Genomic DNA, 56,238 nt, shown 5'->3' with positions numbered 1-56,238 from the left:
CACCACGCTCGATGCGGCCGGTGACGACCGTACCGCGACCGGTGATCGTGAAGACGTCCTCGATCGGCATGAGGAACGGCTTCTCGACGTCACGCTCGGGCTGCGGGATGGACTCGTCCACGGCGGCCATCAGGTTCAGGACCGACTGGCCCCACTCCTTGTCGCCCTCGAGAGCCTTGAGCGCCGAGACCTTGACGACGGGAACGTCGTCGCCCGGGAACTCGTACTCGGAGAGGAGCTCACGGACCTCGAGCTCGACGAGCTCCAGGATCTCCTCGTCGTCCACCATGTCGGCCTTGTTCAGGGCGACGACGATGTACGGAACGCCGACCTGGCGGGCCAGGAGCACGTGCTCCTTGGTCTGCGGCATCGGGCCGTCGGTGGCGGCGACGACGAGGATGGCGCCGTCCATCTGCGCCGCACCCGTGATCATGTTCTTGATGTAGTCGGCGTGACCCGGGCAGTCGACGTGCGCGTAGTGACGCGACTCCGTCTGGTACTCGACGTGCGCGATGGAGATGGTGATACCGCGCTGGCGCTCTTCGGGAGCCTTGTCGATCTGGTCGAAGGCCGAGGCCTCGTTCAGGTCCGGGTACGCGTCGTGCAGCACCTTGGTAATGGCGGCCGTGAGGGTCGTCTTACCGTGGTCGATGTGACCGATGGTGCCGATGTTGACGTGCGGCTTAGTCCGCTCGAACTTTGCCTTCGCCACTGGGGTCCTCCTGAGTGGATCTGTACGCCTTGCTTCATCGGCGCCAGGTGATCTTTGCTGGGGTGCCGGCGCCGGGGGCATGCGGCACAGTGCTTGCGCGCTGTGCCGCATGCCCGCCCGGCTCCGGTGACAAGCCTAAAGCGTGAGCTCGGGAGAGTTACTCGCCCTTGGCCTTCGCGATGATCTCCTCGGCGACGTTCCGCGGAACCTCGGCGTAGGAGTCGAACTGCATCGAGTAGCTTGCGCGACCCGAGGTCTTGCTGCGGAGGTCTCCGACGTAGCCGAACATCTCCGAGAGGGGCACGAGGCCCTTCACGACGCGAGCGCCGCTGCGCTCCTCCATGGCCTGGATCTGGCCACGGCGGGAGTTGAGGTCGCCGATGACATCGCCCATGTAGTCCTCGGGCGTGGTGACCTCGACGGCCATCATCGGCTCGAGGAGCACGGGAGAGGCCTTGCGGGCACCCTCCTTGAACGCCTGCGAACCGGCGATCTTGAAGGCGAGCTCCGAGGAGTCGACCTCGTGGTAACCACCGTCGAGAAGGGTGACGCGGACGCCGACCATCTCGTAACCGGCCAGGATGCCGAACTGCATGGCTTCCTGGGCACCCGCGTCCACCGAGGGAATGTACTCACGGGGGATGCGGCCACCGGTGACCTTGTTGACGAACTCGTAGGAGGCGTCGCCACCCTCGATGGGCTCGAGGGCGATCTGCACCTTCGCGAACTGGCCGGTACCACCAGTCTGCTTCTTGTGCGTGTAGTCGATGCGCTCGACGGCCTTGCGGATCGTCTCGCGGTACGCGACCTGGGGCTTGCCGACGTTCGCCTCGACGCGGAACTCGCGCTTCATGCGGTCGACGAGCACCTCGAGGTGAAGCTCGCCCATACCACCGATGATGGTCTGGCCGGTCTCCTCGTCGGAGTGCACCTGGAAGGAGGGGTCCTCCTCCGAGAGACGCTGGATGGCGACACCCAGCTTCTCCTGGTCACCCTTGGACTTGGGCTCGATGGCGACCTGGATGACCGGCGCCGGGAAGTCCATGGACTCCAGGATGACCGGGTTCTTGTCGTCGCACAGCGTCTCACCGGTGGTGGTCTGCTTCAGGCCCATGACGGCGATGATGTCGCCGGCGCCCACCGACGCGATCTCCTCACGCTTGTTCGCGTGCATGCGGTAGATCTTGCCGATGCGCTCCTTCTTGCCCTTGACGGAGTTCAGCACCGCGGTGCCGGCCTCCAGGCGACCGGAGTAGATCCGGACGAAGGTGAGCTTGCCCAGGTGCGGGTCGCTCGCGATCTTGAACGCCAGGCCGGAGAACGGCTCGTCGTCCGAAGGCTTGCGCTTGATGACCAGCTCCGGGTCCTTGACGTCGTGGCCCTCGATGGCCTCGACGTCCAGGGGGGAAGGCAGGTAGCGGACGACCGCGTCGAGAAGGGGCTGGACGCCCTTGTTCTTGAACGCGGTGCCACAGAACACCGGGGTGACGGTGACGGAGTCGGCACTGCCCTTGGACGCCAGCGTGATGCGACGGATCGCCTCGTGCAGCTGCTCCTCGGTGGGCTCGTCGCCCTCCAGGTACAGCTCCATCATGGCGTCGTCGTTCTCGGCCACGGCCTCAAGGAGCTTGCCGCGCCATTCCTCGGCGGCCTCCTTGTGGGTGTCCGGGATCTCGACGGTGTCGTACATCTCGCCCTTGGCGGCCTCTTCGGGCCACACGAAGGCCTTCATCGACACGAGGTCGACGACGCCCTTGAAGTCGGCCTCGGCACCGATGGGGAGCTGCATGACGAGCGGGACCGCGCCAAGGCGGTCGACGATCATGTCGACACAGCGGTGGAACTCGGCGCCGGTGCGGTCCAGCTTGTTGACGAAGCAGATACGCGGAACGCCGTAGCGGTCCGCCTGACGCCAGACGGTCTCGGACTGCGGCTCGACGCCGGCCACACCGTCGAACACGGTGACGGCGCCGTCGAGGACGCGGAGCGAACGCTCCACCTCGACGGTGAAGTCGACGTGACCCGGGGTGTCGATGATGTTGATGGTGTGGTCAACATCGTTGAGCGGCCAGTGACAGGTCGTCGCGGCAGACGTGATCGTGATGCCGCGCTCCTGCTCCTGCTCCATCCAGTCCATCGTGGCAGCGCCGTCGTGGACTTCACCGATCTTGTAGCTCACACCGGTGTAGAAGAGGATCCGCTCAGTGGTGGTCGTCTTGCCCGCGTCGATGTGGGCCATGATCCCGATGTTGCGGACCTTGGCCAGGTCAAGCGAAGTGGTGGCCATAAGGCTCAATCTTCTCTCGGTCTCGATGGGGGAAGCGACTACCAGCGGTAGTGCGCGAAGGCCTTGTTGGACTCGGCCATCTTGTGGGTGTCCTCGCGCTTCTTGACCGAAGCGCCGAGGCCGTTGGAGGCGTCCAGCAGTTCGTTCATGAGGCGCTCGGTCATGGTCTTCTCGCGGCGGGCGCGGGAGTAACCGACGAGCCAGCGCAGAGCGAGGGTGGAGGCGCGACCGGGCTTGACCTCGATCGGCACCTGGTAGGTGGCGCCACCGACACGGCGGGACTTGACCTCGAGCGAGGGCTTGACGTTCTCAAGCGCGCGCTTCAGCGTGATGACCGGGTCGTTGCCGGTCTTCTCGCGGAGGCCTTCCATGGCGCCGTACACGATCCGCTCGGCGGTGGAACGCTTGCCGTCGAGGAGGATCTTGTTGATCAGCGAGGTGACAAGAGGAGAGCTGTAGACCGGGTCGATGATGACCGGGCGCTTCGGGGCGGGGCCCTTACGAGGCATTCTTACTTCTCCTTCTTGGCGCCGTAGCGGCTGCGGGCCTGCTTGCGGTTCTTGACACCCTGGGTGTCAAGGGAGCCGCGGATGATCTTGTAACGAACACCCGGCAGGTCCTTCACACGGCCACCACGCACGAGCACGATGGAGTGCTCCTGCAGGTTGTGTCCCTCACCCGGGATGTAGGCCGTGACCTCGATGCCGGAGGTCAGACGCACACGCGCGACCTTACGGAGCGCCGAGTTCGGCTTCTTCGGGGTGGTCGTGAACACACGCGTGCAGACACCGCGACGCTGGGGCGAACCCTCGAGCGCGGGCGTCTTGTTCTTCTCGACCTTGTCCTGCCGGCCCTTCCGGACCAGCTGCTGGATCGTAGGCACTACTTCTCCGGTTTCTGTGTGCCGTTCGTGAAACTAACCTGGAACATCACCGACCCACGCGGTCGGGTGTGTCGAATACTGCAGACTCCCGCCCCAAGGGCTGAAGGGCGCAGATTGCGGTGGCTACTGACGAGCTCGCGATGCGGTTGAGGACACGCACCGGAGCCCAGGCACACCCCAGGCACAAGGCTTGAGCGTACCTACCTCACGGACCTGGGTCAAAACAAATGCTGTCCACCCCGACACGCCGGACCCCGCGCGCTCCTCGCCGGAAGCCGTGGCCGCCCCTGTCCGGCCCCGTACCAGCGGTTCCGCCTCCCGGGGCCACCCCTCCCCCGTACGTTCGCGTACCAGCCGCGCAGACCCCCGCAAGGGCGACATCACGCCGAAGGGCGGCCACTCCGTTGCGTACGGGACGGCCGCCCTCAGGCGTTCAAGCGACTCGCTTACTGGTTGTACGGACCGTAGTCGTAGTCCTCCAGCGGGACGGCCTGGCCGGAGCCGGTGCCGAACGGCGAGTAGTCGATGTCGTCGTAGCCGACGGCCGAGTACATCGCGGCCTTGGCCTCCTCGGTCGGCTCCACCCGGATGTTGCGGTAGCGGGACAGGCCCGTACCGGCCGGGATGAGCTTACCGATGATGACGTTCTCCTTGAGGCCGATCAGGGAGTCCGACTTGGCGTTGATCGCCGCGTCGGTCAGGACCCTGGTCGTCTCCTGGAAGGACGCCGCCGACAGCCACGACTCGGTGGCCAGCGAGGCCTTGGTGATACCCATCAGCTGCGGACGGCCGGAGGCGGGGTGACCGCCCTCGGTGACCACACGACGGTTCTCGGTCTCGAACTTCGACCGCTCGACCAGCTCGCCCGGAAGCAGCTCCGCGTCGCCGGACTCGATGATCGTCACACGGCGGAGCATCTGCCGGATGATGATCTCGATGTGCTTGTCGTGGATCGACACGCCCTGCGAGTTGTAGACCTTCTGGACTTCGCCGACCAGGTGGACCTGGACCGCACGCTGGCCGAGGATGCGCAGCACGTCGTGCGGGTTGGTCGCACCGACGGTGAGCTTCTGGCCCACCTCGACCGGGTCGCCCTCGCCCACGAGCAGACGGGCACGCTTCGAGATCGGGAACGCCGTCTCGTCGCTGCCGTCGTCCGGAGTGACGACGAGCTTCTTGGTCTTCTCGGTCTCCTCGATCCGCACGCGGCCCTTGGCCTCGGAGATCGGGGCGACACCCTTCGGCGTACGGGCTTCGAAGAGCTCGACGACTCGGGGCAGACCCTGGGTGATGTCGTCACCGGCCACACCACCGGTGTGGAAGGTACGCATCGTCAGCTGGGTGCCGGGCTCACCGATGGACTGGGCGGCGATGATGCCGACCGCCTCACCGATGTCGACCAGCTTGCCGGTGGCGAGCGAGCGTCCGTAGCAGAAGGCACAGGTGCCGACCGCGGACTCACAGGTCAGGACCGAGCGGGTCTTGACCTCCTCGACGCCGGCGCCCACCAGGGCGTCGATCAGGACGTCACCGAGGTCGACGTTGGCAGGCGCGATGACCTTGCCGTCCACCACGACGTCCTCGGCGAGCATGCGGGCGTAGACCGAGGTCTCGACGTCCTCCGTCTTGCGGAGCACGCCGTCGGCGCCCTTGACGGCGATCTTCAGCTTGAGGCCGCGGTCGGTGCCGCAGTCCTCCTCGCGGATGATCACGTCCTGCGAGACGTCCACCAGACGACGGGTCAGGTAACCCGAGTCGGCGGTACGCAGGGCGGTGTCCGCCAGACCCTTACGGGCACCGTGCGTGGAGATGAAGTACTCCAGAACGGTGAGGCCCTCACGGAAGGACGCCTTGATCGGACGCGGGATGGTCTCGTTCTTCGCGTTCGACACCAGACCACGCATACCGGCGATCTGCCGCATCTGCATCATGTTTCCTCGGGCACCCGAGTCAACCATCATGAAGATGGGGTTGGTCTTGGGGAAGTTCGCGTTCATCGCCTCGGCGACCTCGTTGGTCGCCTTGGTCCAGATCGCGATGAGCTCCTGCGTGCGCTCGTCCTTGGTGATCAGACCGCGCTCGTACTGCTTCTGGACCTTCTCGTCCTGCTCCTCGTACCCCTTGACGATGGCCTTCTTGGCCTCGGGTACGACGATGTCCGCCACGGAGACGGTCACGCCGGAACGGGTGGCCCAGTGGAAGCCCGCCGCCTTCAGGTTGTCGAGAGTCGCCGCGACGATGACCTTGGGGTAGCGCTCGGCCAGGTCGTTGACGATCTCGGAGAGCTGCTTCTTGCCCACCGAGTAGTCGACGAACGGGTAGTCCTCGGGCAGCAGCTCGTTGAAGAGCGCACGGCCCAGGCTCGTCCGCAGCCGGAAGGTGTCGCCCGGCTGGTACTCCGGCTCGCCCTCCTCGGCGACCGGCGGCACCCAGCCACGCGGCGGCATGGTGCCGACCGGGAAGCGGATGTCGACGGAGGACTGGAGCGCCAGCTCGCCGGCGTCGAACGCCATGATCGCCTCGGCCGTGGAGCCGAACGCGCGGCCCTCGCCCTTGGTGTCACGGAGTTCACCGTCGGTGGTGAGGAAGAACAGCCCCAGCACCATGTCCTGGGTCGGCATGGTGACGGGACGGCCGTCGGCCGGCTTCAGGATGTTGTTCGAGGACAGCATCAGGATGCGGGCCTCGGCCTGCGCCTCCGCGGAGAGCGGCAGGTGCACGGCCATCTGGTCACCGTCGAAGTCCGCGTTGAACGCGGTGCAGACGAGCGGGTGGATCTGGATGGCCTTGCCCTCGACCAGCTGCGGCTCGAAGGCCTGGATGCCGAGGCGGTGCAGGGTGGGTGCACGGTTCAGCAGCACCGGGTGCTCGGCGATGACCTCTTCGAGGACGTCGTACACGACGGTGCGGCCGCGCTCCACCATGCGCTTGGCCGACTTGATGTTCTGCGCGTGGTTCAGGTCCACCAGGCGCTTCATCACGAACGGCTTGAAGAGCTCCAGCGCCATGGCCTTCGGCAGACCGCACTGGTGCAGCTTGAGCTGCGGACCGACGACGATCACGGAACGCGCGGAGTAGTCCACACGCTTGCCGAGCAGGTTCTGACGGAAGCGGCCCTGCTTGCCCTTGAGCATGTCGGAGAGCGACTTCAGCGGACGGTTGCCGGGGCCCGTGACCGGGCGACCACGACGGCCGTTGTCGAAGAGCGCGTCGACGGCCTCCTGGAGCATGCGCTTCTCGTTGTTCACGATGATCTCGGGCGCACCGAGGTCGAGAAGGCGCTTCAGGCGGTTGTTGCGGTTGATCACACGGCGGTACAGGTCGTTCAGGTCGGAGGTCGCGAAGCGGCCACCGTCCAGCTGCACCATCGGACGCAGGTCCGGCGGGATGACCGGCACGCAGTCCAGCACCATGCCCTTGGGCTTGTTGCTGGTCTGGAGGAACGCGGAGACGACCTTGAGGCGCTTGAGCGCACGGGTCTTCTTCTGGCCCTTGCCGGTACGGATGATCTCGCGGAGGCGCTCGGCCTCCTCGTCGAGGTCGAAGGACTCCAGGCGCTTCTGCAGCGCGGCGGCGCCCATGCAGCCGTCGAAGTACGTGCCGAAGCGGTCACGCAGCTCGCGGTAGAGCAGCTCGTCGCCCTCCAGGTCCTGGACCTTGAGGTTCTTGAAGCGGCTCCACACCTCGTCGAGGCGGTCGATCTCGCGCTGCGCACGGTCGCGCAGCTGCTTCATCTCACGCTCGGCACCTTCGCGCACCTTGCGGCGCACGTCGGCCTTGGCGCCCTCGGCCTCCAGCTCGGCCAGGTCGGTCTCGAGCTTCTTGGCGCGGGCCTCCAGGTCGGAGTCGCGGCGGTTCTCGGTCTGCTGACGCTCTACGGAGACGTGCGCCTCCAGGGACGGCAGGTCGCGGGTGCGACGCTCCTCGTCCACGAACGTGATCATGTACGCGGCGAAGTAGATGACCTTTTCCAGGTCCTTCGGCGCGAGGTCCAGCAGGTATCCGAGGCGCGACGGGACGCCCTTGAAGTACCAGATGTGGGTGACGGGAGCGGCGAGCTCGATGTGGCCCATCCGCTCACGACGCACCTTGGCGCGAGTGACCTCGACGCCGCAGCGCTCACAGATGATGCCCTTGAAGCGGACACGCTTGTACTTGCCGCAGTAGCACTCCCAGTCCCGGGTCGGACCGAAGATCTTCTCGCAGAAGAGTCCGTCCTTCTCGGGCTTGAGCGTGCGGTAGTTGATGGTCTCCGGCTTCTTCACTTCGCCGTGGGACCAGGTCCGGATGTCGTCCGCGGTGGCAAGGCCGATCCGCAGCTCGTCGAAGAAGTTGACGTCGAGCACTTGTCGTCAATCCCTCTTTCGGGGGTTCGAGCCCCCTCGCTCGGAAGCGAGAAATCGGGGCACTTCAGCAATGGTCTGAACGGGTCCGGGGAGAGCCGGCCGGATCACGGGGATCCGGCCGGCGAACCCGTCAGACCTCTTCGACGCTGCTCGGCTCTCGCCGGGACAGGTCGATACCGAGCTCCTCCGCTGCGCGGAAGACGTCCTCGTCCGTGTCGCGCATCTCGATGGACATGCCGTCCGAGGAGAGCACCTCCACGTTGAGGCAGAGCGACTGCATTTCCTTGATGAGCACCTTGAAGGACTCGGGGATGCCCGGCTCGGGGATGTTCTCGCCCTTGACGATGGCCTCGTAGACCTTCACGCGGCCGGTCACGTCGTCGGACTTGATCGTCAGCAGCTCCTGGAGGGCGTATGCGGCGCCGTATGCCTCCAGCGCCCACACCTCCATCTCACCGAAGCGCTGTCCACCGAACTGCGCCTTACCACCCAGCGGCTGCTGGGTGATCATGGAGTACGGACCGGTCGAACGCGCGTGCAGCTTGTCGTCGACCAGGTGGTGGAGCTTGAGGATGTACATGAACCCGACCGAGACCGGGTCCGGGAACGGCTCGCCGGAGCGGCCGTCGAACAGCTTGGCCTTGCCGGAGGGCTGGACCAGGCGGTCGCCGTCGCGGTTGGGGATCGTGGCCTCGAAGAGACCGGAGATCTCGTCCTCGCGCGCACCGTCGAAGACGGGCGTGGCGACGTTGGTGCCGGGGGCGACCTGGTCGGCGCCGATGGACTGCAGGCGCTTGGCCCACTCGTCACCGAGGCCGGAGACGTCCCAGCCGCGGCTGGCGAGCCAGCCGAGGTGGATCTCCAGGACCTGTCCCGGGTTCATTCGGGACGGGACACCCAGCGGGTTGAGGATGATGTCGACCGGGGTGCCGTCCTCCAGGAACGGCATGTCCTCGATCGGCAGGATCTTGGAGATGACGCCCTTGTTGCCGTGACGGCCGGCGAGCTTGTCACCGTCGGTGATCTTGCGCTTCTGCGCGACGTAGACGCGGACCAGCTGGTTCACGCCCGGCGGCAGCTCGTCGCCCTCTTCGCGGTCGAAGACGCGGACGCCGATGACCTTGCCGATCTCACCGTGCGGCACCTTCAGCGAGGTGTCGCGCACCTCGCGCGCCTTCTCACCGAAGATCGCGCGGAGCAGGCGCTCCTCGGGGGTCAGCTCGGTCTCGCCCTTGGGCGTGACCTTGCCGACGAGGATGTCGCCGGCGACGACCTCGGCACCGATACGGATGATGCCGCGCTCGTCGAGGTCGGCGAGGACCTCTTCGGAGACGTTCGGGATGTCCCGGGTGATCTCCTCCGGGCCGAGCTTGGTGTCACGGGCGTCGACCTCGTGCTCCTCGATGTGGATCGAGGAGAGGACGTCGTCCTGCACGAGGCGCTGCGACAGGATGATCGCGTCCTCGTAGTTGTGACCCTCCCACGGCATGAACGCCACGAGGAGGTTCTTGCCGAGGGCCATCTCACCGTTCTCGGTGGCCGGGCCGTCGGCGAGGACCTGGTCGGCGATGATCCGGTCGCCCTCGGAGACGACGACCTTCTGGTTGACCGAGGTGCCCTGGTTGGAGCGCATGAACTTGGCGATGCGGTACGTGGTGTACGTGCCGTCGTCGTTCGTGACGGTGATGTAGTCCGCGGAGACCTCCTGGACCACACCGTCCTTCTCGGCCTTGAGGACGTCACCGGCGTCGGTGGCGCAGCGGTACTCCATGCCGGTGCCCACGAGCGGGGCCTCCGACTTAATCAGCGGCACCGCCTGACGCATCATGTTCGCGCCCATGAGGGCACGGTTGGCGTCGTCGTGCTCCAGGAAGGGGATCATCGCGGTGGCGACGGACACCATCTGGCGCGGCGAGACGTCCATGTAGTCGACGTCCGTGCCGGGCACGTAGTCGACCTCTCCGCCACGGCGGCGGACCAGGACGCGGGGCTCGGTGAAGCGCAGCTCGTCGGAGAGGATCGCGTTCGCCTGGGCGATGACGAAGCGGTCCTCCTCGTCGGCCGTGATGTAGTCGACGTCGTCGGTGACCTGGCCGTCGACGACCTTGCGGTACGGCGTCTCGATGAAGCCGAACGCGTTGACGCGGCCGTACGAGGCGAGCGAACCGATCAGGCCGATGTTCGGGCCTTCAGGGGTCTCGATCGGACACATGCGCCCGTAGTGGGACGGGTGCACGTCACGGACCTCGAAGCCGGCCCGCTCACGGGAGAGACCACCCGGGCCAAGAGCCGACAGGCGGCGCTTGTGGGTGAGACCCGACAGCGGGTTGTTCTGGTCCATGAACTGCGACAGCTGGCTGGTGCCGAAGAACTCCTTGATGGAGGCGACGACCGGCCGGATGTTGATCAGGGTCTGCGGCGTGATCGCCTCGACGTCCTGGGTCGTCATGCGCTCACGCACGACGCGCTCCATCCGCGCCAGGCCCGTACGGACCTGGTTCTGGATGAGCTCGCCGACGTTGCGCAGACGGCGGTTGCCGAAGTGGTCGATGTCGTCGGTCTCGACGACGATCTCCCGGCCGGACTCACCGGTCGTCTCGGTCTCACCGGCGTGCAGCTTGACCAGGTACTTGATGGTCGCGATGACGTCGTCGGTGGTGAGCACCCCGGCGTCCAGCGGCTCATCGGCGCCGAGCTTCTTGTTCACCTTGTAGCGGCCGACCTTCGCGAGGTCGTAGCGCTTCGGGTTGAAGTAGAGGTTCTCGAGCAGCGTCTGAGCGGCCTCGCGCGTGGGCGGCTCGCCCGGGCGCAGCTTGCGGTAGATGTCGAGAAGCGCGTCGTCCTGGCCCTGGGTGTGGTCCTTCTCCAGGGTGGCGCGCATGGACTCGTACTCGCCGAACTCCTCGAGGATCTGCTCGGTGCTCCAGCCGAGCGCCTTGAGGAGGACGGTGACGGACTGCTTGCGCTTGCGGTCGATGCGGACACCGACCATGTCGCGCTTGTCGATCTCCATCTCCAGCCAGGCACCCCGGGACGGGATGATCTTGGCGGAGAAGATGTCCTTGTCGGACGTCTTGTCGATGGAGGAGTCGAAGTAGACACCCGGCGAGCGGACCAGCTGCGACACGACGACACGCTCGGTGCCGTTGATGACGAAGGTGCCCTTGTTGGTCATGAGCGGGAAGTCGCCCATGAAGACCGTCTGGGACTTGATCTCGCCGGTCTCGTTGTTGGTGAACTCGGCCGTGACGAAGAGCGGCGCGGCGAACGTGAAGTCGCGCTCCTTGCACTCGTCGATCGAGTTCTTCGGGGGCTCGAAGCGGTGGTCGCGGAACGTAAGCGACATCGACCCGGAGAAGTCCTCGATCGGTGAGATCTCCTCGAAGATCTCCTCCAGGCCGGACTTGGTGGGGACGTCTTGTCCACTGTCCAGAGCAGCCTCGACGCGAGCCTTCCAGGCGGCGTTGCCGAGGAGCCAGTCAAAGCTCTCGGTCTGCAGCGCGAGGAGGTTCGGAACCTCGAGGGGCTCCTTGATCTTTGCAAAAGAGATGCGCAGCGGGGCGGTGCTGGCACCGTTGTTCGTATTCGCGGTCGAGGCGTTGCGCGAGGCGGCCAAGAGGGGGTCCTTCCGAGGGCTCGGACTCACTACGCGCGTACCGGTCCCACATTGGACACCGAGACACACCGTCCCCGGGTCGACCCGAAGGGCCGGCTCGGAGGGGATCAGTCATCGTTGCTCAAAGCGTGGGCATGCCCCTGGTGACGGGCAGGAGGCAGCTAACAGGCAGCGCAAAGGGTCAGTGTAGCCAAGCGGCACACTGATGTCCAGTCGGGGTTCTCAGAGACCCACGTTGCTCTCAACAGCTGTTCTCAACTACCTGTGTGGTTAGGCCCTCGCGCGGGGTGCGCTCTTCTTTACTGCCCTCTTCACTCTCGATCCATGCCTCGGATACGGATCGAAGTGATGACGCGTCCTGAGAATTGCGCGCCTCGTGCCGTTCGTCAAGGCCCACCGGTCCGAACGGGCCCCCAGGGGCTCTCTCCGGCCGCCCCCGGGAAGCCCTCAGGAGGCCCCTGGGCGCCCCGCGAGAGGCGCACGGCGAAGATCACCCTACTCGTCGACGGCGGAAGATCAAGGCAGCCGCCACGGGTACGCCGAAGGGCGACCACCCGGATGGGTGATCGCCCTTCGGTGCGGGCGCATGACGCGCCCGCGGGGAGTCCGTGGACTCCCGGGGTGTTACTTGACCTCGACGGAAGCGCCGGCGCCCTTGAGGGACTCGGCGGCCTTCTCGGCGGCGTCCTTGGCGACCTTCTCGAGGACGGGCTTCGGGGCGCCGTCCACGAGGTCCTTGGCCTCCTTGAGACCCAGCGAGGTCAGCTCACGCACGACCTTGATGACCTGGATCTTCTTGTCGCCGGCACCGGTGAGGATGACGTCGAACTCGTCCTGCTCGGCCTCGGCCTCGGCCGGGGCGCCGCCCTGGGCGGGACCGGCGACGGCGACGGCCGCGGCGGCGGTGACGTCGAACTTCTCCTCGAAGGCCTTCACGAACTCGGAGAGCTCGATGAGGGTCAGCTCTTCGAACTGCGCGAGCAGCTCTTCCTGGGACAGCTTCGCCATGACAGGCGTCCTTCCACTATTCGGCAGGTGCCGGATGTATGTGTCTGCGGGCGTACGTGGAGCCCGCTGGACCGCTGAGCGAAATTACTCGGCGGCCTCGGCGGGAGCCGGCGTACCGGCACCGCCCTGCTCTTCCTTCTTGGCGCGAAGAGCTTCCGCGGTGCGGACGAACTTGGAGGGCAGGGCCTGGAAGACCTGCGCCGCCTGCGTCTGCTTGCCCTTGAAAGCACCGGCCAGCTTGGAGAGCAGAACCTCGCGGGACTCGAGGTCCGCAAGCTTCTTGATCTCATCGGCGGACAGCGCCTTACCGTCAAGGACACCGCCCTTGATGATGAGGTTGGGGTTTTCCTTGGCGAAGTCACGAAGACCCTTCGCCGACTCCACCGGGTCACCGGTGACGAAGGCAACCGCCGTCGGACCCGAGAACAGGTCGTCCAGCGTGTCGATCCCGGCCTCGTTGGCCGCAATCTTGGTCAGCGTGTTCTTCACCACGGCGTACTGGGCGTTCTCACCGAGCGAACGGCGCAGCTCCTTGAGCTGTGCCACGGTGAGACCCCGGTACTCGGTCAGCACGGCGGCGTTCGAGCTGCGGAACTGGTCCGTCAGCTCGGCTACCGCGGCAGCCTTGTCGGGCCTTGCCATGAGCGTCGGCCTCCTTCCGGGTGATGAGGACCGCTCAGAAGGGGCCGGGAAAGACGAAACGCCCCAGCACAAGTGCCAGGGCGCGGCTCGACCGGACATACGTCCGGGAGCAGTTCCACAGTCACCTGCGCAGGTCGTCCGATCTAGCGGAACCTTCGGTCACCGTCCCTCTGACGAGAGCGCGGCGACGACCAGCGGTCTTTGGCTTCTTGCGGAGAGTACGCGACCGGGGGCGCGCCGGGCAAATCCGGCGCCGCCCGCCCCGGTGCGAGAGGTTTGGGCGGAGGTCAGGAGGGCTCGGCCATCCGCTGCTTCAGGATCTCCTTGAAGTCCGCGGTGTCGGCGGCCGGAGGCTTCTCCACGGAGACGTCCGTGCCGTAGTCGCTGTAGAAGACCGTCGAGTTGAAGGCTCCGGCCGCGCTCTGTCCGCGCTCGGTCTTCTTCACGAGCAGGTCGTCCTCGCCGACCCAGATGTCGACGGTCTGGGTGGTGACACCGGCCGCGGAGAGCTGCTCCTTGAGGGCGGCGAGCTGCTCGGCGTCCAGGGCGCTGTTCCGCCCGGTCAGCTCCGCCACGTCGACGGTGCCCGAGTAGCGCGTCGCCAGGACGCCCCGCACATCCTCCTGGCCGGCCTTCTTGAGGTCCCCGGCGGCCAGCAGGGCCTTCACGCCCTGCTCGGGGGTGCTGTTCTGGACCTGCTCCTTCAGGACGTCGCCCGCGGGGCCGCCGAGCTCCGCGAGGTCCTTATAGGCGTACCGGATCCAGTGCTTGCCGCCGACTGTCGCCGCGAAGGCGTCGCCCATGTTCGCGTAGAACTCGTCCTTGAAGTAGCGCGCCCGGACCGAACCGTCACCGCCGCCCTGCTCAAGGGCCTTGGCCATGGTGCCGCCGGTGTACGTGAGGGTGAGCGAGCCGGAGAGGCCGTCGGCCCAGCCGATGGTCCCCGTCTGCTTCATGGAGACGGTCTCGCCCATCTCCGTGGTGCCCTCGATCCGGGCCGACCGTGCGGTGCCCGTCTTCTTCCGGATCTGCTGGAGCGCCGCCACGGAGGCGGTCTCCACCGTGTCCCCGGCCGGCTTCTCCGCCGTACCGGAGCTGCTGCCTCCACCGCCGGTGCAGGCCGCCACCGACAGCAGGGCCGCCGCGACGGCCCCCGTACCCATGCGTCGTCGTAACGTGCTCGTCCTCATCCGGCCGCTCCGCCCCTCGTCGTGTCCCCCGTGGATTATCCCTTCCGGATACGAGGACGGGCCCCGCACCTCGAAAGGTTGCGGGGCCCGTTCACACAGTGCACGCGTGCGACGCGGCTACCGGGTGAGCACGGTGGCTCAGACGGCGGCCGGGTCCTCCTCGACGAGGAGGTTGCGGGTGCGGTTGGCGTCCAGCGGGATGCCGGGGCCCATCGTGGTGGCCAGCGTGGCCTTCTTGATGTAGCGGCCCTTGGCGGCGGACGGCTTCAGACGGAGGATCTCGTCCAGCGCCGCTGCGTAGTTCTCCACCAGCTTGGTCTCGTCGAAGGAGACCTTGCCGATGATGAAGTGCAGGTTCGAGTGCTTGTCGACGCGGAACTCGATCTTGCCGCCCTTGATGTCGTTGACAGCCTTCACGACATCGGGGGTGACGGTGCCGGTCTTCGGGTTCGGCATCAGACCACGCGGACCGAGCACGCGGCCCAGGCGGCCGACCTTGCCCATGAGGTCCGGGGTGGCGACGACGGCGTCGAAGTCCAGACGGCCCTTCGCCACCTCGTCGATGAGCTCGTCGGCGCCGACGATGTCGGCTCCGGCGGCTTCCGCGGCCGCAGCACGGTCACCGGTCGCGAAGACCAGGACCCGGGCGGTCTTGCCGGTGCCGTGCGGGAGGTTCACGGTGCCGCGGACCATCTGGTCGGCCTTGCGCGGGTCGACACCCAGGCAGAAGGCGACCTCGACGGTGCCGTCGAACTTCGTGGAGGCGGTGTCCTTGGCGATACGGACGGCCTCGAGCGGGGCGTAGTTGCGCTCCCGGTCGATCTTGGCGTCCGCAGCGCGGAGGTTCTTGCTGCGCTTCACTTCTACTCCTGTGGTTTCAGAGTGTGGAGTCGTGGTGCGGACCAGCGCTTGGTCCTACCACTGAGGGCTACGGGGCTGAATCAGCCTTCGACCGTGATGCCCATGGAGCGGGCGGTGCCGGCAATGATCTTCGACGCGGCGTCGAGGTCATTGGCGTTCAGGTCGGGGAGCTTCGTCGTGGCGATCTCGCGGACCTGGGCAGCCGTCAGCTTGGCGACCTTGGTCTTGTGCGGCTCGCCGGAGCCCTTGTCCACACCCGCGGCCTTGAGGATCAGCTTGGCGGCCGGCGGAGTCTTCGTGACGAAGGTGAAGGAGCGGTCCTCGTAGACCGTGATCTCCACCGGCACGACCATGCCACGCTGCGACTCGGTCGCGGCGTTGTAGGCCTTGCAGAACTCCATGATGTTGACGCCGTGCTGACCGAGCGCGGGGCCGACCGGCGGGGCCGGGTTCGCCGCACCGGCGTTGATCTGGAGCTTGATAAGCCCCGTGACCTTCTTCTTCTTGGGAGGCATTGCTCTCTCCGGGTCCTATGAGAGTGTTTCGCCGCCGATTCCGGTCATCCGGATGGAGGCATACCGCACAACGATAACGGGTATAGCTGTGCGACCAAAAACCCAGCAGGTCAGAGCGGCCGCGAAGCCCCTCTGACCTGCTGGGTAGGCATGTGTCCAGAAACCGGCGGGAAGCGCTAGTTCTTCTGGATCTGGTCGAAGCTGAGCTCGACCGGGGTCTCGCGGCCGAAGATCTCGACGAGGCCCTTGACCTTCTTCGAGTCGGCGTTGATCTCGTTGATCGTGGCCTGGAGCGTGGCGAACGGGCCGTCGGTGACGGTGACCGAGTCGCCCACCTCGAAGTCCAGCACCTGGACCTCGACCTTGCGGGACGGAGCCGGCTTGCCCTCGGCCTCGGCGGCCTCGCGGGCGGCCTTCTCCTCGGCCTCGGGGGCGAGCATCTTGACGATCTCGTCCAGGGTCAGCGGGTACGGGTCGTAGGCGTTGCCCACGAAGCCGGTGACGCCCGGCGTGTTCCGCACGACGCCCCAGGACTCGTTCGTCAGGTCCATGCGCACCAGCACGTAGCCGGGGAGCTTGTTCTGCCGGACGTTCTTGCGCTCGCCGTTCTTGATCTGGACGATTTCCTCTTCAGGCACCTCGGCCTGATAGATGAACTCCTCCACGTTGAGGGAGACGGCGCGCTGCTCCAGGTTGGCCTTCACGCGCTTCTCGTAACCGGCGTACGTGTGGATGACGTACCACTCGCCGGGGAGACCGCGGAGCTCCTCGCGCAGGGCGGTGACGGGGTCGACGGGGGCGGCCGGCTCGGCCTCTTCCCCGTCGGCGCTCTCGTCGTCGGCCTCGACGGCTTCCGCCGCCTCGGCGGCCTCAGCGTCTTCGTCGGCCTCGATCGTCTCGTCGGCGACGGCGTCCACAGCGGTCTCGGTGGCCTCGGCCTGATCGGCCTTCTCGGAATCAGCAGCCTCAACGATGCCGAGCTCGTCCTTGGCGGACTCGAAGGCGCCAGCCTCGGGCTCGACGGCGTCGTTCAGGTTCGGGTCAGACACGATGGCTGCTTCTTCCTGGATACAAAGGGGTGGAACATGCGGTGGGGGCGCCGGTCCGACGCCTTCCGCCGGCTCAGCCGAAGACGTACTTGATGACCCGCGCGAACCCCATGTCAAGAACGGTAACAAGACCAATCATGACAACGACGAACACAATCACCACACTGGTGTATGTCGTCAGCTGGCTGCGAGTCGGCCAGACAACCTTACGGAGTTCGGCGACGATCTGGCGGTAGAACAGCGCGAGACGGCCCAGAGGACCCTTCTTGCCGCGCTTGCCGCCCTTCCGAGTCTTCTTGCTGGACTCGGGGGATTCGTCCTCAGCATCAGGCATGTCGATGGAGCCCACGGCGTCCGTCACGCTTCTCACCTGATTCCGGGTCGTGGCCGTGCCGCGCCCGGTGGAGCCGCACGGCTGTGCAATGAAGTACGTACATGCGCACACATCCTGGCGAAGGAGTGTGTAGCAGGGCCGGAGGGACTTGAACCCCCAACCGCTGGTTTTGGAGACCAGTGCTCTACCAATTGAGCTACGACCCTTTGTGGTTTCCACCAACCTACCGCATCTTCCCCGGTGCCCGGGTGCAGGAACGGTGCGGCTGGTGAAGGCCAACGACAGGTGAGTGTACGTGCTCAGGGGCGCTGCGTCGAACAGACAACTACCGACCGGTCCTGTCCGGTTCCCGTACGACTCCTGTCCGGTCCCTGAAACCCGTGTGCCGACGGGTTTTCCGGTCTGGGAGCATGGGCCCCATGAGCGCTGCAACTTCTCCGTCCGAGCGCAGGGTTTCCGCCCGCGTCGGTGCGATCTCCGAGTCCGCGACCCTCGCCGTCGACGCCAAGGCCAAGGCCCTCAAGGCCGCTGGGCGCCCGGTGATCGGCTTCGGGGCCGGCGAGCCCGACTTCCCGACCCCCGGCTACATCGTCGACGCCGCGGTCGAGGCCTGCCGCAACCCGAAGTACCACCGCTACACCCCGGCCGGCGGGCTCCCCGAGCTCAAGGCCGCCATCGCAGAGAAGACCCTGCGGGACTCCGGCTACGAGGTCGACGCCGGCCAGATCCTGGTGACCAACGGCGGCAAGCAGGCCATCTACGAGGCCTTCGCCGCGATCCTCGACCCGGGCGACGAGGTCATCGTCCCCGCCCCGTACTGGACCACCTACCCCGAGTCGATCCGGCTCGCCGGCGGTGTCCCGGTCGAGGTCGTCGCCGACGAGACCACCGGCTACCGGGTCTCCGTGGAGCAGCTGGAGGCCGCGCGCACCGAGAGGACCAAGGTCGTCCTCTTCGTCTCGCCGTCCAACCCGACCGGCGCCGTCTACAGCGAGGCCGACGCCGAGGCGATCGGCCGCTGGGCGGTGGAGCACGGCTTGTGGGTCATGACCGACGAGATCTACGAGCACCTCGTCTACGGCGACGCGAAGTTCACCTCGCTCCCGGCGATCGTGCCCGAGCTGCGTGACAAGTGCATCGTCGTCAACGGCGTCGCCAAGACGTACGCGATGACCGGCTGGCGCGTGGGGTGGATCATCGGCCCCAAGGACGTCGTCAAGGCCGCGACCAACCTCCAGTCGCACGCCACCTCCAACGTCTCCAACGTCGCCCAGGTCGCCGCGCTGGCCGCGGTCTCCGGCCCGCTGGACGCCGTCGCGGAGATGCGCACCGCCTTCGACCGCCGCCGCAACCTGATCGTGCGGATGCTCAACGAGATCGACGGCGTGCTCTGCCCGGAGCCCGAGGGCGCGTTCTACGCCTACCCGTCGGTGAAGGGCCTGCTCGGCAAGGAGATCCGCGGCAAGCGCCCGGCCGACTCGGTGGAGCTCGCCGCCCTGATCCTGGACGAGGCCGAGGTCGCCGTGGTCCCGGGTGAGGCCTTCGGCACCCCCGGCTACCTCCGCCTCTCCTACGCCCTGGGCGACGACGACCTCATCGAGGGCGTCTCCCGGCTCCAGAAGCTGCTGGGCGAGGCCAAGGCCTGACAAGCCCGCGAATTGTGCCCCCGGCCGTCTCGGCCGGGGGCTCTTTTCGTCTCGGCCCACTCCAAAGAGGAAAGCGGCTTCCGCTCCGGCCCGCCCGTGCGGCAGGATCTTCAAATGGAGCGTGATGTACGTCTGTTGCCCAAGGCCCACCTGCACCTGCACTTCACCGGGTCGATGCGGCCCACCACCCTGCTCGAACTCGCCGACAAGTACGGGGTCCACCTCCCCGACGCACTGACCGGCGGCGAGCCGCCCAAGCTGCGGGCGACCGACGAGCGCGGCTGGTTCCGCTTCCAGCGGCTCTACGACATCGCCCGGTCCTGTCTGCGGTCCCCCGAGGACATCCACCGCCTGGTCCGCGAGAGCGCCCAGGAGGACGTCGCGGACGGCTCGGGCTGGCTGGAGATCCAGGTCGACCCCACCTCGTACGCGCCGCTGCTCGGCGGACTGATCCCGGCGATCGAGATCATCCTCGACGCGGTGGACAGCGCCGCCCGGGACACCGGTCTCGGGATGCGCGTGGTGATCGCGGCGAACCGGATGAAGCACCCGCTGGACGCCCGGACGCTGGCGCGGCTGGCCGTGCGGTACGCGGACCGGGGCGTCGTCGGCTTCGGGCTCTCCAACGACGAGCGGCGCGGCATGGCCCGCGACTTCGACCGGGCCTTCGCCATCGCCCGGGAGGGCGGCCTGCTGGCGGCTCCGCACGGCGGGGAGCTGGCGGGCGCCTCCAGCGTGCGGGACTGCCTGGACGACCTGGACGCCTCGCGCATCGGCCACGGGGTGCGGGCGGCCGAGGACCCCCGGCTGCTGGCGCGGCTGGCCGAGCGCCAGGTGACCTGTGAGGTGTGCCCGTCCTCCAATGTGGCGCTCGGCGTCTACGAGAAGGCCGCGGACGTCCCCTTGCGCACTCTGTTCGACGCGGGGGTGCCGATGGCGCTGGGCGCGGACGACCCGCTGCTGTTCGGCTCGCGGCTCGCCGCCCAGTACGAGCTGGTACGCCGCGACCACGGGTTCACCGACGCGGAGCTGGCCGAGCTGGCCCGGCAGTCGGTGCGCGGATCGGCCGCGCCCGTCGACGTACGGGACAAGCTGCTGTCGGGGATCGACGACTGGCTGGCTAGCTGATTCCGGCGAGCAGGGTGCGGGCCAGGGAGGCGGCGAACTCCTCCAGCGGCCGCGGGGGCGTTCCGCCGGGGAGCGCGTCGTAGGCGAAGGCCCGCTGGGCGCAGGCGCCGAGCAGGAGTGAGGCGGCGGCGTAGGTGTCGGCGTCCGCGCGCACCCGGCCCGCGCGCTGTTCGGCGCGGAGGTAGGCGTCCAGCCCCTGGATCGGCATGTGGGGTCCGGTCCCGAGCTCGCGCAGGCCCTGCTCGTGGCGGCGCTTGAGCTGCGGTTCGGCGTACAGGGAGGCGGCCATGGGAAACGTCTGCTCGTAGAAGAGCGCGGCCTGGCGGGCGACCTCGGTGAGGTTGGCCTCGACACTGCCCTCCCCCGCGACCAGGTCGCCCAGCAGTCCGCCGAGCTTCGGCAGCCGCTCCTTGAGGACGGTCACGAAAAGCTCTTCCTTGCTGGGGAAGTATTTGTAGAGGGCCGCCTCCGAGCAGCCGGCCGCCCGCGCGATCTCCTTGGTGGTGGTCCGGGCGAGGCCGATGGAGCCCATCAGCTCATGGGCGGCGTCGACGATGCGGACGCGGGCCGGCTTCGGCTCCATGCGTGCTCCTGTACGGCTTGACGAGGGGGTGATCAGCCACTCACCCTAGAGGTGAGTGAACACTTACCCACCCGAGGAGGGCGCATGCGGCTCACGGTGTTCGGAGCGACCGGAGGTGTCGGCCGGGAGATCGTGGGCCAGGCGCTCGCGGCGGGCCACGAGGTGACGGCCGTGGTCCGCGACCCCGCGAGGCTCCCGGAGCCACTGGATGCCGGGGCGCTGCACGGGGTCGTACGGCTGGACGACCCGGCGGCGGTGCGCGCGGCGGTGGCGGGGCGGGACGCGGTGCTCTCGGGGCTCGGCGCGCGGGGCCGGAAGGCGGACGGGGTCGCCGAGCGGCTGACCGGGCTGATCGTCGAGGCGATGGCGGCCGAGGATGCGCGCCGGCTGGTGGTGGTGAGCGCGGCGCCGGTGGGGCCGGTGCCGGACGGTGAGCCCTTGATGGACCGGCTGGCGCGCAAGGCGGTCGGGGCGGTTCTGGCAGAGGTGTACGCGGACCTCGCCCGGATGGAGGCGCTGCTGGCCGCCAGTGCCACGGACTGGACCTCCGTACGGCCTCCGAGGCTGACGGACGGGCCGTGCACGGGCGCCTACCGCAAGGTGGTGGGCGGGGCGCCGCTCAGCAGCCGGACCATCTCGCGGGCCGATGTGGCGCACGCGATGCTGGGGCTGATCGATGATCCGGCGGCGGTGCGGAAGGGCGTGGGCGTCGCCTATTGAGTGCCGTTACGTGTCCTTGTAGGCGACGCGAACGTATATAAGGAGGCGACGCGTGCGCTTATAGGGACACGCGTGCGCCTGGAGGGGCACGCGTGTGCTCAGGGGGTCACGCGTGTGCTCAGAGGGTCACGCCGACCGTCACCGGCTCGTTGACCAGGGTGACGCCGAAGGCCGCATGGACCCCGGCGACGACCTCACGGGCCAGCGCAAGGAGGTCCTCGGTGGTGGCCTCGCCGCGGTTGGTCAGGGCGAGGGTGTGCTTGGTGGAGATCCGGGCCGGGCCGCTGCCGTACCCCTTGGTGAAGCCGGCCCGGTCGATCAGCCAGGCCGCCGAGGTCTTGGTCCGGCCGTCCTCGGCGGGGAACGCCGGGGGTGCCACGTCCGGGCCGAGGCGCTCGTGGACCCGGGCCAGGAACTCCTGGAACGCGGCCGCGTCGAGGATCGGGTTGGTGAAGAAGGAGCCCGCGGACCAGGTGTCGTGGTCGTCCGGGTCCAGCACCATGCCCTTGCCGGCGCGCAGCTTCAGCACGGTCTCCCGGGCGGCGGAGGCGGCGACGCGCTCGCCCTGCTGGACGCCCATGGCCCGGGCCGTCTCCGGGTAGGCGAGGGGCGCGGAGAGACCGCCCGCCTCCTCCAGCTCGAACCGGACGCGGAGCACCACGAACCGGTCGGGTTCCGCCTTGAAGCGGCTGTGCCGGTACGAGAAGGAGCACTCCGCGTTCGGAAGGGTCACCGTCTCCCGGGTCTGCCGGTCGTAGGCGACGACCTCCGTGATGGTGGAGGCGACCTCCTGGCCGTACGCCCCGACGTTCTGGATGGGCGTCGCGCCCGCGGAGCCGGGGATCCCGGCCAGGCACTCGATGCCCGCGAGGCCCGCCTCCACGGTCCGGGCGACGGCGTCGGTCCAGACCTCACCGGCCGCCAGCTCCAGCGACGTACCGGAGAGCGTGAATCCCTTGGTGGCGATCCGCAGCGCCGTGCCGTCGAAGCCCTTGTCGCCGATGACCAGGTTGGAGCCGCCGCCGATGACCAGCAGCGGGGTGCCGCTCGCGTCGGCCTCGGCCACGGCGGCGACCACCTCGGCATCGGTGGTGGCCGTCAGGAGCCGGGTGGCGGGGCCGCCGAGCCGGAAGGTGGTCAGGGGGGCGAGGGGGGCATCGTGGAGTTCCTGCACGGGGACAAGAGTACGGTCCGCGCCCCCGCCGCTCGGGCGGGGCCACGGACCGTACAGCTTCCGCGTGGTCCTCAGGCGAGCCGGACGACGGCGCGGGACATGCCCAGCACCTTCTTGCCGTCGCACACGGCCACCAGGTCCACCCGGACCAGGTTGTCCTCCAGCTTGGCCGCGACCTTGCCGCTGACCTCGATCAGCGCGCCCTTGTCGTCGTTGGGCACGACGACGGGCTTGGTGAACCGCACCCCGTACTCGACGACCGCGCCCGGGTCCCCGGCCCAGTCCGTGACCACGCGGATCGCCTCGGCCATCGTGAACATGCCGTGCGCGATCACGTCCGGCAGCCCGACCTCAAGGGCGAACTTCTCGTTCCAGTGGATCGGGTTGAAGTCGCCCGACGCACCGGCGTACTGGACGAGCGTCGCCCGCGTCACCGGGAACGACTGCGCGGGCAGCTCCGTACCGACCTCGACCGAACCGTAGGAGACCTTCGCCGTCATCACGCCTCCTCGGCGGCGCGTGCCACCAGCTTCGTGAGCGCCGTGACGACCAGCTCGCCGGCCTCGTCGTGCACGTCGCCGCGGATGTCCACGATGTCGTTGCCCGCCATGGACTTGATGGTCTCGATCGTGGAGGTGACCGTCAGCCGGTCCCCCGCCCGTACGGGACGCACGTAGGAGAACTTCTGGTCACCGTGGACGACCCGGCTGTAGTCCAGGCCGAGCTGCGGGTCCTGCACCACTTCGCCGGCGGCCCGGTAGGTGATGGAGAAGACGAAAGTGGGCGGCGCGATCACATCGGGGTGGCCGAGCGCACGGGCCGCCTCCGCGTCGACGTACGCGGGATGGGTGTCACCCACCGCCTCGGCGAACTCGCGGATCTTCTCCCGGCCTACCTCGTACGCCGGGGTGGGCGGATACGTCCGCCCCACGAAGGACTGGTCGAGCGCCATGAGCTCGCTACCTCCTGATGGAAAGACGAATAAGGGCACGCCCCGGTGCGGGGATGCACCCCGGACAACGACACGAGGCCGCCCCCAGAGGGGACGGCCTCGTGTACGAGCCTGATTCAGCGCGTTTCGCGGTGCGCGGTGTGCGAGTTGCAGCGCGGGCAGTGCTTCTTCATCTCAAGACGGTCCGGGTTGTTACGCCGGTTCTTCTTGGTGATGTAGTTCCGCTCCTTGCACTCCACGCAGGCCAGCGTGATCTTCGGGCGGACGTCGGTGGCAGCCACGTGAGTGCTCCTTGGACGGACGATGGACGGATGAACGCATAAAAGAGTAGCCGATCGAAGGACCGACCCAACAATCGGCTACCGTTAGTAGCGGTGACCGGACTTGAACCGGTGACACAGCGATTATGAGCCGCTTGCTCTACCGACTGAGCTACACCGCTTTGATGATGAGTCCCCCCGCCGAAGCGGGGTTTCCCGATCACCAGAGCCCCAATGCGGAATCGAACCGCAGACCTTCTCCTTACCATGGAGACGCTCTACCGACTGAGCTATTGGGGCGAGCGAGGAAGACATTACACGGTCCCCGGCCGATCGCCCAAATCCGTTTCGGCACCCCGCTCGGGCCGTCACTCCGGGTCTGCCCACACCCCCTGATCAGGCCTTGATCCATCCCGCGCGCTCTTCCGGACGGAGCCCTTCCCCGCGTCGACACAGGCGCACCGGTACGACTATTGCGCTCCTCCCGGAAGCCGCCCGCGCACGCCCCTAGGCTCGACCCCACTCCGTGTGATCTTGCACCCCTCCCAGGAGCGCGATGCCCGACAGCCAGCCGCGTCGGCCCGACGACAACGCGCCCGACAGCGCCGAAGCGGCCACCACCGACGGCACCCCCGCCCTCGTCCTGAGCGGCGCCCGCCTGACCGACGGCCGCGCCGTCGACGTACGCCTCAGCGGCAGCCGTATCGAGGCCGTCGGCACCGCGGGCAGCCTCACCACCCGCGGCCCCCGCATCGACCTGCGCGGCTACCTCCTGCTCCCCGCCCCGGCCGAGCCCCACGCCCACGGCGACACGGCCCTCACCGCCGACGGCACCGGCCCCGACGGCCCGGGGCCCGCCTCCCACCACGCCGAGGACATCCAGCGCCGCGCCACCGAGGCCGCCCTCCTCCAGCTCGGCCACGGCGCCACCGCCCTGCGCGCCCACGTCCGGATCGGGGACGTCCAGGGCCTCGCCGCGCTGGAGGCCGTCCTACAGACCCGGCGGGCCCTGCGCGGCCTCGCCGACCTCACTGCGGTCGCCGTGCCCCGGCTGCTCACCGGGGTCGCCGGGGCCGACAACCTGGCCATGCTCCGCGACGCCGTCAAGATGGGTGCCGCCGTCGTCGGCGGCCGCCCCGACCTGGACCCCGACCCCACCGGGTACACCGCGGCCGTCCTGGATGTCGCCGCCGAGCACGGCTGCCCCGTCGACCTGCACACCGACGGCGACGACCCGACCCGGCTCGCCCGCCTCGCCGCGATGGCCGGGGGCCTGCGCCCCGGGGTCACCATCGGCCCCTGCGCCGGCCTCGCCCACCTCCCCCTGGAGACCGCGAGCCGCGCCGCCGACCAGCTCGCCGCCGCCGGCATCACCGTCGTCTGCCTCCCCCAGGGCGGCTGCGCGGGCTCCGAACGCCGTACGAGCGCTCCCGTACGCCTCCTGCGCTCCGCAGGCGTACGCGTGGTGGCGGGCAGCGGCGCGCTCCGCGACACGGCCAACCCGGTGGGCCGCGGCGACCCGCTCGAAGCGGCGTACCTCCTCGCCTCGCAGCACGGTCTGCGCGCCGAGCACGCGTACGCCATGGTCTCCACGATCGCCCGCGCGGCCCTCGGGCTGCCCGACATCCGCGTGGAGGCGGGCTTCCCCGCCGAACTCCTCGCCGTACGCGGGGAACGGCTCTCCGCCGTGCTCTCCCTCGCCTACAGCCGGATCGTCGTCCACCGCGGCCGGGTCGTCGCCCGCACCAGCGCCGTACGCGAATACTGCGACTCCGACCCCGACACGGCCGCCGGTCCGGACTTCCCCCGCCAGGGACGACCCGACTCCGGTGGCGGGCCCAAGAGCTGAGCACACGGCGGCCGCCGGGCGTACGGTCGGAGGTATGCGCATTGTCATCGCAGGTGGACACGGACAGATCGCACAGCGGCTGGAACGGCTGCTCGCCGCACGCGGCGACGAGGCCGTAGGGATCATCCGCAACCCTCAACAAAGCAAGGACCTCACCGACCTCGGCGCCGAACCCGCCGTGCTGGACCTCGAATCGGCCACCGTGGAGGAGACCGCCGAGGTGCTGCGCGGGGCCGACGCGGCCGTCTTCGCGGCGGGCGCCGGACCGAACAGCGGCACCGCCCGCAAGGACACCGTCGACCGGGGCGCCGCCGTCCTGTTCGCCGACGCCGCCGAAGCCGCGGGCGTACGCCGGTACATCGTCATCTCCTCCATGGGCGCCGACCCCGACCACCCCGGCGACGAGGTGTTCGACGTCTACCTGAGGGCGAAGGGCGCGGCGGACGCCGACGTACGCTCCCGCTCCGCACTCGACTGGACGATCCTGCGCCCCGGGATGCTCACCGACGACGCGGGCAACGGGCAGATCCTGCTCGCCGCGAAGACCGGGCGCGGCCCGATCCCGCGCGACGACGTGGCGGCGACGATCCTGGAGCTGCTGGACACCCCGGCGACGGCGGGCCTGACCCTCGAAGTCATCTCGGGCAACGTGCCGGTCACGGTCTCCGTGAAGGACGTCGCGGGCAACTGACGGAGCGGCTGACAGCTGCCGAGAACGAGGAAGCCCCCGACCAGAAGGACTGGTCGGGGGCTTCGTTCGCGTGGCGGCGCCAGGGTTCGAACCTGGGTAGGCTGAGCCGGCAGATTTACAGTCTGCTCCCTTTGGCCACTCGGGCACACCGCCTCGAACGACGCGTCGGATCTCCACTGGTGAGCTCCTTGGCGACGACGTAAACAATACCTGATGGCCAGGGGTGCTCCGCCACCTCATTGATCAGCAGCCGGAGGGTGCGGCGGTGGCTAGGCTTTGCGCTGTATCCCACGCACATTCGACGCAAGGAGCCACACGTCATGGCCGACTCCAGTTTCGACATCGTCTCGAAGGTCGAGCGGCAGGAGGTCGACAACGCCCTCAACCAGGCCGCCAAGGAGATCTCCCAGCGTTACGACTTCAAGGGCACGGGCGCCTCGATCTCGTGGTCCGGCGAGAAGATCCTGATGGAGGCGAACGGCGAGGAGCGGGTCAAGGCGATCCTCGACATCTTCCAGTCCAAGCTGATCAAGCGGGGCATCTCGCTGAAGTCGCTGGACGCCGGTGAGCCGCAGCTCTCCGGCAAGGAGTACAAGATCTTCGCCACCATCGAGGAAGGCATCTCCCAGGAGAACGCCAAGAAGGTGGCCAAGATCATTCGCGACGAGGGCCCCAAGGGCGTCAAGGCGCAGGTCCAGGGTGACGAGCTGCGCGTCAGCTCGAAGAGCCGCGACGACCTCCAGGCCGTGCAGGCGCTGCTGAAGGACAAGGACCTCGACTTCGCCATCCAGTTCGTGAACTACCGGTAGGGCGATTCGTGAACGAGAAGGGGCACGCCGTCGGGGCCGACCTGGACGGGGTGCCTCTCCGCGTTTCGGGGGGTGCCCGGCTCCGTGTCCGAAAACCGCCGGTGGCGGGTGTGGGGTGCGGAGCAGACTGGCCGGTGAGGGCCGAGGGTCGCCTCGGTTCAGCGGATCAGCAGCGGAGGAAGTGAGCGGTCGTGACGACGGTGTACACGCGGGTGGCGAGTCCGGTGGGCGAGTTGCTGCTGGTGGGCGAGTCGGACGGGACGGCCGAGGGGCTGCGGCTGGTGTCGTTGTCCGTGCCCGGCCAGAAGGGCGGCGCGGTCGTCCAGGACGGGTGGCTGGAGGTGCCCGAGCTGTTCGTGGGGGTCGTCGCGCAGGTGGAGGCGTACTTCGCGGGGCGGTCGACGCGGTTCGACGTGCCGTTCGCCGAGGGTGTGGGTACGGAGTTCCAGCGGCGCGTCTGGGAGGTGGTCGAGTCGATCCCGTACGGGCAGACCCTGTCGTACGGGGAGGTCGCCGCGCGGGTCGGGGCCTCGGGCGCGGGGGTGCGGGCGGTGGGAACGGCGATCGGGCGCAACCCGTTGCTGGTCGTGCGGCCGTGCCACCGGGTGATCGGCGCGGACGGGGCGCTGCGGGGGTACGCGGGTGGCCTGGAGCGCAAGCAGGTGCTGCTGGGGCTCGAAGGGGCCGCGTGTGTGGAGGGCGTTGTGAAAGCCGGTGGCGCCTCGCGGGTGCGGGCCGGCGGCTGAGGGTGGTGTGACGGGTGGTCTCGCGTGGGGTTCCGGCGGCTTCGGGCGGGCTGTTCCCGCGGCCCCGGCAGGTGGTCGCGCCGGGTGCCGTGCACGTACCGGAGTGGCTTTCGGTGGAGCGGCGGCGGGAGTTGGTGGGGGCGTGCCGGGAGTGGGCGCGGGGGCCGGTTCCGTTGCGGCACACGGTGTTGCCGGGCGGCGGTGTGATGTCGGTGCGGACGGTGTGCCTGGGGTGGCACTGGCAGCCGTACCGGTACACCCGTACCGCCGACGATGTGAACGGCGCCCCGGTGGCCGCGTTGCCGCCGTGGCTGGTCGCGCTGGGGCGTGCGGCGGTGGCGGAGGCGTACGGGGACGAGGGCGCGGCGGAGGCGTTCACTCCGGACACCGCGCTGATCAACTTCTATGACGACGCGGCGCGGATGGGGATGCACCAGGACAAGGAGGAGCGTTCGGGTGCTCCTGTGGTGTCGTTGAGCATCGGGGCGACGTGTCTGTTCCGCTTCGGGAACACCGAGGATCGCGGGCGGCCCTACACGGACGTGGAGTTGGTCTCCGGGGACCTCTTCGTCTTCGGCGGCCCGTCGCGCTTCGCGTTCCACGGGGTGCCGAAGGTGTACGCCGGAACAGCCGACCCTGCCGCGGGGATGCGAACGGGCCGGCTGAATGTGACGTTGCGGGAGACCGGGCTGAGTTGAGCCCCAGAAGCGGTCAGCGGCGTTCGCGAGAGTTGCCGAAGAGCAGCCGGTAGAGGATCAGCAGGACCAAGGAGCCGGCGATGGCGGCGATCCAGGTCGCGGTGTCGTAGAAGTCGTTGCTGATCGGACGGTCGAGGAACTGACTGGAGAGCCAGCCTCCGACGAAGGCACCGGCGATCCCGATGAGGGTGGTCCCGATGATGCCGCCCGGGTCGCGGCCCGGGAGCAGGATTTTGGCTATGACTCCGGCGAGCAGCCCAAGAATGATCCAACCGACAATGCTCATGTCGCTGCTCCTACCCCTTGCTTGGTCTTGGAACACAAGACGCAGCGAGCGTGCGTTCGGTTGCGTGGGCTGCCGTCGGCGGAGGGGGCGTGGAACGGGCCGGCGGGCAGGTCAGCGGGCAGGGCGCCTATCGCGGTGTGCCGCCCGGCCGCTCCCGGTCCGGCCCGCCACCAGCGTCGCGTAGAGCCGTCTCCAGTACGCGGATGTCCTCGGCGTCCTCGGCCCGGCGCGGGCGGCCGGGGATCCAGACCGGCGTCATCCGCTTGATCTCGATCTGGGCGGCCGGGCTGATGACCGGACAGGCCGTCGCACCGATACGGCCGAGCGGGCCTTCGAGCATGCCGTCCGGCCACCGTTCCCCGGCCCAGGGCCCGCCCGCGACCACCGCATGGCCGGAGCCGTCCTCGTCCAGCAAGGCGAAGCTGCTCTCCTCGCCCTGCTTGAGGAAGAACTCCATGGCCCAGCCGCCGCGGAGCCAGAGGTCCACGCCGAGCGCGTCGGCGATCCGGACCGTCTCGGCGATCAGCCGGAGCTGCCGGTCCGTGCGTTGCCTGTCCACGGCTTCCGTGCGTTGCCTGTCCACGGCTGGGGAGCGTACGCGGTCGCTCCGGGGCCCGTCAGCTGCGTTTCCCGGTCTCGACAGCCGAGTCCCCCGGTGCTAGCGGGCGACGAACGGCTGGTCCGTGGTGACGATCTCCTTGCCGAAGGGCATCAGCGAGACGGGGATCAGCTTGAAGTTGGCGATGCCCAGAGGGATGCCGATGATCGTGATGCAGAGGGCGATGCCGGTGGTGATGTGGCCGAGGGCGAGCCACCATCCGGCGAGGATCAGCCAGAGGACGTTGCCGACGCAGGAGGGCGATCCGGCGTCCCTGCGGTCGACGACGGTGTAGCCGAAGGGCCAGAGCGCGTAGATCCCGATCCTGAAGGCGGCGACGCCGAACGGGATGCCGATGATGGTGATGCAGAGCAGCACGCCTGCGAGGAGATAGCCGAGGAACATCCAGAACCCGCACAGCACGAGCCAGATGATGTTCAGGATGGTTTTCATGGGCGGCGACCTGCCATCTGTTCCAGTCGGGCGATGCGCTCCGCCATCGGCGGATGGGTGGAGAACATCTTGGCCATCCCCTGTCCCGGGCGGAAGGGGTTCGCGATCATCATGTGGCTCGCGGTCTCGATCCTGGGCTCCGGGGGCAGCGGGAGCTGTTTCGTTCCTGCTTCGAGTTTGCGCAGGGCGCTGGCGAGGGCGAGCGGGTCCCCGGTGAGCTGCGCTCCGGACGCGTCGGCCTCGTACTCACGGGAGCGGCTGACGGCGAGCTGGATGACGGAGGCGGCGAGCGGGCCCAGGATCATGATCAGGAGCATGCCCAGGAGGCCGGGGCCTTCGTCGTCGTTGGAGCGGCCGATGGGGATGAGCCAGGCGAAGTTGACCAGGAACATGACGACGGAGGCGAGGGCTCCGGCGACGGAGGAGATGAGGATGTCCCGGTTGTAGACATGGCTCAGCTCGTGGCCCAGGACACCGCGCAGCTCCCGCTCGTCGAGGATCTGGAGGATGCCCTCGGTGCAGCAGACGGCCGCGTTGCGCGGATTGCGGCCGGTGGCGAAGGCGTTGGGCGCCTGGGTCGGGGAGATGTACAGGCGGGGCATCGGCTGACGGGCCGCGGTGGAGAGCTCGCGGACGATCCGGTAGAGCTGCGGTGCTTCGAACTCGCTGACGGGGCGGGCCCGCATGGCCCGCAGCGCCAGCTTGTCGCTGTTCCAGTAGGCGTAGGCGTTGGTGCCGACGGCCACGACGAGCGCGATGACGAGGCCCGTACGTCCGAAGAAGCTGCCGATGATGATGATGAGTGCGGACAGGCCCCCGAGGAGTACGGCGGTTTTCAGCCCGTTGTGCCGGCGGTGCACGGTACGCCCTCCAAGTGGTGCAGCAGGGGAACCCTTTGCATGGTGGTGCTCCACTCCCCCAGTGGAGCCTCCCGTACTGGTCAACGCCAGGCGAGGGGAGCTAGTTCCCTTGTGCGTGCGGGTGGAGGGCGGGGCCGCTCCGGCGTGATCCGGCCGGTTCCGGCTCCTGGCCCGTACGGCGCGGCACTGGGCCGTACGGGTGTCGGGGCGTGCGTGGGTCAGCGCCGGCGAGGAGCGCTGGGCTGGGAGCGCCGCTCAGCGTCGGGCGGGCAGTCGGCTCAGCGCTGGACCGGCAGCTTGGCGAGGGAGACCGCCTCGGGGTCGGGCTCGACCTCGCTGGTGCAGTGGGCGCAGCGGGAGGCGACGGCGGGGATCGCGCTGAAGCAGCGCGGGCAGTCGCGGAGGGCGGCCTTGATGTCGACCTCCTCCTCCTTGGTGAAGCGGTTCTGCACCTTGGTCATGGGGACCACGACGCAGAAGTAGAGGACCGCGGCGGTGATGAGGAAGGCGATCGCGGCCGCGAGGAACTTGCCGTACGGGAAGATCGCGCCCTCGACGCTGAACTCGGCGGTGCTGAAGTCGCCGACCGAGCCGGTGGCGAGGCCGATCAGCGGCGTGATGAAGGCGGTGCTGAAGCCGGTGACGACGGCGGTGAAGGCTGCTCCGACGGCGAGGCCGATCGCCATCGAGATGACGTTTCCGCGCAGGATGAAGTCCTTGAACCCGTTCAGCACTGCTCTCTCTCCTCTATGGATTTCGTACGTCCGCGTCGTGTACGGGGACGTATGCAGAGCACGACCTTGCCCTGGGTCGGCGGCCTCGGGCAAACCGATCTTTCGCCTGCGGAGAGCGTCAGAAGAGGGTGACGGCGGCGAACCTGAGGACTACCTGCGGGGCTCCCGAGAGGAGGATGCCGGCGGCGGCGGTGAGGGCGATCGCCGTGGTGAGCGGGGCGGGGGCCCGGAATCGGGGCGGCGTTCCGGAGGCCCGCGTTCCGGTGGTCGCGTCCTCGGTCGAGGCCTGGGTTCCACCGGTCGCGTCCACGGCGTCCGGGCTCCTGAAGAGGATCGCGGTCCACTGAAGGTAGTAGTAGAGAGCGATCACCACGTTGACGGCCATGACGACGGCGAGCCAGCCGAGCCCCGCATCGACGGCCGCCGAGAAGACCGTGACCTTCGCGAAGAGCCCGATGATGCCGGGCGGCAGTCCGGCCAGGCAGAGCAGGAAGAAGCCGAGCGCGAGGGCGGCGAGGGGGCGGGTGGCGTACAGGCCCCGGTAGTCGGTGATGCGGTTGCCGGGCTTCGTACGGGCGACGAGGGCCGCGACGGCGAAGGCGCCGAGGTTCACGACGGCGTACATGAGGGCGTACGCGACGGTGGAGCCGATCTGTTCGTCGCTGGAGTACGCGGCGGCGGCGATCGGGACGAGCAGATAGCCGGCCTGGGCGACGGAGGACCAGGCGAGGAGCCGTACGGCGCTGCGGGCACGGTCGGCCCGCTGGCGGAGGGCGGCGACGTTGCCGACGGTCATGGTGAGGGCGGCCAGGACGGCGACTGCGGGTCCCCAGACGTCGGCATAAGAGGGGAACGCGACAACTGTGACGAGGATGAGGCCCGTGAAGCCGACGGTCTTGCCGACGACGGAGAGGTAGGCGGCGATCGGCAGGGGCGCGCCCACATAGGTGTCGGGGACCCAGAAGTGGAAGGGGGCCGCGGCGGTCTTGAAGGCGAAGCCGACGAGGGTGAGGACGACGCCGGTCTTGGCGAGGGTGTCCAGGGCCGGAGGTACGTCGTCCAGATGGGCGGCGATCTCGGTGAGGTGCAGGGTCCCCGTGGTCGCGTACACGAAGCTGACGCCCAGGAGCATGACGGCGGTGGCGACGACGGAGGAGAGGAAGAACTTGAGCGCGGCTTCGGATGAGCGCCGGTCGCCGCGCTTGATCCCCACGAGGGCGAAGGCGGGCAGCGAGGCGACCTCCAGGGCGACGACGAGGGTGGCGAGATCGCGGGAGGCGGGCAGGAGGGCGGCGCCCGCGGCGGAGGCGAGCAGCAGGAACCAGTATTCGCCCGCCGGGAGCTTCCGCGTGTCGTCGAGGGAGAGCAGCGCGGTGAGGAACGCCCCGCCGAGGACGAGGGCCTGGATGACCAGGGCGAAGTGGTCGGCGGTGTAGCTGCACACCTGGGTGCCGGTGGTGACGCAGAAGGTGGCGCGGTCTCCGGCGCGCAGCGGGATGAGGAGGGCGAGGGCGGCGGCGAGCGCGGTGAGGGTTCCGTAGCCGAGGAGCTTCTTGCGGTGCTCGGGGAGGAAGAGGTCGGCGACGAGGACGAGCAGGGCGGCCAGCGCGGTGAGGGTGGGGGGTGCGATGGCGAGCCAGTCGACGCCCTGGACGACGCTGGGGGCGGTGTCGGCCGCCGTGGTGAGGGCGCCCGGGGCGGTGCTGAGGTCCGCGGTCACGACTTGCCTCCTGCGAGGAGCTTCTGCACGGCCGGGTCGGTGAGGCCGAGGAGGACGGCGGGCCAGAGTCCGGCGAGAACGGTGAGGGCGGCGAGCGGGGTCCAGGCGGCGGCTTCGTAGCGCTGGATGTCGGCGAGCTGCGGGGGGCCTCCGACTGCTGTGGGCCGCCCGGGGTCGTCCGCCGGCCGCGCGGTCCGGTCGTCGGGCGAGAGCTGGGAATGGGGTGTGTGTTCGCCCATGCAGACGCGGCGGACCACGATGAGCATGTACGCGGCGGTGAGCAGGGTGCCGAACGCGCCGATGGCCATGAAGGTGCGGAACGCCGGGCGGCTGAGGCCCTCGGCGGGGCTGTAGGCGCCGAACAGGGTGAGCATCTCGCCCCAGAATCCGGCGAGTCCGGGCAGTCCGAGCGAGGCGACGGCGGCGAAGGCGAGCAGGGCGCCGAGGCGGGGGGCGCGGCCGTAGAGGGCTGCTCCGGTGGCGCCGGCGAGGGTGTCCAGGTCGGCGGTGCCGTAGCGGTCCTTGATAGCGCCGACCAGGAAGAACAGCAGGCCGGTGATGAGGCCGTGGGCGATGTTGGCGAAGAGCGCGCCGTTGACCCCGGTGGGAGTCATGGTGGCGATGCCGAGCAGCACGAAGCCCATGTGGCCGACGGAGGAGTACGCGATGAGCCGCTTGAGGTCGCCCTTGGCGCCGTTGCGGGCGAGGGCCAGGCAGGCGAGCGATCCGTAGACGATACCGACGACGGCGAACGCGGCGAGGTACGGCGCGAAGGCGCGCATCCCGTCGGGCGCGATGGGGAGCAGGATCCGGACGAATCCGTACGTTCCCATCTTCAGCAGGACCCCCGCCAGGAGCACGGAGCCGACGGTCGGGGCGGCGGTGTGGGCATCGGGGAGCCAGCTGTGCAGGGGCCACATCGGGGTCTTCACTGCGAGCCCCAGACCGATCGCGAGAACGGCGATGACCTGCACGGATGTGGTGAGGCCACGGCCGTTGTCAGTGGCGAGTGCCACCATGTCGAAGGTGCCGCTCTTCAGCCCGATGAGGAGCAGGCCCAGCAGCATGACGACCGAGCCGAGCAGTGTGTAGAGGATGAACTTCCAGGCGGCGGCGCGCCGCTGGTCACCGCCCCAGCGGGCGATGAGGAAGTACATCGGGATGAGGACCATCTCGAAGGCCAGGAAGAAGAGCAGCAGGTCGAGGACGGCGAAGGTGGCGAGGGTGCCGGATTCCAGGACGAGGACGAGGGCGATGAACGCCTTCGGTGAGGGGCCCGCTGGCAGCTTGAAGTAGCTGTACAGCGCGCAGAGGAAGGTCAGCAGCGCGGTCAGCAGGAGGAGGGGGAGCGAGATGCCGTCGATGCCGAGGTGGATGCGGACGTCGAGTGCCGGGATCCAGCTGATGTCGGTGGTCGCCTGCATCGTGGCGGGGTGGTCGTGGTCGAAGCCGACGGCCAGGACGATCGCGGCGATGAGGACGGCGCCGGTCACGGTCACGCCGTGGCGGAGCACGGCCTGGTCGGGGCTCTTGCCCTTGAGCCCGGGCGGGGCGGGGAGCAGGGCCGCGACGGCGCCGAGGAGCGGGACGACGATGATGAACGCGAGAAGGAACTGCATCACGGACGGGCTGATATCGATCACGGTCACGACCCCGCGTTGACGTTGGCGAAGACGACGGCGGCGATCGCCAGGACGAGGGAACCGGCGAGCAGGACGCTGAGGTAGGTCTGCACGTTTCCGGTCTGGGCGCGGCGTACGGCGGTGCCCAGGAGCCGGGTGGCGGCGCCCGATCCGTTGACGTAGGTGTCGACGACCGTGCGGTCCAGGAAGCGCACGAGGCGGGCGGCCTGCTGGACGGGCCGGACGAACACCGCCGCGTACAGGGCGTCGAGGTGGAAGCCGGTGACCGCGTGGCGGTGGAGCGGGCCCAGGAGGAGGCGTCCGGGGTCGGCCGGGTCGGCGGCGTCCGCGATGGTGCCGTAGGCGGCGGTGTGCGACGTCATGGCCTCGGCTTCGACGAGGGCGGGTTCGGCGCCGGGGTGGGCGGCGACGGCACCGATGGGGGTACGGGCGGCGAGCGCCGTGGTGTGGCGCCAGGCGCCGTAGGTGACGAGCCCGCCGACGAGGCCGACGCCGGTGGAGAGGACGGCCGTGGTGAGGGACGGGGTGAGGGTGTGGCCGTCGAACCAGTCGCCGAGCACGCCAGCGGTGAGCCCGAAGGCGATGGTGGGGACGGCCAGGATCCACAGGACGGAGGTCATGGCGAGGGGCTGCCTGCCGTGGTCGGGGAGTTCGGCGCCGCGCCCCTTGAAGGCGAGGAGCCAGAGGCGGGTGGCGTAGGCGGCGGTGAGGACGGCGGCGAGCAGCCCGGCGACGAGGATCGTCCAGCCCGCGGCGGCCGGGGCGACGGTCCGGTCCCCCATGGCGGTGTGCTCGGCGGCGACGAGGACGGCTTCCTTGGAGAAGAAGCCGGCGAACGGCGGGATGGCGGCGAGCGCGAGGAGGGCGACGGTCATCGTCCAGTAGGCGTCGGGGATCCGGCGCGCGAGGCCGCCCATGCGGGACATGGCGGCGAGTGAGTTGGTTCCGGCGGCGTGGATGACGACGCCGGCCGCGAGGAAGAGGACGGCTTTGAACGCACCGTGCGAGATCAGGTGGAAGACGGCGGCGCCCCGGTCGGCGACGGCCAGGGCACCGGACATGTAGCCGAGCTGACCGATCGTCGAGTAGGCGAGGACCCGTTTGATGTCGTCCTGCGCGAGGGCGGCGAGTCCGGAGCCGATCATCGTCACGGCCGCCATCACGGCGAGGACGACCAGGGCCGCGCCGGAGGCGGCGAAGACGGGGAGCAGCCGGGCCACGAAATAGATCCCGGCCGCGACCATCGTCGCGGCGTGGATGAGCGCGGAGACGGGGGTGGGGCCGGCCATCGCGTCGGGCAGCCAGGTGTGCAGGGGGAACTGGGCGGACTTCCCGGCGACGCCTGCCAGGAGCAGCAGGGCGATGAGGGTGGGGTGGTCCAGGCCGCCGTTGGTGACGGCCGCGAGGATCTTGGTGATCCGGAAGCTGCCGGTGTCGGCGGCCAGGGCGAACAGGCCGATCAGGAAGGGGACATCGCCGAGCTTGGTGACGAGGAAGGCCTTGAGGGAGGCGGCGCGCGCTTCGGGCGTCTCCCAGTAGTGACCGACCAGGAAGTACGAGCAGATGCCCATGATCTCCCAGCCGACCAGGAGCACCATCAGGTCGCCGGAGTAGACGACGAGCAGCATCGCGGAGGTGAAGAAGGAGACCAGGGCCGCGTAGGAGGGGTAGCGGGCGTCGTCGCGGAGGTAGGCCGTTGAGTAGAGCTGTACGCAGGTGGCGACGAGCCCGACGAGGACGGCGACCAGGACCGCGAAGCCGTCCAGGTGCAGGGCCAGGTCGATGGGGACCGACCCGGTGGGGGTGAGCTGGGTGGCGGCGTCGATGGCGCGGCCGCCGCCCTGGCGGACGGCGACGATCACGGCGAGGACGGCCGCGGTGAGCGTCGGCAGGATCGCCAGGGGGCGGACGAAGCCGGGGGCGGTGCGGCCGAGTGCGAGTCCGGCGACGGCTCCGAGGAAGGGCAGGAGCGGGACGAGGGCGGCGAGGGTCGTCGTGGTCACGAGGTGGCCTCTGTGTTCTTGGTGGTCCCCGCGCTCGCGGCTTTCCCCGCGCTCGCGGTCTTCCCTGCCGGTTCGGCGCGGCCGTCGGTCCCGGCGTCGGCGATGTCGGCGGCGGCCTCGGCGTCGAGGATCTCGGCGTCGTCGGTCTCGGCGGTGTCGCGGAGCCGGTCGATGTCGGAGGAGCCGCGGTTGCGGTAGACGGCCAGGACGATCGCGAGGCCGATGCCGATCTCGGCGGCGGCGATGGCGATGGTGAAGAGGGTGAGGGCCTGGCCGGAGTGGAGGGTGTCGCGGAGCCAGACGTCGAAGGCGACGAGGTTGAGGTTGACGGCGTTGAGCATCAGCTCGACCGACATCAGGACCAGGATCGCGTTGCGGCGGGCGAGGACGCCGTAGAGGCCGGTGCAGAAGAGGAGGGCGGCGAGTACGGCGGGATAGGCGAGGTGCATCAGGTCTGTCCCTCCTTGCCGCGTCGGGTGGACGGGCCCGAGGGGGGCCGGACCGCCGTGTCCTTGTCGTGCTTGCGGGAGAGGACGATGGCGCCGACGAGGGCGGCGAGCAGCAGGACGGAGAGCGCCTCGAAGGGGAGGACCCAGTTCCGGAAGAGGAAGGCTCCGGTGACGGCGGTGGAGCCCTGGGCCGGTCCTTCGAGGTCGATCCAGGTGGTACGGAAGGCATCCACGACGACCCAGACGAGCGCGGCGGCCGAGGCGAGGGCCGCACCCAGGGCGACCCACCGGTTGCCCGAGTCGGCGTCCGGGGAGCGGCCGATGGGGGCCCGGGTGAGCATCAGGCCGAAGAGGAGGAGGACGACGATGGAACCGACGTAGATCAGTACCTGCACCCAGGCGATGAACTCCGCGGTGAGCAGGAGGTATTCGACGGCCAGCCCGCCGAGCGCCACGACGAGCCAGAGGGCGGCGTGCACCAGTTGCCGGGTGGTGACGGTGATGACGGCGGCGCCGAGGGTGGCGAGGCCGACGAGGACGAACGCGATCTCGACACCGGTCGGGGAGAGGAAGCCGGGGTGGTCGGCGGCTGCGGCGAGCACGGGGGCTGCGGTGTGCGGCGTCACGGGGTTCCTCCCTTCTCGTCAGGGGCGGGGTCGGGGGTCGTCCGGGGTGCCTGCGCGGCGAGTTTGTCGGCCGCCTTGCGGGCGGCGGCGATCTCCTTCGGCTCCTCCGCCCCGGGGTCGAGGGCGGGCGGCTCCGGCACGGTCCACATCCACTCGCGGAGCTTGTCCCGCTCATGGGTGAGCTCGTGGATGTCCGTCTCTGCGTACTCGAACTCCGGCGACCAGAAAAGCGCGTCGAAGGGGCAGACCTCGATGCAGATACCGCAGTACATGCAGAGGGAGAAGTCGATGGCGAAGCGGTCGAGGACGTTACGGCTGCGCTCGCGTCCGCCGGGGGCGGCGGGCGGCACCGTCTCCTTGTGGGAGTCGATGTAGATGCACCAGTCGGGGCACTCACGGGCGCAGAGCATGCAGACCGTGCAGTTCTCCTCGAACAGCCCGATGACGCCGCGGGATCGGGGCGGGAGTTCGGGCTGGGTGTCGGGGTACTGCGCGGTGACGGTCTTCTTCGTCATCGTGCGCAGGGTGACGGCGAGGCCCTTGGCCAGGCCTGATCCGGGGATCGGGGGCATCAGCTGATCGCCACCTTCACGATGCCGGTGAGCGCGATCTGCGCGAGGGCGAGGGGGACGAGGGTGGTCCAGGCGAGCTTCTGCAACTGGTCCTCACGCAGACGCGGGTAGCTGACGCGCAGCCAGATGACGACGAACGCGAGGAGGGCGGTCTTGAGGAGGGTCCAGATCCAGCCGAGTCCGTCGGCGCCGAACGGGCCGTGCCAGCCGCCGAGGAAGAGGACCGTGGTCAAGGCGCAGAGGATGACGATTCCCGCGTACTCGGCGAGGAGGAACAGGGCGAAACGCAGCCCCGTGTACTCGGTGTACGCGCCGAAGATGATCTCGGAGTCGGCGACCGGCATGTCGAAGGGTGGGCGCTGGAGTTCGGCGAGACCTGCGACGAAGAAGACCAGGGCTCCGACAATCTGCCAGGGCAGCCACCACCACTCGAAGGCGTCGAGGATGCCGGTGAGCGAGACCGTTCCGGCCGCCATGGCGACGGATGCGGCGGCCAGGAGCATCGGGAGCTCGTAGGAGAGGAGCTGGGCGGCGGTGCGGAGGCCGCCGAGCAGGGAGAACTTGTTGGCCGAGGCCCAGCCCGCCATGAGCGAGCCGAGGACGCCGATGCCCATGACGGCCAGCACGAAGAAGATGCCCGCGTCGATGACCTGGCCCACCGCGCCGTCGCCGGGGCCGATGGGGATGGCCACGAGGACGAGGAGGTACGGGAGAAGGGCGACGGCGGGGGCGAGCTGGAAGACGCGGCGGTCGGCGGCGGCCGGGACCACGTCCTCCTTCTGCGCGAACTTCACGCCGTCCGCGACGAGCTGGGCCCAGCCGTGGAAGCCGCCCGCGTACATGGGGCCGAGGCGGCCCTGCATGTGGGCCATCACCTTGTGTTCGGTCTGGCCCACGAGAAGGGGGGCGACCAGGAACACGACGAAGATGACGGCCAGGCGGAGGGCGACGTCGGACACGTCGTTCACTCGGTATCGCCTCCGGCGGGGTGGGGGTGGTCGGGGTCGGGGGTGGGGTCCGACTTGGGCTTGGGCGCGGGCTGAGGTTCGGACTTGGGCTCTGACTCGGGCTCGGGCTTGGTGGGGGTCGCCTCGTCCGTCGGCGTGGGGTCGGGGTCTGGGGTGGGGCCGCTGCGCGGGGCTTCTCCCCTACCCGCCCCTTCCCGAACCGGAGGCTCTGCCCCCGGACCCCCGCTCCTCGAACGCCGGAGGGGCTGGGATTGGTCGCCGCTCCCCGAAGCAGGCCGGGGCTGAGAGTGGGGGGCAGTGCCCTCCGACTGCGGCTGAGGCTGGGAGCGGGCGTCGCCCGTCCCCGAAGGCCGCCGGGGCTCGGAGGCCTCGGGGCCACCCGATGCGGCATCCGGCTCGTCGAACGCCGGTTGGGCGTCGTGCCAGGGGGCGTCCGTGGAGCGGGCACGCTGGCTCGCCGAGCCCTGGGAGGCCGAGCGGGAGCGGCGCGGCGGACGCGGCGCGGAGGCTTCGGGGCTCTGCTGCTGGCTCGCCGAGCCGTCCGAAGCGGAACGGGAGCGGCGCGGGCGCGCGGCCGGGGGCGGCCCGGGCGGGACGTCGCCGGACGACGCGGCTCCGGAAGGCGCGGTCGTGGGCGTCGTTGGCCCGGCCTCGGGGCCTCCGGGGGCGGACGTCGTCGGCGCGGGAGGCGTGGCCGCAGGCGTCGTAGGCGCGGCCTCGGGGCCTCCGGCCGCAGGCGTCGTCGGCGCGGCCCCCGGCGAGGCGGCATCCGACGATGCGGGCGCGGGAGTCCCGGGCGCGTCCCTGCCAGGAGCGGGAGTGCCGGGCGCGTCCCTGCCAGGAGCGGGAGTGCCGGGCGCGGATGCCTCAGGGGCGGGCGACCCGGCCTCAGGAGCCCCCGGCCCGGAAGTCTCGGGCGGGCCCGTTCGCGGGCGTTGCGCGGCTGAGCCCTCGCTCGCCGAGCGGGTGCGGCGGGGCGGGCGGTCGGCCGTCGCCGCCGGGCGGGCCGCGCGGCCGGGGCGGGCGGCGGCAGGGGGCAGCTGGCCCTTGAGCGGGCCCCATTCGTTCGGGTCCGGGACGCCGGGGGGCAGCATCGTGCGCCGCTTGGGGCCGCCGTGTTCGGACTCGCCGGGCTCCTTCGCGCCGGGCCAGGCCTTGGCGACCCGGGCGGCCAGGACGAAGTCCTTGCGGAGCGGGTGGCCCTCGAACCCCTCCGGCAGCAGGAGCGGGGCGAGGCCGGGGTGGTTCTCGAAGGTGACGCCGAACATCTCGTGCGTCTCGCGCTCGTGCCAGGCCGCGCCCGCGTAGACGTCGATCGCGCTGGGCAGGGCGGCCGCGCCGTGCGGGACGGTGGTCCGCAGCATGAGACGGCGGACCGTACCGTCGCCGAGAGCGGCGACATGCGCGCAGACGCGGAAGCCGGTGCCCGGCTCGTCCACGGCGCTGAGCCAGTCGAAGTAGGTGCAGCCGAGTCCGTCGCGGGCGGCCCGCAGCGCGGTGATCCACTCCGTGGCGGGGACATCGACGGTGAGCAGGTCGTACGCCGACTCCGCCGTCGCGCCCTCGCCGAACAGCTCCGTGACGGCGTCCGGCAGCCGGTCGTACGGGTGGTGGGCCTCGTGTCGACGCTCGCTCACCGCTGCTCCTCCCCCGGTTCCGTCCCCGGAGCCCTTGCGGGCGGTGTGGGTGCCGTGACCAGGCCACTGCGCAGCGCCGCCGTGGAGGGGGTGCCTCCGGAGGAGCCGGGCGCGTACCGCTCCGCCAGGGACTCGCGCGCGATCTTCTCCTGGAGCTTGAGAATGCCCTGGAGCAGCGCCTCGGGCCGGGGCGGGCAGCCGGGTACGTACACATCGACGGGGATGATCTGGTCGACGCCCTTGGTGACGGAGTACGAGTCCCAGTAGGGGCCGCCGCAGTTGGAGCAGGCGCCGAAGGAGATGACGTACTTCGGTTCGGGCATCTGCTCGTAGAGACGCTTCACGGCCGGGGCCATCTTGTCCGTCACCGTGCCGGAGACGATCATCAGGTCCGCCTGGCGGGGGCCGGGCGCGAAGGGGATCACGCCGAGCCGGATGAAGTCGTGGCGCGCCATGGAGGCGGCGATGAACTCGATGGCGCAGCAGGCGAGTCCGAAGTTGAAGACCCAGAGGCTGTAGCGGCGGCCCCAGTTGAGGACGACCTTCATCGGCTCGGGCGCGAGCCGGGAGAGGAGGCCGAGGCGCTGGGGCTCCGGGAGGAGCACCGGCTCCGGCGCGGCCTCCGCCTGCGGTTCGGGCTGCTGCCCTGCGGGGGTCGGCCGGCTCGTCAGGCCCATGCGAGGACGCCCTTCTTCCATGCGTAGAGCAGTCCCACGGCGAGGAAGCCGAGGAAGATGAACATTTCCACCAGCGTGGTCGCGCCGTATCCGGGTGCCGCGAAGACCGTGGCCCACGGGAACAGGAAGATGGAGTCGACGGCGAAGATGACGTAGAGGAAGGCGTAGACGTAGTAGCGGACCTGGGTGTGGGCCCAGCCCTCGCCGACCGGGTCGACGCCGCACTCGTACGTCAGGAGCTTCTCCGGCGTCGGGACCACGGGCCGCAGGAGCCGTCCCGCGCCGAACGCGACGGCGACGAACAGGACGCCGACCAGCGCGAGCAGGCCGACCACCGAGTAGCTCTGGAAGTACTCGGAGGCGAGGGTGGTCTGGTGGTGGACCGGCACGTACGTCACGTGCGGCACTTCCGGCACGTACGCCACGTCCCTCACGTCCACCCCTTGTTCCTCGTCATCCGGTTGTAGCCCCGCACGTATCCGAGGCCCCTCTTGTACGCACGGGAGTCTAGGCCCTGATAAACGCACCGTAAGCAGCCGCGTCGCACACAGGTGGGGTTATCCCTACTTCACGCCACCTATGAGCCCCATGGCGTGCGCCGACACGGCCCGGCAGGCTGGTGCCATGACCATGAGCCCTTCCGTACCGGACCCCGACCGGCCGCTGCCGCCCGCCCGCCTCGCCCTCGACCGGTCGACCTGGCGGGAAATCGCGCACCTGCTGGTCAACCTGCCGATGGCCATCGCCGGTTTCGTCTACGCCCTCCTCGTGATCGCCGTCGGTGTGGGCCTCTCGGTCACCGTGATCGGGCTGCCGGTGCTCGTCAGCGGGTTGCGGGGCGCGCGGTGGCTGGGCGGGGTGGAGCGGGGTCGGGCGCGGTCGTTGCTCGGGGTGCGGATCGAGGAGCCGAGCCCGTTGCCGCGCGGCCGCCGGGGCGAGGGGGTCCTCACCTGGCTCTGGTCGGGGCTGAAGGACCCGGTGGGGTGGCGTTCGCTGCTGTACGGGTTCATCCGGCTGCCCTGGGGGGTCCTGACGTTCGCGGTGACGCTGGTGAGCCTGGTCGTCCTGTGGCCGGTGCTCCCGTTCATCGCCCGGGGGCTGACGACGGCCGACCGGGCCATGGTGCGGGGGCTGTTGTCGCCCTCGGACGAGCTGGAGCGGCGGATCGCGGAGCTGGAGTCGGACCGGGGCGTGGTCGTGGACACCGCCGCCGCCGACCTCCGCCGTATCGAACGGGACCTCCACGACGGGGCGCAGGCCCGACTCGTCGCCCTCGCCATGGGGTTGGGGCTCGCGAAGGAAAAGCTGACGGACGATCCGGAAGCGGCCGCACGGATGGTGGAGGAGGCTCACGGTGAGGTGAAGGTCGCCCTTCAGGAGTTGCGCGACCTCGCCCGGGGTATCCATCCCGCTGTCCTGACCGACCGCGGCCTCGACGCCGCGCTCTCCGCCATCGCCTCCCGCTGCACCGTCCCCGTCAAGGTGTCGGTGGATCTGCCGGGGCGTCCGGCGGAGGCGATCGAGGGCATCGCCTACTTCACCGTGTCGGAGCTCCTGCAGAACGTCAGCAAGCACAGCGGCGCCCGGTCGGCCTCCGTCGAGGTGTGGCGTGCGGCGGACCGGTTGCTGGTCCAGGTCACGGACGACGGCTCGGGCGGGGCGCGGATGGACGGCGGTACGGGGATGGCGGGGCTGGCCGAGCGGCTGGGTGCGGTGGACGGGCTGTTCGTCCTGGACTCCCCGGTGGGCGGGCCGACGTCCGTCACCGCCGAGCTGCCCTGGCGCGACCGGGTCCCGGCGGCCGGCCGGGCCTCCTGAGCGCTCCGAGGACGCACGGGGCTGCTCCCGAGGAGGTACGGGGGTGGGGAAAACCCCCGTACGGATACGGAGACCGGCCACATGGTGCCGGAGAGGGCGGCCCAGCACCCTGGAAGCAGCACGGATTGAAGCAGCACGGATTGAAGCAAGCACGGTTCGAGCAGCACGCCCGCGACGGACGCACACGGGTGCGGAGCGACGAACACGGACGCAGGCGCGGAGCAGGGACGCGGAACACTCCGCCGATCGACAGAAGAGATCGACAGAAGAAACGGAACGGACGGCACTCATGGCCACGGCATACGGACCGGACACCCGGGACCACAAGGGATCGGGCGCGCGCGGCCACACAGGTCAGGGCGCCGACCTCCGGGGGCAGGCCCCGGCGAAGCACTTCCTCCCGGCGGCGCTGCGCGCTCCGCTGGAGGCGCGCAGCTGGCGCGAGCTCCTCTATGTCCTGCTGAGCCTGCCGCTGAGCACCGCGATGTTCGTCTTCGCGATTGCCATGACGTCGGTCAGCGCCGGTCTGCTCATCACCTTCATCGGGATTCCGCTGCTGGCCGTCGGCCTGGCCGCCTGCCGGGGATTCGGGGTGATGGAGCGGGCCCGGGCGCGAGGGCTGCTGAAGCTGGACGTGGCGGAGCCCGTGCGGGTGCGGGGGAAGAGCAGCGGCCCGATGTCGTGGATCGGTGCCGTCCTCAAGAGCGGCGTCTCCTGGCGTCACCTTCTTTACGCGCTGCTGCACTTCCCCTGGGCCGTGTTCACGTTCTGCGTGTCGGTGACGTTCTGGTCGTACGGCCTGGCGGCGTTGACGTATCCGCTGTGGCAGTGGGTCTTCCCGGTCTTCGTGGGGGCCGACGGCATCCAGCTGTACGGGGACCGCACCCACGCGCACTACCTGGACTCCCCCGCCGAGCTTGCCGCGACAAGCGCGGTGGGCCTGGTGCTGGTGCTGGTGTCGCCGTGGATCGTGCGGGGGCTGGTCTCGGTGGACCGGCTGATGGTGTCCGGTCTGCTGGGCCCGTCCGCGCTCTCCGCCCGGGTCACCGAGCTGGAGTCGGACCGGGGCGTGGTCGTGGACACCGCCGCCGCCGACCTGCGCCGGATAGAGCGGGACCTCCACGACGGTGCGCAGGCCCGGCTCGTCGCCCTGGCCATGGACCTGGGGCTGGCGAAGGAGAAGCTCACGGACGATCCCGAGGCCGCCGCACGGATGGTGGACGAGGCGCACGGCGAGGTGAAGGTCGCACTTCAGGAGCTGCGCGACCTCGCCCGGGGTATCCACCCCGCCGTCCTCACCGACCGGGGTCTCGACGCCGCCCTCTCGGCCATCGCCTCCCGCTGCACCGTCCCCGTCACGGTGGAGGTGGACCTGGACGCCCGGCCCGCGCAGGCCATCGAGGGCATCGCGTACTTCACGGTGTCGGAGTTGTTGCAGAACGTCAGCAAGCACGCGCAGGCGACCCGGGCCACGGTCGATGTGTGGCGGACGTCTGACCGGCTGATGCTCCAGGTCACGGACAACGGCCGAGGCGGGGCGTCAGCCTCGGCCGGCAGCGGCCTGGCCGGGCTGACGGAGCGGCTGGACGCGGTGGACGGGGTCCTGGTGGTGAACTCCCCGGCCGGCGGCCCGACGACGGTCACCGCCGAACTGCCCTGGCGCGGCTGACCACACCTGGCCCGCCCCCGCCACGCCCGACCGCCCACGGTTCGGCCGCCCCCGCCCGCCGCTCCCCAGGCCGCCCACCAAGCTCGGCGTTCCCGCCCCTCGCCCCGCCAGGCACGGTTCAGCACCCCTACCCCTCGCCTCACCCCGCCGCCCAAGGCCCGCCCACGGCCGGGCTGACCGGATCGGGCACGTTATCCACAGGCCCCCCATCCGGGCCCCGGGCCTGGGATGCTGGGGGTGTCGGGCGCGGGTGCGCGCAGAAGCACAGCAACTCGGAGAGCCGGGGAGCCAGAGGCCCCAGAGGTCAGGGGCTCTCCGACTCAGGACAGCGGGGGACGCAGCGTCGTGGAGCACGTGGAGAACAGAGTGCGGGTAGTCATCGCCGAGGATTCGGTCCTGCTGCGGGAGGGGCTCACCCGCCTGCTCACCGATCTGGGGCATGACGTGGTCGCGGGGGTGGGTGATGCCGAGGCCCTGCTGAAGACCGTGGCGGACCTCGGGGCGGAGCGGGCACTGCCCGATGTGGTGGTGGCCGATGTACGGATGCCGCCGACCCACACCGACGAGGGCGTACGGGCGGCGGTGCGGCTGCGGAAGGAGTATCCGGGGATAGGGGTGCTGGTCCTCTCGCAGTACGTGGAGGAGCAGTACGCCACCGAGCTGCTGGCGGGCAGCAGCCGGGGCGTGGGGTATCTGCTCAAGGACCGGGTGGCCGAGGTCCGCGAGTTCGTGGACGCGGTCGTCCGGGTGGCGGGCGGCGGGACGGCGCTGGACCCCGAGGTGGTGGCGCAGCTGCTGGGCCGCAGCCGCAAGCAGGACGTGCTGGCGGGGCTGACTCCGCGCGAGCGGGAGGTCCTGGGTCTGATGGCCGAGGGCCGGACGAACTCGGCGATCGCCCGGCAGCTCGTGGTGAGCGACGGGGCGGTGGAGAAGCACGTCAGCAACATCTTCCAGAAGCTGGGGCTCTCGCCCAGCGACGGGGACCACCGGCGCGTCCTCGCCGTACTCACCTACCTGAACTCCTAGCGATCTGACACTCTGTCAGCTAGCCGTCCGATCCGGCGATGGACGCCCGGCGAGCACCCGGCGCACACCCGGTGGATCTCCCTCGGGGGTGTCCGGCGGGCCTCCGCCGGGCAGTCCTGGGCGGAAGGACCTAGCACAAAAGGCCTACGAGCAGAGCACTTCCATCCAGCGATCGGGGGGCTTGAGAAAGATGGCAAAACGGCATAAAAGGGTGTCTCAAAACAGCGTCCACCATATGATCGGCCCCTGGAGGGCGAACCGCACGGACGTAGGGTTGCCTCTGGAGCCGCCGGCTGGCCGGACGGTTCCGAACCGCCGCCCCAAGGGAGGTCCAGTTCAGTGACGAGCCAGGTCAGTAGCGCGGCAGAGAAGGCCGATGAGGCCAACGACGCCGTCCTCGGGGGTCAGCGCGCCCCCCTGTCAGGTACGACGGGAACGACCGGCGGCGACGGGAAAGAGGTCCGCCGCCTGGACCGGGTGATCATCCGTTTCGCGGGTGACTCGGGTGACGGGATGCAGCTCACGGGTGACCGGTTCACCTCGGAGACGGCATCGTTCGGGAACGATCTCTCCACCCTGCCGAACTTCCCGGCCGAGATCCGGGCCCCCGCAGGCACGCTGCCTGGGGTTTCTTCCTTCCAGCTCCACTTTGCCGATCATGACATCCTCACCCCCGGCGACGCACCCAATGTCCTGGTCGCGATGAACCCCGCCGCTCTGAAGGCGAACATCGACGACGTGCCGCGCGGCGCCGAGATCATTGTGAACACCGATGAGTTCACCAAGCGGCCGATGGCGAAGGTCGGGTATGCGACCAGTCCGCTGGAGGACGGGTCGCTGGAGGCCTTCAACGTCCATCCGGTGCCGCTGACGACGCTGACGATCGAGGCGCTGAAGGAGTTCGGGCTCTCCCGCAAGGAGGCCGAGCGGTCCAAGAACATGTTCGCGCTCGGGCTGCTGTCGTGGATGTACCACCGGCCGACCGAGGGGACGGAGGCGTTCCTGCGGCAGAAGTTCGCGAAGAAGCCGCAGATCGCCGAGGCGAACGTGGCCGCGTTCCGGGCCGGGTGGAATTTCGGCGAGACGACCGAGGACTTCGCCGTCAGCTACGAGGTCGCCCCGGCCTCGCAGGCCTTCCCCACCGGCACCTACCGCAACATCTCCGGCAACCTGGCCCTCTCCTACGGGCTGATCGCCGCCGGGCAGCTGGCGGACCTGCCGCTCTACCTGGGCTCCTACCCCATCACCCCGGCCTCCGACATCCTGCACGAGCTGTCCAAGCACAAGAACTTCGGTGTGCGGACCTTCCAGGCCGAGGACGAGATCGCCGGGATCGGGGCGGCGCTGGGTGCCGCGTTCGGCGGGGCGCTGGGTGTGACCACGACGTCGGGGCCGGGGGTGGCGCTGAAGTCGGAGACGATCGGGCTCGCGGTCTCCCTGGAGCTGCCGCTGCTGATCATCGACATCCAGCGCGGCGGACCCTCCACCGGGCTGCCGACCAAGACCGAGCAGGCCGACCTGCTCCAGGCGATGTACGGCAGGAACGGCGAGGCCCCGGTGCCGATCGTGGCCCCGCAGACCCCGGCCGACTGCTTCGACGCCGCGATCGACGCGGCCCGCATCGCCCTGACCTACCGCACCCCGGTCTTCCTGCTCTCCGACGGCTATCTGGCCAACGGTTCCGAACCCTGGCGCATCCCGGAGACCGACAGCCTGCCCGACCTCACCACCCCCTTCGCCACCGGCCCGAACCACACCCTGGCCGACGGCACCGAGGTCTTCTGGCCCTACAAGCGCGATCCGCAGACCCTGGCCCGCCCCTGGGCCATCCCCGGCACCCCCGGCCTCGAACACCGCATCGGCGGCATCGAGAAGCAGGACGGCACCGGCAACATCTCCTACGACCCCGCCAACCACGACCTGATGGTCCGCACCCGCCAGGCCAAGGTCGACAACATCACCGTCCCCGACCTCACCGTCGACGACCCCGCCGGAGCCCGCACTCTCGTGCTCGGCTGGGGATCGACGTACGGGCCGATCACCGCCGCCGTCCGCCGGCTCCGCGCCGCCGGGCAGCCCATCGCCCAGGCCCACCTCAGACACCTCAACCCCTTCCCAGGAAACCTCGGCGAGGTGCTGAAGAGTTACGACAAGGTCGTCGTCCCGGAGATGAACCTCGGACAGCTCGCGATGCTGCTGCGGGCGAAGTATCTGGTGGACGCCCACAGCTACAACCAGGTCAACGGCATGCCGTTCAAGGCCGAGCAGCTCGCCACAGCTCTCCAGGAGGCCATCGATGCCTGACACCCAGGAACTGCTCCACAACGAACTGCTGCAACTGGTGCCCAAGGCCGAGGCGAAGCAGTCCATGAAGGACTTCAAATCCGACCAGGAAGTCCGCTGGTGCCCGGGCTGCGGCGACTACGCCGTCCTCGCCGCAGTCCAGGGCTTCATGCCCGAGCTGGGCCTGGCCAAGGAGAACATCGCCTTCGTCTCCGGCATCGGCTGCTCCTCCCGCTTCCCGTACTACATGAACACCTACGGGATGCACTCCATCCACGGCCGCGCCCCCTCCATCGCCACCGGGCTCGCCACCTCCCGCCGCGACCTGTCGGTCTGGGTCGTCACCGGCGACGGCGACGCGCTCTCCATCGGCGGCAACCACCTCATCCACGCCCTGCGCCGCAATGTCAACCTGAAGATCCTGCTCTTCAACAACCGGATCTACGGGCTCACCAAGGGCCAGTACAGCCCCACCTCCGAAATCGGCAAGATCACCAAGTCGACGCCGATGGGCTCACTCGACGCCCCCTTCAACCCGGTCTCCCTCGCCATCGGCGCGGAAGCCTCGTTCGTGGCGCGCACGGTCGACTCCGACCGCAAGCACCTCACCAGCGTGCTCCGCGCGGCGGCCGAACACCCCGGCACAGCCCTGGTGGAGATCTACCAGAACTGCAACATCTTCAACGACGGCGCCTTCGAGGTCCTCAAGGACAAGGAGCAGGCCGCCGAGGCCGTCATCCGCCTCGAACACGGACAGCCCATCCTCTTCGGCGCCGACGGCACCAAGGGCGTCGTCCGCAACCAGGCCACCGGCGACCTGGAAGTCGTCGCCGTCACCGACGACAACCGCTCCCAGGTCCTCGTCCACGATGCCCACGCCGACTCCCCGACCACGGCGTTCGCCCTGTCCCGCCTCGCCGACGCCGACACCCTCCACCACACCCCCATCGGCGTGCTGCGCAGCGTCCAGCGGCCCGTCTACGACACCCTCATGTCCGACCAGGTGGATGCCGCCGTGGAGCGCGACGGCAAGGGCGACCTCGGCGCACTCCTCACCGGGGCCGACACCTGGACCGTCATCGGCTGACCCGCCACGGAGTCACGGCGAAGGCCCGGCCTCGATCCCCCGGCCAAAACGGCCAGGACTACCGGAACGGCCTGGACGGCCGGAACGACCTGGAGGATCAGGCCCGGGCCTCGTCGTACGCCGCGCGCGCCGCCCGTACCGCGTCCACCTGGCGTTCGGTCCAGCGGGCGAGCGCCCACACCTGCTCGGCGGCCTCGGTGCCGAGCGGGGTGAGCGAGTAGTCCACCCGGGGCGGGATCACCGGCTTCGCGTCCCGGTGGACGAAGCCGTCGCGCTCCAGTGTCTGGAGGGTCTGGGCCAGCATCTTCTCGCTGACCCCGCCGATCGTGCGGCGCAGCTCGCTGAAGCGGTACGAGCGTTCCAGCAGGGCCGCCAGGACCAGGACGCCCCAGCGGCTCGTCACATGCTCCAGCACCAGGCGTGACGGGCACATCGGCTGGTTCACGTCCTGGACGGGCTTCGGCAGACCAGCCAGACCGACCAGGCCGACCGGACCGACCGGACCCGCTCCTGCCGCGCTCTCACTCACTCCCATGCCAGTACCTTACTTCAAAGTGGGTACTTTCCAATAGTTAGCGCTCACCCTACGCTCGGTCGGGAAGGCAACCTCAGAAACAACATCCCGAAACAGGAGCCCCCATGAGCATCGTCGTCACCGGAGCCACCGGAGAACTCGGCCGCCTCGTCATCGACGAACTGCTGGCCACGGTCCCGGCCGGCGAGATCGTCGCGGTCGTCCGCAACAAGGAGAAGGCCGCCGCGCTCGCGGCCCGGGGCGTCGAACTCCGTATCGCCGACTACGACCACCCCGAGACCCTCGCCGGGGCGTTCCGGGCCGGCGACCGGGTGCTGCTGATCTCAGGCAGCGAGGTCGGCAAGCGGGTCGCGCAGCACTCCGCGCTCATCGAGGCGGCCAAGGCGGCGGGCGTGGCGCAGCTCGCGTACACCGGCATCCTCGGCGGACCGGACGCGGACTTCCTGCTCGCCGACGAGCACAAGGCGACCGAGCAGCTGATCCTGGACTCCGGGCTGCCGTACACCTTCCTCCGGAACGGCTGGTACACGGAGAACTACACCGCCAACCTCGCCCCCGTCCTGGAGCACGGGGCGGTCGTCGCCAACGCGGGTGAGGGCCGGATCGCCTCCGCGCCCCGGGCCGACTACGCGGCTGCGGCGGCTGCCGTGGTCACCGGCGAGGGCCACCTCGGCAAGGCCTACGAGCTGAGCGGCGACACGGCGTGGTCGCTCGCCGAGTACGCGGCCCTGCTGTCCGAGGTGACCGGCAAGGAGATCGCGTACAAGGAGGTCCCGGCCGCCGTGCACCAGGAGATCCTGGTCGGCGCGGGCCTGCCCGAGGGGTTCGCGGCGATCCTCACCGACGTGGACGAGGCCATCGCGCGCGGCCGGCTCGCGGGGACGAGCGGTGACCTGGCCCGGTTGATCGGCCGCCCGACGACCCCCCTGGCCACGACCGTACGCGCGGCGCTCGCCAGCGCCTGACCCCCTGACCCGCCCGCCCCTGACCGGCCCCGCCGACCCGCCCGACCGCCCCGCCCCGCCCCTGGGAGCTGCCCCCGGAACCAGTGTCATGAGTGTTTACCCGATACGGCTATGACACGGGGCCCTTCCGGCGTTACCGTCATCCCGTCGGGCAGACGCGCCGGCACAGGCAGTCCGGGAGGGGCCCGTGAAGGGGAAGAACGAACAGCGGGCCGGCCTGCTGTACGGGGTCGGCGCGTACGGGATGTGGGGCATCGTCCCCCTCTTCTGGCCGCTCCTGAAGCCGTCCGGGGCGATCGAGATCCTGGCCCACCGGATGGTCTGGTCGCTGGCCGTCGTCGGGGTCGCCCTCCTCGTGGTCCGGCGCTGGGCCTGGATCGGGGAGCTGGCCCGCGACCGGCGCAAGCTGGGCCTCATATCGGTGGCGGCGGCGACCATCACCGTCAACTGGGGCCTCTACATCTGGGCCGTCAACAACGGCCAGGTCGTCGAGGCCTCACTCGGCTACTTCATCAACCCGCTGGTCACCATCGCCATGGGTGTCCTCCTGCTCGGTGAGCGGCTGCGGCCGGTGCAGTGGATCGCGGTCGCCACCGGCCTGGCCGCCGTACTCGTGCTGGCGATCGGGTACGGGCGGCCGCCGTGGATCTCGCTGGTGCTGGCGTTCTCGTTCGCCACGTACGGGCTGTTGAAGAAGAAGGTCGACATGGGCGGGCTGGAGTCGCTGGCCGCCGAGACCGCCGTCCTGTTCCTGCCCGCGCTCGGCTTCCTGCTCTGGCTGACGGCCACCGGCGCGTCGACGTTCACCTACGGGGGCGCGGGCCACGGGGCGCTGCTCGCCGCGACGGGCATCGTGACGGCGGTCCCGCTGATCTGTTTCGGCGCGGCGGCGGTCCGGGTGCCGCTCTCGACGCTGGGGCTGTTGCAGTATCTGGCGCCGGTCTTCCAGTTCGGGCTGGGCATCCTCTACTTCCACGAGGAGATGCCGCCGGAGCGGTGGGCCGGGTTCGCGCTGGTCTGGCTGGCCCTCTCCCTCCTGACCTGGGACGCACTGCGCAACGCCCGCCGCAACCGGGTCCTGGCGGCGAAGCTGCTGGCAGCCGCAGCGGCGGCCCCCGCGCCCGCAGCAGCCGTGGAGACCGCGGCCCACGCGCCCACGGCCCCCGCGCCCGCCCCTTCGGAAACCGCCGCCTCGGGGACCGCCGCCTCGGAGGCCGCCCCTTCGGAGACCGCCACCCAGCAAAAGCTCACCTAGGCGCTCCTCTTCCTCGCCTGCCCCTCGGGGGTGGTCGGCAAGGTGCACCCCGGCATGGTGGACGCGGTGCGATAAGGCTGATTGAGTGCCCGGATGGGGACTGTCCTGGGCGAGATGAGGAACGTGCGGTGGCACGAGCTACAGCACGCGTACGGCTCCGCGTCCCAGGTTCCCGGCATGCTGTCGCGGATCGCCTGGGGTGACGGCCCGACCGCCGAGGACGCCCTGAGCGACCTGGCCCAGTGGATCGGCGCCCCGGCCGTGTTCGACGCGACCGTGGCCGCGGTGCCGTTCCTGTGGGAGCTGGCGGCGACGGAGACGGTCAGGGACCGGGCGGGGGTGCTGGACCTGCTCGCCACCATCCTGGCCGCCGACCACGCCCAGGACCCCGGGTGGACGCGCTCGGCGCACGAGGCGGTGGCGGAGGGCCGCCCCACGGCTGCCCGACTGGCCACGGACACGTCGTCGCCGCAGCCCCAGGCCGTACGGGACGCCGCCGCGCGGCTGCTGGCGGCGACGGACGGGCACACCTGCGCGGCCTGCCTCCCTCGTACGGACTGAAGTCGGCCCGCGATCACGCGCTGATGCACCTCAGCTGATGCGCTCAAGTGGCTTATGGCCAAGGGTAGTTCAAGAGATCACCAAGACTTGACTTACGGAAAAGACCGGTAACGGCAAAGGCGTTACCGTCCGTGCGTGAAAACGACCACACATGATCAAACAAAGGTGGCCACCAGCCGCCGCGCTCTGCTCCGCGCCTCGGTCGCCACCGCTGCGGTCGCCGCCGGAACCGGCCTCGTCACCGGTGCTTCCCCGGCCGGAGCCTCCCCTTCCGGAGCCACCGCCCTCAGACGGCCATCCCCCAGACCTGAGACCCCTGCCGCCGCGCTGGCGGAGCTCTCGGCGGGCAACCGGCGGTGGCGCACGCTGCACCAGCGGCACCCGCACGAGGCGCGCCCGCTGCGCCAGTCGCTGGTCTCCGGCCAGCACCCGTTCGCCCTCATCCTCGGCTGCATCGACTCCCGCGTACCGCCGGAGCTGGTCTTCGACCAGGGGCTCGGTGACCTGATGACCGTACGTTCCGCCGGTGAGGTCCTCGACGAGGCCGTCCTCGGGAGCATCGCGTACGGCGTCCTGGAGCTCGGCATCCCGCTGGTCGTGGTCCTCGGCCACCAGGGGTGCGGGGCGGTCGCGGCCGCCGTGGAGGCGGACGAGACGGGGGCGTCGCTGCCCGCCCACATCCAGTACATAGCCGACCAGATCAAGCCCGCGATCGACCACACGCACCACGGTGACGCACGGGTGGACGCGACGGTCGACGCGCAGGTGCGGCTGGTCCGTTCGCGCCTGGCCCGTGAGGCCGATCTCGCCGCCAAGGTGACGGCGGGGAAGCTGGCGATCGTCGGCGCACGCTACGAACTGGGCACGCAGTTGGTGCACCGCGTGGGGTGACCCCGCCGACCCGTCTCCGGCCGGCCGGGCTCTGTCAGGTCAGCTCCGCCGCCACCCGGTCCATCACGCCTTTCCAGTACGTACGCCGCTCCTCCCGCTCCTCCGCGCTCGTCAGGCGTTCCTGGTGGAAGCGGAGTACGGCCCGGTCCTCGGCGCTGCCGGGCGAGACGGTGACCTGGACCGTGGAGGTGCCGTGGGTGAGGCGGACGCGGTCGCCGGGGCGGTAGCTGCGGATCTCGCCCTCGACTCCGTCCGCCGTACGGTACGGAGTTCCCTTCTCCGTCGGGAGCGGCCCCTCGGCGCGGAGCCAGAGGGCGACACCCTCCGAACCGGTGATGAACTCCCAGACGGCCTGCGGGGTTTGCCGGATGGTGCGGGAGATACCTATCTCCCAGCCCGCGTCCTGAGTGAGTCCGGTAGGCATGGTGAGGCCTCTCGTTTCAGTCGGCTCAGTCGTCGTCGGCCGTGGTCAGCCGGGCGCGGTGGGCGCGGACCTTGTGGCGGTTTCCGCACCGCTCCATGGAGCACCAGCGCCGCCTGCCGGGCCGCGAGGTGTCGACGAACAGCAGGCGGCAGTCGTCGGCGCCGCACGTACGGACCCGGTGGGCGAACGGCCCGGTGAACAGCTCCACGGCATCACGCGCGACGGTGGAGAGCAGCCCGCTGCCGGTCGCGCCCGGCGCCCACTCGCGCGTCCCCTCGGCGGTCAGCCGGGCGGTCAGGGGCGGGTGCGCCGCCGCGTCGTTCACGGTGGCGAGGTCGTCCGAAGCGGGCGGCAGCGCCGACACATGGGCCTCGGCCAGCCGCCAGAGGGCATCGCGCAGACGGCGCGCGGCCGCCGCCTCGGCCGGGCTCACGGCAAGGTCCAGTCCACCGGGCAGCCGGCTCTCCCCCGCCCAGCGCACCACATCCCCGGGCCCGTGCAGCACCTCGAAGTACGCGAGGGGGCCGGGCCCACCGGTCGGCAGAAGCTCCAGACACAGGGCCCCCGGGTCGAACCGGAACGAGCTGCCGTCCGGGTGGACCAGCAGCATCCCGGACGGCTCCGGCCGCCCCCGCGGCCCCGCTCCCGGCGTGTCCATTGCGCTCACACTCATGTAACCACTATAAACGGTTTCCATGACACGCACACTGTCCTGGAAGCTCGTCATCGACAGCGCCGACCCGCACGCCCAGGCCGGATTCTGGGCCGAGGCCCTCGGTTATCCGATCGAGGACAACAGCGCCCTGGTGGAGCAGTTGCTCGCCGCCGGAGCCGTCCCGGAGGCCATCACCACCCACGCCCACGGCCGCCGCGCCTGGCGCGACCTCGCGGCGGCCCGGCACCCGGACGACCCGTACGACGAGACGAGCGGTACGGGGCTGGGGCGGCGGCTGCTGTTCCAGCGGGTGCCGGAGCCGAAGACGGTGAAGAACCGCCTCCACATCGATGTCCACACGCCTCCCGGCGAGCGCGACGCGGAGGCGGAGCGCCTGGTGGCGCTGGGCGCGCGCATCCTGCGCGCGGTCGACGAACCGGGCGGGAGCTGGCTCGTACTCGCGGACCCTGAGGACAACGAGTTCTGCGTCAACTAGACAACTAGGCAACCGGACAACTAATAGGTCGCGCGTGAGCTTTAAGGGGCTTGCGGGCCCTAAGAGCACTGCCGCTCCCCCCTTCACCCAGGAGAGAATCCCTTGAAGATCCACCTGACGAGTGTCTTCGTCGACGATCAGGAGAAGGCCCTGAACTTCTACACGGGCGTTCTGGGCTTCGTGAAGAAGCACGACGTGCCGTTGGGCGGCGAGGACCGCTGGCTGACCGTGGTCTCGCCCGAGGACCCCGACGGCACCGAACTCCTGCTGGAACCGGACCGCCACCGCGCGGTCGGCCCGTACAAGACGGCCCTGGTCGAGGACGGCATCCCGGCCGCCGCCTTCGCCGTGGACGACGTACGGGCGGAGTTCGACCGGCTGCGCGGGCTCGGGGTGCGGTTCACGCAGGAGCCGGTGGAGATGGGCCCGGTGACGACGGCGGTGCTGGACGACACGTGCGGCAACCTGATCCAGATCGCGCAGGGAGGATAGGCGGCCGGGTCGGGGCGGGCGGACCAGAAGGGGACGGGGCGGAGCGGGACAGAGTAGGGCGGGTGGCGCGGCTAACCGAACGGCGTCACACCGGCACCACCCCCGTCCGCATCCCCCTCCCCGTCCCCCTCAGCACCCTCCCCCTCCCCGTCAGCG

At 69.7% G+C, this 56,238-nt stretch carries 56 protein-coding genes and 4 tRNA genes (2 of these 60 cut by a window edge); 19 read left to right on the top strand and 41 right to left on the bottom strand.

The genetic code is table 11. The annotated features are described in order from the left end of the window. The 14 genes from tuf to GTY67_RS21080 form a co-directional block, all read right to left on the bottom strand. Nucleotides 1-712, bottom strand: the 5' portion of a protein-coding gene (tuf, locus tag GTY67_RS21145) for an elongation factor Tu (protein WP_018490814.1). The gene continues 482 nt to the left of window position 1, outside the view; only the first 712 of its 1,194 coding nucleotides appear in the window; it begins with the start codon at nt 710-712; the stop codon falls past the left edge of the window. A gap of 157 nt (nt 713-869) precedes the next feature. Continuing rightward, entirely contained in the window at nt 870-2,999 is a 2,130-nt protein-coding gene (gene fusA / locus GTY67_RS21140; protein WP_093693499.1) for an elongation factor G, read from the bottom strand. Nucleotides 3,000-3,037: 38 nt separating this feature from the next. Then, nucleotides 3,038-3,508, bottom strand: a complete 471-nt coding sequence (gene rpsG / locus GTY67_RS21135) for a 30S ribosomal protein S7 (protein WP_003966970.1) — start codon at nt 3,506-3,508, stop codon at nt 3,038-3,040. Nucleotides 3,509-3,510: 2 nt separating this feature from the next. Beyond that, entirely contained in the window at nt 3,511-3,882 is a 372-nt protein-coding gene (gene rpsL, locus GTY67_RS21130; protein WP_003948652.1) for a 30S ribosomal protein S12, read from the bottom strand. Between the two features lie 446 nt (nt 3,883-4,328). Next, nucleotides 4,329-8,228: a DNA-directed RNA polymerase subunit beta' gene (locus GTY67_RS21125; RefSeq protein WP_093693498.1), complete on the bottom strand. Its 3,900-nt coding sequence runs from the start codon at nt 8,226-8,228 to the stop codon at nt 4,329-4,331. Between the two features lie 130 nt (nt 8,229-8,358). Then, entirely contained in the window at nt 8,359-11,844 is a 3,486-nt protein-coding gene (gene rpoB / locus GTY67_RS21120; RefSeq protein ID WP_093693497.1) for a DNA-directed RNA polymerase subunit beta, read from the bottom strand. A 624-nt stretch (nt 11,845-12,468) separates the two neighbouring features. Then, the gene (gene rplL / locus GTY67_RS21115) at nt 12,469-12,852 is read right to left on the bottom strand and encodes a 50S ribosomal protein L7/L12 (RefSeq protein WP_093693496.1); all 384 of its coding nucleotides are present in this window, start codon (nt 12,850-12,852) and stop codon (nt 12,469-12,471) included. An 84-nt stretch (nt 12,853-12,936) separates the two neighbouring features. Further along, the gene (gene rplJ, locus GTY67_RS21110; RefSeq protein ID WP_093693495.1) at nt 12,937-13,494 is read right to left on the bottom strand and encodes a 50S ribosomal protein L10; all 558 of its coding nucleotides are present in this window, start codon (nt 13,492-13,494) and stop codon (nt 12,937-12,939) included. A 287-nt stretch (nt 13,495-13,781) separates the two neighbouring features. Next, nucleotides 13,782-14,684: a hypothetical protein gene (locus GTY67_RS21105; protein ID WP_093693494.1), complete on the bottom strand. Its 903-nt coding sequence runs from the start codon at nt 14,682-14,684 to the stop codon at nt 13,782-13,784. A 138-nt stretch (nt 14,685-14,822) separates the two neighbouring features. Beyond that, on the bottom strand, nt 14,823-15,545 hold the full coding sequence (gene rplA, locus GTY67_RS21100) for a 50S ribosomal protein L1 (protein ID WP_093693493.1): 723 nt from the start codon (nt 15,543-15,545) through the stop codon (nt 14,823-14,825). A gap of 80 nt (nt 15,546-15,625) precedes the next feature. Then, nucleotides 15,626-16,060: a 50S ribosomal protein L11 gene (rplK, locus tag GTY67_RS21095; RefSeq protein ID WP_003967000.1), complete on the bottom strand. Its 435-nt coding sequence runs from the start codon at nt 16,058-16,060 to the stop codon at nt 15,626-15,628. A 176-nt stretch (nt 16,061-16,236) separates the two neighbouring features. Then, nucleotides 16,237-17,109: a transcription termination/antitermination protein NusG gene (gene nusG, locus GTY67_RS21090; RefSeq protein WP_161279679.1), complete on the bottom strand. Its 873-nt coding sequence runs from the start codon at nt 17,107-17,109 to the stop codon at nt 16,237-16,239. A 73-nt stretch (nt 17,110-17,182) separates the two neighbouring features. Beyond that, the gene (gene secE / locus GTY67_RS21085; RefSeq protein ID WP_030561924.1) at nt 17,183-17,470 is read right to left on the bottom strand and encodes a preprotein translocase subunit SecE; all 288 of its coding nucleotides are present in this window, start codon (nt 17,468-17,470) and stop codon (nt 17,183-17,185) included. A gap of 106 nt (nt 17,471-17,576) precedes the next feature. Continuing rightward, nucleotides 17,577-17,649, bottom strand: a tRNA-Trp gene (locus GTY67_RS21080). A gap of 213 nt (nt 17,650-17,862) precedes the next feature. On the opposite strand from GTY67_RS21080, the gene GTY67_RS21075 reads away from it, so the two are divergent. Both GTY67_RS21075 and GTY67_RS21070 read left to right on the top strand, forming a co-directional pair. Beyond that, a complete protein-coding gene (locus GTY67_RS21075; protein WP_093693491.1) occupies nt 17,863-19,089 on the top strand; it encodes a pyridoxal phosphate-dependent aminotransferase in 1,227 nt (408 codons plus the stop codon). 114 nt (nt 19,090-19,203) lie between these two features. Beyond that, nucleotides 19,204-20,217 carry an adenosine deaminase gene (locus GTY67_RS21070; protein ID WP_161279678.1) on the top strand — a complete coding sequence of 338 codons (1,014 nt, stop codon included), beginning with the start codon at nt 19,204-19,206 and terminating at the stop codon, nt 20,215-20,217. On the opposite strand, the gene GTY67_RS21065 is transcribed toward GTY67_RS21070, so the two are convergent. Next, complete coding sequence (locus GTY67_RS21065; protein WP_161279677.1) at nt 20,210-20,800, bottom strand: TetR/AcrR family transcriptional regulator; 591 nt, start codon at nt 20,798-20,800, stop codon at nt 20,210-20,212. The two genes, GTY67_RS21070 and GTY67_RS21065, sit on opposite strands and share 8 nt — an antisense overlap. An 84-nt stretch (nt 20,801-20,884) precedes the next feature. Between GTY67_RS21065 and GTY67_RS21060 the strand changes: the two genes are divergently transcribed. After that, on the top strand, nt 20,885-21,520 hold the full coding sequence (locus GTY67_RS21060) for an NAD(P)H-binding protein (protein ID WP_161279676.1): 636 nt from the start codon (nt 20,885-20,887) through the stop codon (nt 21,518-21,520). 118 nt (nt 21,521-21,638) lie between these two features. Here GTY67_RS21060 and GTY67_RS21055 read toward each other — a convergent pair whose 3' ends face one another. The 6 genes from GTY67_RS21055 to GTY67_RS21030 all read right to left on the bottom strand — a co-directional run bounded on the left by GTY67_RS21055 (nt 21,639) and on the right by GTY67_RS21030 (nt 24,206). After that, on the bottom strand, nt 21,639-22,694 hold the full coding sequence (locus GTY67_RS21055; RefSeq protein ID WP_161279675.1) for a UDP-N-acetylmuramate dehydrogenase: 1,056 nt from the start codon (nt 22,692-22,694) through the stop codon (nt 21,639-21,641). A gap of 71 nt (nt 22,695-22,765) precedes the next feature. Beyond that, nucleotides 22,766-23,194, bottom strand: coding sequence for a MaoC family dehydratase (locus GTY67_RS21050; protein ID WP_093693486.1), 429 nt, complete (start codon nt 23,192-23,194; stop codon nt 22,766-22,768). Further along, nucleotides 23,194-23,646, bottom strand: a complete 453-nt coding sequence (locus GTY67_RS21045) for a MaoC family dehydratase N-terminal domain-containing protein (protein WP_161279674.1) — start codon at nt 23,644-23,646, stop codon at nt 23,194-23,196. The genes GTY67_RS21050 and GTY67_RS21045 overlap by 1 nt, the downstream gene beginning before the upstream one ends. A 116-nt stretch (nt 23,647-23,762) precedes the next feature. Further along, nucleotides 23,763-23,927, bottom strand: a complete 165-nt coding sequence (rpmG, locus tag GTY67_RS21040) for a 50S ribosomal protein L33 (protein WP_003956487.1) — start codon at nt 23,925-23,927, stop codon at nt 23,763-23,765. Between the two features lie 88 nt (nt 23,928-24,015). Next, a tRNA-Met gene (locus GTY67_RS21035) sits at nt 24,016-24,088 on the bottom strand. Between the two features lie 45 nt (nt 24,089-24,133). Further along, a tRNA-Thr gene (locus tag GTY67_RS21030) sits at nt 24,134-24,206 on the bottom strand. A gap of 256 nt (nt 24,207-24,462) precedes the next feature. On the opposite strand from GTY67_RS21030, the gene GTY67_RS21025 reads away from it, so the two are divergent. Continuing rightward, the gene (locus tag GTY67_RS21025; protein WP_161279673.1) at nt 24,463-25,755 is read left to right on the top strand and encodes an amidohydrolase family protein; all 1,293 of its coding nucleotides are present in this window, start codon (nt 24,463-24,465) and stop codon (nt 25,753-25,755) included. Nucleotides 25,756-25,789: 34 nt separating this feature from the next. Beyond that, nucleotides 25,790-26,446: an SDR family oxidoreductase gene (locus GTY67_RS21020; RefSeq protein WP_161279672.1), complete on the top strand. Its 657-nt coding sequence runs from the start codon at nt 25,790-25,792 to the stop codon at nt 26,444-26,446. A 71-nt stretch (nt 26,447-26,517) separates the two neighbouring features. Here GTY67_RS21020 and GTY67_RS21015 read toward each other — a convergent pair. Then, a tRNA-Tyr gene (locus GTY67_RS21015) sits at nt 26,518-26,599 on the bottom strand. A gap of 167 nt (nt 26,600-26,766) precedes the next feature. On the opposite strand from GTY67_RS21015, the gene GTY67_RS21010 reads away from it, so the two are divergent. From GTY67_RS21010 to GTY67_RS21000, 3 genes are all read left to right on the top strand, one after another. Then, nucleotides 26,767-27,255 (top strand): YajQ family cyclic di-GMP-binding protein, encoded by a 489-nt coding sequence (locus tag GTY67_RS21010; protein ID WP_084748586.1) that lies wholly within the window; start codon nt 26,767-26,769, stop codon nt 27,253-27,255. A gap of 191 nt (nt 27,256-27,446) precedes the next feature. Continuing rightward, nucleotides 27,447-28,001 (top strand): methylated-DNA--[protein]-cysteine S-methyltransferase, encoded by a 555-nt coding sequence (locus GTY67_RS21005; RefSeq protein WP_161279671.1) that lies wholly within the window; start codon nt 27,447-27,449, stop codon nt 27,999-28,001. A 50-nt stretch (nt 28,002-28,051) separates the two neighbouring features. Then, nucleotides 28,052-28,699, top strand: coding sequence for an alpha-ketoglutarate-dependent dioxygenase AlkB (locus GTY67_RS21000; RefSeq protein WP_202462234.1), 648 nt, complete (start codon nt 28,052-28,054; stop codon nt 28,697-28,699). Between the two features lie 13 nt (nt 28,700-28,712). On the opposite strand, the gene GTY67_RS20995 is transcribed toward GTY67_RS21000, so the two are convergent. The 15 genes from GTY67_RS20995 to GTY67_RS20925 all read right to left on the bottom strand — a co-directional run bounded on the left by GTY67_RS20995 (nt 28,713) and on the right by GTY67_RS20925 (nt 42,332). Then, complete coding sequence (locus GTY67_RS20995; protein WP_093693480.1) at nt 28,713-28,985, bottom strand: GlsB/YeaQ/YmgE family stress response membrane protein; 273 nt, start codon at nt 28,983-28,985, stop codon at nt 28,713-28,715. Between the two features lie 127 nt (nt 28,986-29,112). Then, a complete protein-coding gene (locus tag GTY67_RS20990) occupies nt 29,113-29,568 on the bottom strand; it encodes an aminoglycoside adenylyltransferase (protein WP_343238720.1) in 456 nt (151 codons plus the stop codon). 75 nt (nt 29,569-29,643) lie between these two features. Beyond that, complete coding sequence (locus tag GTY67_RS20985) at nt 29,644-30,036, bottom strand: YccF domain-containing protein (protein WP_161279669.1); 393 nt, start codon at nt 30,034-30,036, stop codon at nt 29,644-29,646. Beyond that, nucleotides 30,033-30,896 carry a zinc metalloprotease HtpX gene (gene htpX, locus GTY67_RS20980; protein ID WP_093693477.1) on the bottom strand — a complete coding sequence of 288 codons (864 nt, stop codon included), beginning with the start codon at nt 30,894-30,896 and terminating at the stop codon, nt 30,033-30,035. Before htpX ends, GTY67_RS20985 begins: the two co-directional genes overlap by 4 nt. A 278-nt stretch (nt 30,897-31,174) precedes the next feature. Continuing rightward, nucleotides 31,175-31,630 carry a large conductance mechanosensitive channel protein MscL gene (gene mscL, locus GTY67_RS20975; RefSeq protein WP_093693476.1) on the bottom strand — a complete coding sequence of 152 codons (456 nt, stop codon included), beginning with the start codon at nt 31,628-31,630 and terminating at the stop codon, nt 31,175-31,177. 118 nt (nt 31,631-31,748) lie between these two features. Beyond that, nucleotides 31,749-33,350, bottom strand: a complete 1,602-nt coding sequence (locus GTY67_RS20970; RefSeq protein ID WP_161279668.1) for an NADH-quinone oxidoreductase subunit N — start codon at nt 33,348-33,350, stop codon at nt 31,749-31,751. Beyond that, the gene (locus GTY67_RS20965; protein ID WP_343238719.1) at nt 33,347-34,999 is read right to left on the bottom strand and encodes an NADH-quinone oxidoreductase subunit M; all 1,653 of its coding nucleotides are present in this window, start codon (nt 34,997-34,999) and stop codon (nt 33,347-33,349) included. Before GTY67_RS20965 ends, GTY67_RS20970 begins: the two co-directional genes overlap by 4 nt. Beyond that, nucleotides 34,996-36,996, bottom strand: a complete 2,001-nt coding sequence (locus GTY67_RS20960; protein WP_161279667.1) for an NADH-quinone oxidoreductase subunit L — start codon at nt 36,994-36,996, stop codon at nt 34,996-34,998. Before GTY67_RS20960 ends, GTY67_RS20965 begins: the two co-directional genes overlap by 4 nt. Further along, nucleotides 36,993-37,445, bottom strand: a complete 453-nt coding sequence (gene nuoK, locus GTY67_RS20955; protein WP_093693473.1) for an NADH-quinone oxidoreductase subunit NuoK — start codon at nt 37,443-37,445, stop codon at nt 36,993-36,995. Before nuoK ends, GTY67_RS20960 begins: the two co-directional genes overlap by 4 nt. Beyond that, nucleotides 37,445-38,071 carry an NADH-quinone oxidoreductase subunit J gene (locus GTY67_RS20950; RefSeq protein ID WP_161279666.1) on the bottom strand — a complete coding sequence of 209 codons (627 nt, stop codon included), beginning with the start codon at nt 38,069-38,071 and terminating at the stop codon, nt 37,445-37,447. The genes nuoK and GTY67_RS20950 overlap by 1 nt, the downstream gene beginning before the upstream one ends. Further along, entirely contained in the window at nt 38,068-38,643 is a 576-nt protein-coding gene (locus GTY67_RS20945) for an NADH-quinone oxidoreductase subunit I (protein ID WP_161279665.1), read from the bottom strand. The genes GTY67_RS20950 and GTY67_RS20945 overlap by 4 nt, the downstream gene beginning before the upstream one ends. Continuing rightward, nucleotides 38,643-39,611, bottom strand: a complete 969-nt coding sequence (locus GTY67_RS20940; RefSeq protein ID WP_161279664.1) for a complex I subunit 1 family protein — start codon at nt 39,609-39,611, stop codon at nt 38,643-38,645. Before GTY67_RS20940 ends, GTY67_RS20945 begins: the two co-directional genes overlap by 1 nt. Continuing rightward, a complete protein-coding gene (locus GTY67_RS20935; RefSeq protein WP_161279663.1) occupies nt 39,608-41,248 on the bottom strand; it encodes an NADH-quinone oxidoreductase subunit C in 1,641 nt (546 codons plus the stop codon). Before GTY67_RS20935 ends, GTY67_RS20940 begins: the two co-directional genes overlap by 4 nt. Next, nucleotides 41,245-41,925 carry an NADH-quinone oxidoreductase subunit B gene (locus GTY67_RS20930; RefSeq protein ID WP_093686887.1) on the bottom strand — a complete coding sequence of 227 codons (681 nt, stop codon included), beginning with the start codon at nt 41,923-41,925 and terminating at the stop codon, nt 41,245-41,247. Before GTY67_RS20930 ends, GTY67_RS20935 begins: the two co-directional genes overlap by 4 nt. Further along, complete coding sequence (locus GTY67_RS20925) at nt 41,916-42,332, bottom strand: NADH-quinone oxidoreductase subunit A (protein ID WP_176727386.1); 417 nt, start codon at nt 42,330-42,332, stop codon at nt 41,916-41,918. Before GTY67_RS20925 ends, GTY67_RS20930 begins: the two co-directional genes overlap by 10 nt. 217 nt (nt 42,333-42,549) lie before the next feature. On the opposite strand from GTY67_RS20925, the gene GTY67_RS20920 reads away from it, so the two are divergent. From GTY67_RS20920 to GTY67_RS20900, 5 genes are all read left to right on the top strand, one after another. Beyond that, on the top strand, nt 42,550-43,743 hold the full coding sequence (locus GTY67_RS20920) for a sensor histidine kinase (RefSeq protein ID WP_161279662.1): 1,194 nt from the start codon (nt 42,550-42,552) through the stop codon (nt 43,741-43,743). Nucleotides 43,744-44,032: 289 nt separating this feature from the next. Then, a complete protein-coding gene (locus GTY67_RS20915) occupies nt 44,033-45,412 on the top strand; it encodes a sensor histidine kinase (protein WP_161279661.1) in 1,380 nt (459 codons plus the stop codon). Nucleotides 45,413-45,778: 366 nt separating this feature from the next. Further along, nucleotides 45,779-46,438 carry a response regulator transcription factor gene (locus GTY67_RS20910; RefSeq protein WP_093686913.1) on the top strand — a complete coding sequence of 220 codons (660 nt, stop codon included), beginning with the start codon at nt 45,779-45,781 and terminating at the stop codon, nt 46,436-46,438. A gap of 339 nt (nt 46,439-46,777) precedes the next feature. Further along, nucleotides 46,778-48,742: a 2-oxoacid:acceptor oxidoreductase subunit alpha gene (locus GTY67_RS20905; protein ID WP_093686891.1), complete on the top strand. Its 1,965-nt coding sequence runs from the start codon at nt 46,778-46,780 to the stop codon at nt 48,740-48,742. Beyond that, entirely contained in the window at nt 48,735-49,808 is a 1,074-nt protein-coding gene (locus GTY67_RS20900; RefSeq protein WP_161279660.1) for a 2-oxoacid:ferredoxin oxidoreductase subunit beta, read from the top strand. The genes GTY67_RS20905 and GTY67_RS20900 overlap by 8 nt, the downstream gene beginning before the upstream one ends. Nucleotides 49,809-49,905: 97 nt before the next feature. Here GTY67_RS20900 and GTY67_RS20895 read toward each other — a convergent pair whose 3' ends face one another. Further along, nucleotides 49,906-50,241, bottom strand: a complete 336-nt coding sequence (locus GTY67_RS20895; RefSeq protein ID WP_237502855.1) for a helix-turn-helix domain-containing protein — start codon at nt 50,239-50,241, stop codon at nt 49,906-49,908. 206 nt (nt 50,242-50,447) lie between these two features. On the opposite strand from GTY67_RS20895, the gene GTY67_RS20890 reads away from it, so the two are divergent. The 4 genes from GTY67_RS20890 (at nt 50,448) to GTY67_RS20875 (ending at nt 54,015) form a co-directional block, all read left to right on the top strand. Beyond that, nucleotides 50,448-51,308 (top strand): SDR family oxidoreductase, encoded by an 861-nt coding sequence (locus GTY67_RS20890; RefSeq protein ID WP_161279659.1) that lies wholly within the window; start codon nt 50,448-50,450, stop codon nt 51,306-51,308. Between the two features lie 187 nt (nt 51,309-51,495). Next, complete coding sequence (gene rarD / locus GTY67_RS20885) at nt 51,496-52,563, top strand: EamA family transporter RarD (RefSeq protein ID WP_161279658.1); 1,068 nt, start codon at nt 51,496-51,498, stop codon at nt 52,561-52,563. 93 nt (nt 52,564-52,656) lie between these two features. Next, nucleotides 52,657-53,124 (top strand): hypothetical protein, encoded by a 468-nt coding sequence (locus tag GTY67_RS20880; RefSeq protein WP_161279657.1) that lies wholly within the window; start codon nt 52,657-52,659, stop codon nt 53,122-53,124. 135 nt (nt 53,125-53,259) lie between these two features. After that, nucleotides 53,260-54,015, top strand: a complete 756-nt coding sequence (locus GTY67_RS20875; protein ID WP_161279656.1) for a carbonic anhydrase — start codon at nt 53,260-53,262, stop codon at nt 54,013-54,015. A 34-nt stretch (nt 54,016-54,049) separates the two neighbouring features. Here GTY67_RS20875 and GTY67_RS20870 read toward each other — a convergent pair whose 3' ends face one another. Both GTY67_RS20870 and GTY67_RS20865 read right to left on the bottom strand, forming a co-directional pair. Continuing rightward, nucleotides 54,050-54,439 carry an SRPBCC domain-containing protein gene (locus tag GTY67_RS20870; RefSeq protein ID WP_161279655.1) on the bottom strand — a complete coding sequence of 130 codons (390 nt, stop codon included), beginning with the start codon at nt 54,437-54,439 and terminating at the stop codon, nt 54,050-54,052. A gap of 25 nt (nt 54,440-54,464) precedes the next feature. Beyond that, nucleotides 54,465-55,049, bottom strand: a complete 585-nt coding sequence (locus GTY67_RS20865) for a CGNR zinc finger domain-containing protein (protein WP_161280202.1) — start codon at nt 55,047-55,049, stop codon at nt 54,465-54,467. 85 nt (nt 55,050-55,134) lie between these two features. Between GTY67_RS20865 and GTY67_RS20860 the strand changes: the two genes are divergently transcribed. After that, nucleotides 55,135-55,590, top strand: a complete 456-nt coding sequence (locus GTY67_RS20860; RefSeq protein ID WP_093686907.1) for a VOC family protein — start codon at nt 55,135-55,137, stop codon at nt 55,588-55,590. Between the two features lie 102 nt (nt 55,591-55,692). Then, nucleotides 55,693-56,082: a VOC family protein gene (locus GTY67_RS20855; protein WP_161279654.1), complete on the top strand. Its 390-nt coding sequence runs from the start codon at nt 55,693-55,695 to the stop codon at nt 56,080-56,082. A gap of 71 nt (nt 56,083-56,153) precedes the next feature. Here GTY67_RS20855 and GTY67_RS20850 read toward each other — a convergent pair whose 3' ends face one another. Beyond that, a protein-coding gene (locus GTY67_RS20850; protein ID WP_161279653.1) for a hypothetical protein crosses the window boundary here: on the bottom strand, nt 56,154-56,238 show its 3' portion. 488 nt of this gene lie beyond the right edge of the window; only the last 85 of its 573 coding nucleotides appear in the window; the start codon falls outside the window, past its right edge; it ends in the stop codon at nt 56,154-56,156.

The organism is Streptomyces sp. SID8374 (assembly GCF_009865135.1).
GTDB lineage: Bacteria > Actinomycetota > Actinomycetes > Streptomycetales > Streptomycetaceae > Streptomyces.
This window is presented reverse-complemented; position numbering and strand designations above follow the sequence as displayed.

What these genes read in the sequence shown, in the direction of transcription:
- GTY67_RS21045 (WP_161279674.1), bottom strand. Translation starts at nt 23,646, where the DNA reads ATGGCGCTCGACCAGTCCTTCGTGGGGCGGACGTATCCGCCCACCCCG.
- rplK (WP_003967000.1), bottom strand. Translation starts at nt 16,060, where the DNA reads ATGCCTCCCAAGAAGAAGAAGGTCACGGGGCTTATCAAGCTCCAGATC.
- GTY67_RS20915 (WP_161279661.1), top strand. Translation starts at nt 44,033, where the DNA reads ATGGCCACGGCATACGGACCGGACACCCGGGACCACAAGGGATCGGGC.
- GTY67_RS20865 (WP_161280202.1), bottom strand. Translation starts at nt 55,049, where the DNA reads ATGCTGCTGGTCCACCCGGACGGCAGCTCGTTCCGGTTCGACCCGGGG.
- GTY67_RS20870 (WP_161279655.1), bottom strand. Translation starts at nt 54,439, where the DNA reads ATGCCTACCGGACTCACTCAGGACGCGGGCTGGGAGATAGGTATCTCC.
- rpsG (WP_003966970.1), bottom strand. Translation starts at nt 3,508, where the DNA reads ATGCCTCGTAAGGGCCCCGCCCCGAAGCGCCCGGTCATCATCGACCCG.
- GTY67_RS20920 (WP_161279662.1), top strand. Translation starts at nt 42,550, where the DNA reads ATGACCATGAGCCCTTCCGTACCGGACCCCGACCGGCCGCTGCCGCCC.
- GTY67_RS21060 (WP_161279676.1), top strand. Translation starts at nt 20,885, where the DNA reads ATGCGGCTCACGGTGTTCGGAGCGACCGGAGGTGTCGGCCGGGAGATC.
- GTY67_RS21075 (WP_093693491.1), top strand. Translation starts at nt 17,863, where the DNA reads ATGAGCGCTGCAACTTCTCCGTCCGAGCGCAGGGTTTCCGCCCGCGTC.
- rplL (WP_093693496.1), bottom strand. Translation starts at nt 12,852, where the DNA reads ATGGCGAAGCTGTCCCAGGAAGAGCTGCTCGCGCAGTTCGAAGAGCTG.
- GTY67_RS20880 (WP_161279657.1), top strand. Translation starts at nt 52,657, where the DNA reads ATGGGGACTGTCCTGGGCGAGATGAGGAACGTGCGGTGGCACGAGCTA.
- GTY67_RS21025 (WP_161279673.1), top strand. Translation starts at nt 24,463, where the DNA reads ATGCCCGACAGCCAGCCGCGTCGGCCCGACGACAACGCGCCCGACAGC.
- GTY67_RS21105 (WP_093693494.1), bottom strand. Translation starts at nt 14,684, where the DNA reads ATGAGGACGAGCACGTTACGACGACGCATGGGTACGGGGGCCGTCGCG.
- fusA (WP_093693499.1), bottom strand. Translation starts at nt 2,999, where the DNA reads ATGGCCACCACTTCGCTTGACCTGGCCAAGGTCCGCAACATCGGGATC.
- GTY67_RS21070 (WP_161279678.1), top strand. Translation starts at nt 19,204, where the DNA reads ATGGAGCGTGATGTACGTCTGTTGCCCAAGGCCCACCTGCACCTGCAC.
- rplJ (WP_093693495.1), bottom strand. Translation starts at nt 13,494, where the DNA reads ATGGCAAGGCCCGACAAGGCTGCCGCGGTAGCCGAGCTGACGGACCAG.
- GTY67_RS20995 (WP_093693480.1), bottom strand. Translation starts at nt 28,985, where the DNA reads ATGAGCATTGTCGGTTGGATCATTCTTGGGCTGCTCGCCGGAGTCATA.
- GTY67_RS20895 (WP_237502855.1), bottom strand. Translation starts at nt 50,241, where the DNA reads ATGTGCCCGTCACGCCTGGTGCTGGAGCATGTGACGAGCCGCTGGGGC.
- nuoK (WP_093693473.1), bottom strand. Translation starts at nt 37,445, where the DNA reads ATGCACCTCGCCTATCCCGCCGTACTCGCCGCCCTCCTCTTCTGCACC.
- GTY67_RS20900 (WP_161279660.1), top strand. Translation starts at nt 48,735, where the DNA reads ATGCCTGACACCCAGGAACTGCTCCACAACGAACTGCTGCAACTGGTG.
- GTY67_RS21065 (WP_161279677.1), bottom strand. Translation starts at nt 20,800, where the DNA reads ATGGAGCCGAAGCCGGCCCGCGTCCGCATCGTCGACGCCGCCCATGAG.
- GTY67_RS20930 (WP_093686887.1), bottom strand. Translation starts at nt 41,925, where the DNA reads ATGGGCCTGACGAGCCGGCCGACCCCCGCAGGGCAGCAGCCCGAACCG.
- GTY67_RS20890 (WP_161279659.1), top strand. Translation starts at nt 50,448, where the DNA reads ATGAGCATCGTCGTCACCGGAGCCACCGGAGAACTCGGCCGCCTCGTC.
- GTY67_RS20860 (WP_093686907.1), top strand. Translation starts at nt 55,135, where the DNA reads ATGACACGCACACTGTCCTGGAAGCTCGTCATCGACAGCGCCGACCCG.
- GTY67_RS21020 (WP_161279672.1), top strand. Translation starts at nt 25,790, where the DNA reads ATGCGCATTGTCATCGCAGGTGGACACGGACAGATCGCACAGCGGCTG.
- GTY67_RS21050 (WP_093693486.1), bottom strand. Translation starts at nt 23,194, where the DNA reads ATGACGGCGAAGGTCTCCTACGGTTCGGTCGAGGTCGGTACGGAGCTG.
- GTY67_RS21010 (WP_084748586.1), top strand. Translation starts at nt 26,767, where the DNA reads ATGGCCGACTCCAGTTTCGACATCGTCTCGAAGGTCGAGCGGCAGGAG.
- GTY67_RS20985 (WP_161279669.1), bottom strand. Translation starts at nt 30,036, where the DNA reads ATGAAAACCATCCTGAACATCATCTGGCTCGTGCTGTGCGGGTTCTGG.
- GTY67_RS20945 (WP_161279665.1), bottom strand. Translation starts at nt 38,643, where the DNA reads ATGCCCCCGATCCCCGGATCAGGCCTGGCCAAGGGCCTCGCCGTCACC.